The 56,707-nt window shown below is 62.6% G+C and carries 55 protein-coding genes and 2 pseudogenes (2 of these 57 running past the window's edge); 29 read left to right on the top strand and 28 right to left on the bottom strand.

Annotated features, from left to right (window positions below; translation table 11 throughout):
• The 8 genes from norR to IB249_RS24060 form a co-directional block, all read left to right on the top strand.
• Positions 1-20, top strand: the end of a protein-coding gene (gene norR, locus IB249_RS24095) for a nitric oxide reductase transcriptional regulator NorR (RefSeq protein ID WP_192308320.1). The gene continues 1,510 nt to the left of window position 1, outside the view; only the last 20 of its 1,530 coding nucleotides appear in the window; its start codon lies off the left edge, out of view; the stop codon is at positions 18-20.
• A gap of 81 nt (positions 21-101) precedes the next feature.
• Positions 102-749 carry a pyridoxamine 5'-phosphate oxidase gene (gene pdxH, locus IB249_RS24090; RefSeq protein ID WP_192308237.1) on the top strand — a complete coding sequence of 216 codons (648 nt, stop codon included), beginning with the start codon at positions 102-104 and terminating at the stop codon, positions 747-749.
• A 97-nt stretch (positions 750-846) separates the two neighbouring features.
• Positions 847-1,401 (top strand): molybdenum cofactor biosynthesis protein B, encoded by a 555-nt coding sequence (gene moaB / locus IB249_RS24085; protein WP_192308236.1) that lies wholly within the window; start codon positions 847-849, stop codon positions 1,399-1,401.
• On the top strand, positions 1,398-2,633 hold the full coding sequence (gene glp / locus IB249_RS24080; RefSeq protein WP_192308319.1) for a gephyrin-like molybdotransferase Glp: 1,236 nt from the start codon (positions 1,398-1,400) through the stop codon (positions 2,631-2,633). Before moaB ends, glp begins: the two co-directional genes overlap by 4 nt.
• Before the next feature lie 133 nt (positions 2,634-2,766).
• Positions 2,767-3,762 (top strand): ubiquinone anaerobic biosynthesis protein UbiU, encoded by a 996-nt coding sequence (ubiU, locus tag IB249_RS24075; RefSeq protein WP_192308235.1) that lies wholly within the window; start codon positions 2,767-2,769, stop codon positions 3,760-3,762.
• 10 nt (positions 3,763-3,772) lie between these two features.
• On the top strand, positions 3,773-4,663 hold the full coding sequence (locus tag IB249_RS24070; RefSeq protein ID WP_192308234.1) for a U32 family peptidase: 891 nt from the start codon (positions 3,773-3,775) through the stop codon (positions 4,661-4,663).
• On the top strand, positions 4,657-5,127 hold the full coding sequence (ubiT, locus tag IB249_RS24065; RefSeq protein WP_192308233.1) for a ubiquinone anaerobic biosynthesis accessory factor UbiT: 471 nt from the start codon (positions 4,657-4,659) through the stop codon (positions 5,125-5,127). The genes IB249_RS24070 and ubiT overlap by 7 nt, the downstream gene beginning before the upstream one ends.
• Positions 5,128-5,284: 157 nt before the next feature.
• The gene (locus IB249_RS24060) at positions 5,285-6,841 is read left to right on the top strand and encodes a methyl-accepting chemotaxis protein (RefSeq protein WP_192308232.1); all 1,557 of its coding nucleotides are present in this window, start codon (positions 5,285-5,287) and stop codon (positions 6,839-6,841) included.
• A gap of 360 nt (positions 6,842-7,201) precedes the next feature.
• Here the strand turns inward: IB249_RS24060 and IB249_RS24055 are convergent, their stop codons facing one another.
• The 4 genes from IB249_RS24055 to IB249_RS24040 all read right to left on the bottom strand — a co-directional run bounded on the left by IB249_RS24055 (position 7,202) and on the right by IB249_RS24040 (position 10,877).
• Complete coding sequence (locus tag IB249_RS24055; protein ID WP_192308231.1) at positions 7,202-7,597, bottom strand: putative zinc-binding protein; 396 nt, start codon at positions 7,595-7,597, stop codon at positions 7,202-7,204.
• A gap of 75 nt (positions 7,598-7,672) precedes the next feature.
• Positions 7,673-8,350, bottom strand: coding sequence for a Crp/Fnr family transcriptional regulator (locus IB249_RS24050; RefSeq protein WP_192308230.1), 678 nt, complete (start codon positions 8,348-8,350; stop codon positions 7,673-7,675).
• Positions 8,351-8,436: 86 nt separating this feature from the next.
• Positions 8,437-9,078: a two-component system response regulator NarL gene (gene narL, locus IB249_RS24045; RefSeq protein ID WP_192308229.1), complete on the bottom strand. Its 642-nt coding sequence runs from the start codon at positions 9,076-9,078 to the stop codon at positions 8,437-8,439.
• Positions 9,075-10,877, bottom strand: a complete 1,803-nt coding sequence (locus IB249_RS24040; protein ID WP_192308228.1) for a HAMP domain-containing protein — start codon at positions 10,875-10,877, stop codon at positions 9,075-9,077. The genes narL and IB249_RS24040 overlap by 4 nt, the downstream gene beginning before the upstream one ends.
• 304 nt (positions 10,878-11,181) lie before the next feature.
• Between IB249_RS24040 and IB249_RS24035 the strand changes: the two are divergent.
• From IB249_RS24035 to IB249_RS23980, 13 genes and pseudogenes are all read left to right on the top strand, one after another.
• Positions 11,182-12,484 (top strand): annotated as a pseudogene (locus IB249_RS24035) (MFS transporter).
• A complete protein-coding gene (locus tag IB249_RS24030; RefSeq protein ID WP_192308226.1) occupies positions 12,462-13,874 on the top strand; it encodes a NarK family nitrate/nitrite MFS transporter in 1,413 nt (470 codons plus the stop codon). The pseudogene IB249_RS24035 and the gene IB249_RS24030 overlap by 23 nt, the downstream one beginning before the upstream one ends.
• Positions 13,875-13,943: 69 nt before the next feature.
• A complete protein-coding gene (locus IB249_RS24025) occupies positions 13,944-17,717 on the top strand; it encodes a nitrate reductase subunit alpha (protein WP_192308225.1) in 3,774 nt (1,257 codons plus the stop codon).
• A gap of 1 nt (position 17,718) precedes the next feature.
• On the top strand, positions 17,719-19,257 hold the full coding sequence (gene narH / locus IB249_RS24020) for a nitrate reductase subunit beta (RefSeq protein WP_192308224.1): 1,539 nt from the start codon (positions 17,719-17,721) through the stop codon (positions 19,255-19,257).
• Between the two features lie 2 nt (positions 19,258-19,259).
• Complete coding sequence (gene narJ / locus IB249_RS24015; protein ID WP_192308223.1) at positions 19,260-20,015, top strand: nitrate reductase molybdenum cofactor assembly chaperone; 756 nt, start codon at positions 19,260-19,262, stop codon at positions 20,013-20,015.
• The gene (gene narI / locus IB249_RS24010) at positions 20,008-20,688 is read left to right on the top strand and encodes a respiratory nitrate reductase subunit gamma (protein WP_192308222.1); all 681 of its coding nucleotides are present in this window, start codon (positions 20,008-20,010) and stop codon (positions 20,686-20,688) included. The genes narJ and narI overlap by 8 nt, the downstream gene beginning before the upstream one ends.
• A 7-nt stretch (positions 20,689-20,695) precedes the next feature.
• Positions 20,696-21,655: a peptidylprolyl isomerase gene (locus IB249_RS24005; protein WP_192308318.1), complete on the top strand. Its 960-nt coding sequence runs from the start codon at positions 20,696-20,698 to the stop codon at positions 21,653-21,655.
• Positions 21,656-21,680: 25 nt separating this feature from the next.
• A complete protein-coding gene (gene moaA / locus IB249_RS24000; RefSeq protein WP_192308221.1) occupies positions 21,681-22,673 on the top strand; it encodes a GTP 3',8-cyclase MoaA in 993 nt (330 codons plus the stop codon).
• 278 nt (positions 22,674-22,951) lie between these two features.
• Entirely contained in the window at positions 22,952-24,967 is a 2,016-nt protein-coding gene (locus IB249_RS23995) for a ribonucleoside triphosphate reductase (protein ID WP_192308220.1), read from the top strand.
• Between the two features lie 32 nt (positions 24,968-24,999).
• A complete protein-coding gene (gene nrdD / locus IB249_RS29950) occupies positions 25,000-25,167 on the top strand; it encodes an anaerobic ribonucleoside-triphosphate reductase (RefSeq protein ID WP_192308219.1) in 168 nt (55 codons plus the stop codon).
• Complete coding sequence (locus IB249_RS23985; RefSeq protein WP_192308218.1) at positions 25,164-25,859, top strand: anaerobic ribonucleoside-triphosphate reductase activating protein; 696 nt, start codon at positions 25,164-25,166, stop codon at positions 25,857-25,859. The genes nrdD and IB249_RS23985 overlap by 4 nt, the downstream gene beginning before the upstream one ends.
• 33 nt (positions 25,860-25,892) lie before the next feature.
• Positions 25,893-26,438, top strand: a pseudogene (locus IB249_RS30275) (MCP four helix bundle domain-containing protein); the annotation flags it as partial.
• Entirely contained in the window at positions 26,430-27,566 is a 1,137-nt protein-coding gene (locus tag IB249_RS23980) for a methyl-accepting chemotaxis protein (RefSeq protein WP_412548024.1), read from the top strand. The pseudogene IB249_RS30275 and the gene IB249_RS23980, both read left to right, overlap by 9 nt.
• A gap of 182 nt (positions 27,567-27,748) precedes the next feature.
• On the opposite strand, the gene IB249_RS23975 is transcribed toward IB249_RS23980, so the two are convergent.
• From IB249_RS23975 to IB249_RS23955, 5 genes are all read right to left on the bottom strand, one after another.
• A complete protein-coding gene (locus IB249_RS23975) occupies positions 27,749-29,128 on the bottom strand; it encodes a 4Fe-4S binding protein (protein ID WP_192308216.1) in 1,380 nt (459 codons plus the stop codon).
• Positions 29,116-29,970 carry an FTR1 family iron permease gene (locus IB249_RS23970; protein ID WP_192308215.1) on the bottom strand — a complete coding sequence of 285 codons (855 nt, stop codon included), beginning with the start codon at positions 29,968-29,970 and terminating at the stop codon, positions 29,116-29,118. Before IB249_RS23970 ends, IB249_RS23975 begins: the two co-directional genes overlap by 13 nt.
• A 22-nt stretch (positions 29,971-29,992) precedes the next feature.
• Complete coding sequence (locus IB249_RS23965; RefSeq protein ID WP_192308214.1) at positions 29,993-30,322, bottom strand: cupredoxin domain-containing protein; 330 nt, start codon at positions 30,320-30,322, stop codon at positions 29,993-29,995.
• 1 nt (position 30,323) lies between these two features.
• A complete protein-coding gene (locus IB249_RS23960) occupies positions 30,324-30,854 on the bottom strand; it encodes an iron transporter (protein ID WP_192308213.1) in 531 nt (176 codons plus the stop codon).
• A gap of 87 nt (positions 30,855-30,941) precedes the next feature.
• The gene (locus IB249_RS23955) at positions 30,942-31,295 is read right to left on the bottom strand and encodes a hypothetical protein (RefSeq protein WP_192308212.1); all 354 of its coding nucleotides are present in this window, start codon (positions 31,293-31,295) and stop codon (positions 30,942-30,944) included.
• Positions 31,296-31,449: 154 nt separating this feature from the next.
• Here IB249_RS23955 and IB249_RS23950 point away from each other — a divergent pair, with 154 nt between their 5' ends.
• Positions 31,450-31,680, top strand: a complete 231-nt coding sequence (locus IB249_RS23950) for a DUF3079 domain-containing protein (RefSeq protein WP_192308211.1) — start codon at positions 31,450-31,452, stop codon at positions 31,678-31,680.
• Between the two features lie 337 nt (positions 31,681-32,017).
• On the top strand, positions 32,018-35,704 hold the full coding sequence (locus IB249_RS23945) for an autotransporter domain-containing protein (protein ID WP_192308210.1): 3,687 nt from the start codon (positions 32,018-32,020) through the stop codon (positions 35,702-35,704).
• Between the two features lie 40 nt (positions 35,705-35,744).
• Here the strand turns inward: IB249_RS23945 and IB249_RS23940 are convergent, their stop codons facing one another.
• From IB249_RS23940 to cynS, 4 genes are all read right to left on the bottom strand, one after another.
• On the bottom strand, positions 35,745-36,020 hold the full coding sequence (locus tag IB249_RS23940) for a type II toxin-antitoxin system RelE/ParE family toxin (RefSeq protein ID WP_192308209.1): 276 nt from the start codon (positions 36,018-36,020) through the stop codon (positions 35,745-35,747).
• Positions 36,020-36,292, bottom strand: a complete 273-nt coding sequence (locus IB249_RS23935; protein WP_192308208.1) for a CopG family ribbon-helix-helix protein — start codon at positions 36,290-36,292, stop codon at positions 36,020-36,022. Before IB249_RS23935 ends, IB249_RS23940 begins: the two co-directional genes overlap by 1 nt.
• Before the next feature lie 185 nt (positions 36,293-36,477).
• Positions 36,478-37,290: a formate/nitrite transporter family protein gene (locus IB249_RS23930; RefSeq protein ID WP_192308207.1), complete on the bottom strand. Its 813-nt coding sequence runs from the start codon at positions 37,288-37,290 to the stop codon at positions 36,478-36,480.
• A gap of 54 nt (positions 37,291-37,344) precedes the next feature.
• Positions 37,345-37,785, bottom strand: coding sequence for a cyanase (gene cynS / locus IB249_RS23925; protein WP_192308206.1), 441 nt, complete (start codon positions 37,783-37,785; stop codon positions 37,345-37,347).
• 240 nt (positions 37,786-38,025) lie between these two features.
• Between cynS and IB249_RS23920 the strand changes: the two genes are divergently transcribed.
• The gene (locus tag IB249_RS23920; protein ID WP_225607161.1) at positions 38,026-39,915 is read left to right on the top strand and encodes a sigma-54 interaction domain-containing protein; all 1,890 of its coding nucleotides are present in this window, start codon (positions 38,026-38,028) and stop codon (positions 39,913-39,915) included.
• A 52-nt stretch (positions 39,916-39,967) separates the two neighbouring features.
• On the opposite strand, the gene IB249_RS23915 is transcribed toward IB249_RS23920, so the two are convergent.
• From IB249_RS23915 to IB249_RS23905, 3 genes are all read right to left on the bottom strand, one after another.
• Positions 39,968-40,423, bottom strand: coding sequence for a hypothetical protein (locus IB249_RS23915; RefSeq protein WP_192308205.1), 456 nt, complete (start codon positions 40,421-40,423; stop codon positions 39,968-39,970).
• Between the two features lie 60 nt (positions 40,424-40,483).
• The gene (locus IB249_RS23910) at positions 40,484-41,389 is read right to left on the bottom strand and encodes a hypothetical protein (RefSeq protein ID WP_192308204.1); all 906 of its coding nucleotides are present in this window, start codon (positions 41,387-41,389) and stop codon (positions 40,484-40,486) included.
• A gap of 174 nt (positions 41,390-41,563) precedes the next feature.
• Complete coding sequence (locus IB249_RS23905) at positions 41,564-41,899, bottom strand: helix-turn-helix domain-containing protein (protein ID WP_192308203.1); 336 nt, start codon at positions 41,897-41,899, stop codon at positions 41,564-41,566.
• A 192-nt stretch (positions 41,900-42,091) separates the two neighbouring features.
• Here IB249_RS23905 and IB249_RS23900 point away from each other — a divergent pair, with 192 nt between their 5' ends.
• A complete protein-coding gene (locus tag IB249_RS23900) occupies positions 42,092-42,292 on the top strand; it encodes a hypothetical protein (RefSeq protein ID WP_192308202.1) in 201 nt (66 codons plus the stop codon).
• A gap of 57 nt (positions 42,293-42,349) precedes the next feature.
• On the opposite strand, the gene IB249_RS23895 is transcribed toward IB249_RS23900, so the two are convergent.
• The gene (locus tag IB249_RS23895) at positions 42,350-43,099 is read right to left on the bottom strand and encodes an SDR family oxidoreductase (protein ID WP_192308201.1); all 750 of its coding nucleotides are present in this window, start codon (positions 43,097-43,099) and stop codon (positions 42,350-42,352) included.
• 100 nt (positions 43,100-43,199) lie between these two features.
• Here IB249_RS23895 and IB249_RS23890 point away from each other — a divergent pair, with 100 nt between their 5' ends.
• Positions 43,200-44,093, top strand: a complete 894-nt coding sequence (locus tag IB249_RS23890) for a LysR family transcriptional regulator (RefSeq protein ID WP_192308200.1) — start codon at positions 43,200-43,202, stop codon at positions 44,091-44,093.
• A 125-nt stretch (positions 44,094-44,218) separates the two neighbouring features.
• A complete protein-coding gene (locus IB249_RS23885; protein WP_192308199.1) occupies positions 44,219-44,884 on the top strand; it encodes a M24 family metallopeptidase in 666 nt (221 codons plus the stop codon).
• 63 nt (positions 44,885-44,947) lie between these two features.
• Here the strand turns inward: IB249_RS23885 and IB249_RS29945 are convergent, their stop codons facing one another.
• From IB249_RS29945 to IB249_RS23870, 4 genes are all read right to left on the bottom strand, one after another.
• Positions 44,948-45,082: a hypothetical protein gene (locus tag IB249_RS29945; RefSeq protein WP_263864731.1), complete on the bottom strand. Its 135-nt coding sequence runs from the start codon at positions 45,080-45,082 to the stop codon at positions 44,948-44,950.
• A gap of 116 nt (positions 45,083-45,198) precedes the next feature.
• Positions 45,199-47,436, bottom strand: a complete 2,238-nt coding sequence (locus IB249_RS23880; protein ID WP_192308198.1) for a xanthine dehydrogenase family protein molybdopterin-binding subunit — start codon at positions 47,434-47,436, stop codon at positions 45,199-45,201.
• Complete coding sequence (locus IB249_RS23875) at positions 47,433-47,906, bottom strand: (2Fe-2S)-binding protein (RefSeq protein ID WP_192308197.1); 474 nt, start codon at positions 47,904-47,906, stop codon at positions 47,433-47,435. The genes IB249_RS23880 and IB249_RS23875 overlap by 4 nt, the downstream gene beginning before the upstream one ends.
• On the bottom strand, positions 47,903-49,168 hold the full coding sequence (locus tag IB249_RS23870; protein ID WP_192308196.1) for a cytochrome c: 1,266 nt from the start codon (positions 49,166-49,168) through the stop codon (positions 47,903-47,905). Before IB249_RS23870 ends, IB249_RS23875 begins: the two co-directional genes overlap by 4 nt.
• Before the next feature lie 295 nt (positions 49,169-49,463).
• Here IB249_RS23870 and IB249_RS23865 point away from each other — a divergent pair, with 295 nt between their 5' ends.
• A complete protein-coding gene (locus IB249_RS23865; protein ID WP_192308195.1) occupies positions 49,464-50,663 on the top strand; it encodes an MFS transporter in 1,200 nt (399 codons plus the stop codon).
• Between the two features lie 88 nt (positions 50,664-50,751).
• On the top strand, positions 50,752-51,678 hold the full coding sequence (locus IB249_RS23860; protein WP_192308316.1) for a LysR family transcriptional regulator: 927 nt from the start codon (positions 50,752-50,754) through the stop codon (positions 51,676-51,678).
• Positions 51,679-51,910: 232 nt separating this feature from the next.
• Here IB249_RS23860 and IB249_RS23855 read toward each other — a convergent pair whose 3' ends face one another.
• From IB249_RS23855 to IB249_RS30025, 7 genes are all read right to left on the bottom strand, one after another.
• Entirely contained in the window at positions 51,911-52,120 is a 210-nt protein-coding gene (locus tag IB249_RS23855; protein WP_192308194.1) for a hypothetical protein, read from the bottom strand.
• Positions 52,121-52,251: 131 nt separating this feature from the next.
• Positions 52,252-53,169, bottom strand: coding sequence for a biotin-dependent carboxyltransferase family protein (locus IB249_RS23850; protein ID WP_192308193.1), 918 nt, complete (start codon positions 53,167-53,169; stop codon positions 52,252-52,254).
• The gene (locus IB249_RS23845; protein WP_192308192.1) at positions 53,166-53,870 is read right to left on the bottom strand and encodes a 5-oxoprolinase subunit B family protein; all 705 of its coding nucleotides are present in this window, start codon (positions 53,868-53,870) and stop codon (positions 53,166-53,168) included. The genes IB249_RS23850 and IB249_RS23845 overlap by 4 nt, the downstream gene beginning before the upstream one ends.
• A complete protein-coding gene (locus tag IB249_RS23840; RefSeq protein WP_192308191.1) occupies positions 53,867-54,619 on the bottom strand; it encodes a 5-oxoprolinase subunit PxpA in 753 nt (250 codons plus the stop codon). Before IB249_RS23840 ends, IB249_RS23845 begins: the two co-directional genes overlap by 4 nt.
• Before the next feature lie 87 nt (positions 54,620-54,706).
• Positions 54,707-55,558: an urea carboxylase-associated family protein gene (locus IB249_RS23835; RefSeq protein WP_192308190.1), complete on the bottom strand. Its 852-nt coding sequence runs from the start codon at positions 55,556-55,558 to the stop codon at positions 54,707-54,709.
• 15 nt (positions 55,559-55,573) lie between these two features.
• Positions 55,574-56,239 carry a GntR family transcriptional regulator gene (locus IB249_RS23830; protein WP_192308189.1) on the bottom strand — a complete coding sequence of 222 codons (666 nt, stop codon included), beginning with the start codon at positions 56,237-56,239 and terminating at the stop codon, positions 55,574-55,576.
• Between the two features lie 17 nt (positions 56,240-56,256).
• Positions 56,257-56,707: the end of an amino acid ABC transporter permease/ATP-binding protein gene (locus IB249_RS30025; protein WP_192308188.1), read on the bottom strand. 1,058 nt of this gene lie beyond the right edge of the window; 451 of the gene's 1,509 nt are visible here — the last part of the coding sequence; its start codon lies beyond the right edge, outside the window; it ends in the stop codon at positions 56,257-56,259.

Genomic DNA, 56,707 nt, shown 5'->3' with positions numbered 1-56,707 from the left:
GGCGCCTGGGGCTCAAGTAAGCGAGGCGCGATTGATGGCGGTCAAGGTGGTTTCGCCCGGTGCCTCGCACACTGGGCAGAAAACCACCGGAGAACCCCGCCATGACGCTTTCCCTGGCGCAAATGCGCCGTAACTACACGCTGTTTGGATTGCAGGACGAACAGGCGCTGGACGACCCACTGGCAATGTTCCGCCAGTGGCTGCAACAGGCCCGCGAGACCGAGCAGGCGCCGGTCGAAGCCAACAGCATGATGCTGGCCACCGTCGACCATGAAGGCCGGCCGCATTGCCGGGTGCTGTTACTCAAAGGCCTGAGCGACGAAGGTTTTACTTTTTTCGGCAATTACCAGAGCGACAAGGGCCAGCAATTGGCCGCCAACCCGCAGGCCGCCATGACTTTTTTCTGGCCGGGGCTGGAGCGCCAGGTGCGCATTGAAGGGCAGGTATCGAAGCTCGACCCGGCGTTGTCGGACGCCTACTTCGACAGCCGCTCGGTGGCCAGTCGCCTCGGGGCCTGGGCGTCTCCGCAGAGTCGCCCGCTGGCCAGCCGTGCCGCGCTGGATCAACTGCTGGCGCAAACCACCAAGCGATTTGTCGACGAGCCCGTCGTACGTCCCGAACACTGGGGTGGTTATTGCCTGCACCCCGAGCGTCTGGAGTTCTGGCAGGGGCGCGCCGACCGCCTGCATGACCGCGTCGATTATCGCCTGCACGACGGCCACTGGCGTCGCAGCCGGCTGGCGCCATGAACCCGGTTTGCCTGTCGAGGTACCTCCTTGGAGGAATAGGCCAGGCTGCCAATCCGGTTCAGGCTTGTCCCAATCATTATTCATGGGAGGCTTGAACATGGCCCATCTGGCGCAACGCACCTTCGAACCGCTGAACATTGCGGTGTTGACCATCAGCGATACGCGGACCTTCGACACCGACACCTCGGGTCAGACCCTGGCCGACCTGCTGCAAACGGCCGGGCACCGGTTGATCGATCGCGACCTGGTCAAGGACGACATCTATCAGATCCGCGCCACCGTGTCCCGCTGGATCGCCGACCCCCAGGTGCAAGTCATCCTGATGACGGGCGGCACCGGCTTTACCGCTCGCGACAACACACCGCAAGCGGTCGTGCCGCTGTTGGACAAACACGTGGAAGGTTTTGGCGAACTGTTCCGCCAGGTGTCGCTGGAAGAGATCGGCATGTCCAGTCTGCAATCCCGGGCCCTGGCCGGCATGAGCAACGGCGTGCTGGTGTGTTGCGTGCCCGGTTCGCCGGGGGCCTGCCGCACCGCCTGGAACAAAATTCTCGTTGAGCAGCTGGACAGCCGCACCGGCCCGTGCAATTTCGCGCCGCATTTGAAAGCGCAGTCGCAGCGGGTGATCGACGCTTGCGAGACGCGCTCGTGAGCGGGCGGGTGTGTGACCTCGGGCACCTGATGCCGGTGGACGAGGCCATCGGCCGATTGCTGGAGCAGGTGCCGCCGCCCCCACTGGCGCAGATGATAGCGCTGGATCAAGCCATCGGCCGGGTGCTGGCGGCGGACATCCTGTCCCCGGTGCACCTGCCGGCCTGGGACAACAGCGCCATGGACGGTTATGCCCTCAGGGCTTCGGACCTGCCCCCGGAGGGCGGCTACCTGCTGATGGGCGGGCGCATTGCGGCGGGTGATCCGCCAGGCCCGGCCTTGCTCGCGCAGCACGCGGTGCAGATTTTTACCGGCGCGCCGCTGCCCGTGGGCGCCGAGACGGTGGTGCCACAGGAGCGTTGTCGGGTCGAGGGCGAGGGCGTGTGGTTCCCGCCGGTGAACCTGGGCGATCACGTGCGCAAGGAGGGCGAAGAGATCCGTCGCGGCGCCTTGCTGCTCGCGAAGGGCAAACGCCTGCGCGCTCAGGAACTGGGGCTGCTGGCCGGCGCCGGTGTGGCGCGGGTCGAGGTCTACCGGCCGTTGCAGGTCGGCCTGCTCAGCAGCGGTAACGAGCTGCGCGAGCCCGGCGAGTCGCTGGAACCGGGGCAGATCTACAACAGCAACCGCTACCTGCTCGCCGCGTTGTTGCGCGGCTGGGGCGTCGAGGTGCACGACTACGGGGTCATGGCCGATGACCTGGCGATCAGTCGCCAGACCCTGAGCCGGGCCGCTTCACGGTGCGATCTGCTGCTGAGTTCCGGCGGCGTGTCGGTCGGCGAGGAAGATCATCTCAAGCAGGCGATCAAGGCAACGGGCCGCGTGGATTTCTGGCGGTTGGCGATACAGCCCGGCAAGCCGCTGGCCTTTGGCGAAGTGCTCGGCAAACCCTGGATCGGCATGCCGGGCAATCCTTCGGCGGCGCTGATTACCGCTTTGGTGGTGGTGCGGCCGTTCCTGCTCCGGGCGCAAGGGGTGAGAGAGGTGTTGCCGGTGCCATTGGCCGTGACGGCCGGGTTCGACTGGGCGCAGCGCAACAAGCGTCGGCAATACCTGCGGGCACGCCTTGTACCCGATGCCGAAGGCCGGTTGAGCGTGGCGCTGCACCCTCAGCAAAGCTCGGCGATGTTGATGGCTGCCTGCTGGGCCGACGGCCTGGCGGTGATCGAGCGCGAGACCCAAGTGCTCAAGCACGACAACGTGATGTTCCTGCCTTTCGCCAGCCTGACGCAGTGAAGGCAATTGATTGCCGTCAAGGTCGTTCCTGCCGGTCTGGCTAGACTGGCAGCGCCTTTTCAGGTTGGTTGCGGACCCTCGCGCCACAGGCACCAGACGACGGTCCGCAGGCGTTTCTTCACGAGGATTACCCATGCAACTGGTCTGCCCGGCAGGGAACCTGCCTGCGCTGAAAGCGGCGGTGCGCCAAGGCGCCGATGCCGTGTATGTCGGCTTTCGCGATGATACCAATGCCCGGCATTTTGCGGGGCTGAACATGGACGACAAACAGTTCGACGCCGCCGTCGCCCATATCCATCAACACCAGCGAAAAATCTACGTCGCGGTGAACACCTACCCGCAGCCCAAAGGCTGGGAACGCTGGCAGCGGGCGGTGGACCGTGCCGCCGATTTCGGCGTGGATGCGTTGATTGCCGCCGACCCCGGAGTGCTCAACTACGCCAGCAAGCGTCATCCGCAACTGGCCTTGCACCTGTCGGTCCAGGGCTCGGCAACCAATGCCACGGCGTTGGCGTTCTATGCGCAGCGCTACGACATCCGTCGCGCGGTGTTGCCGCGAGTGTTGTCGCTGGCCCAGGTGCGCCAGGTCGCCGCGAACAGTACGGTGCCGATCGAGGTCTTCGGTTTCGGCAGCCTGTGCATCATGGCGGAAGGGCGTTGCCATCTGTCTTCCTACATCACCGGCGAGTCGCCGAACCTGTGCGGCGTCTGCTCGCCGGCCAAGGCCGTGCGCTGGAGCGAGGATGCCGATGGCTTGAGCGCGCGCCTCAGCGAAGTGCTGATCGACCGCTACACCCCTGACGAACCGGCCGGCTATCCGACCTTGTGCAAGGGTCGTTTCCTGGTCGAGGGCAAACGCTTCCATGCCCTGGAGGAACCCACCAGCCTCGACACCCTGGACCTGCTTCCCGAACTCACGGCCATCGGTGTCGAAGCAGTGAAAATCGAAGGTCGCCAACGCAGCCCGGCGTATGTCGAGCAGGTCACCCGGGTCTGGCGCGCCGCCCTGGATGCCCATCGCGGGGCACCGAGCAGTTTTCGGGTCAAGGAGGAATGGCGCAAGGTGCTGGCCGGTCTGTCCGAAGGCAGCCAGACCACCCTGGGTGCTTATCATCGATCATGGCAATGAGGGATAGAACATGAAACTCAGCCTTGGACCGGTTCTGTTTTATTGGGACAAAACACAACTCGGCAACTTCTACGCCGAGATGTCGAACCAGCCTCTGGATGTGATTTACCTGGGAGAGACCGTGTGCTCGAAACGCCGGGCGTTTTCCCTCGATCAGTGGCTGGGATTGGGCCGCGAGTTGCAGGAATGCAGTCAGGCGCAGTTGGTGATGTCCAGCCTGACGCTGATCGAAGCGGCGTCCGAACTGTCCAGTGTGCGGCGCCTGTGCGACAACGGCCAGTTGCTGGTAGAAGCCAACGACATGAGCGCGGTGCAGTTCCTCGCCGAGCGCAAGTTGCCGTTCGTGGGTGGGCCGGCGCTCAATCTGTACAACGGCCATTCGCTGGGGCAAATGCTCGACAGCGGCATGACGCGCTGGGTGCCGCCGGTGGAGTGCTCGGCGACGCTGATCCGCGATGTCATCGAGCAGGTGCGTGAACTGGGGCATGCGGTGCCTGAAGTGGAGATCTTCGCCTATGGGCATTTGCCGCTGGCTTATTCCGCGCGCTGCTTCACTGCACGGGCGGAAAACCGACCCAAGGACGACTGCCAGTTCTGCTGCCTCAACTACCCCGACGGCCTGGCGTTGACCAGTCAGGAAGGGCAGGCGCTGTTTACCCTCAACGGGATCCAGACCCTGTCGGCGGAGGTCACCAACCTGCTTGCCGATTACCCCGGCCTGGTGGCCTGTGGCGCCGACCTGCTGCGCCTGAGTCCGCGGGCCCAGGGCATGGCGGAGGTCATTGCGGCCTATCAGCGCGTGCGCTCGGGTGAAGCGCCGCCGCTGTTCGTCGACGGCTGTAACGGTTACTGGCATGGCCAGCCCGGCATGTTGCGCGTCGAGGAGGTGGGCCTGTGCTGAACCGGAAAAATTGGTTGTTGAAGGGCGCCGACCGGCTGTTGCCGCTGGTGCGCCGTGTGCCTTTTGTCGTGCAGCGCCTGGCGTTGCAACAGGCACTGAATCGCTGCCTCGCCGAGCCACTGCGCGACGGTGAGTTCGAAATGCTGCGCGGGCGCTGGTTATGCCTGCGCATTCCGGACCTGCGCCTGTCCTGGTTCATGACCCTCAACCGCGAAGGCCTGCGGATCGCCGAACAGGCCACCGCGCACGTGACCATCAGCGGCAACTGGCGAGAATTCCTGCTGCTGGCCAGCCGCCAGGAAGACCCGGACACCCTGTTTTTCCGCCGGCGTCTGGTGATCGAGGGCGACACCGAACTGGGGCTGGCCCTGAAAAACCTGATCGACAGCCTCGACCCGGACGTCCTGCCAGTGTGGCTGTGGCGAAATCTTGAGCGGGCAGGGAAGGGGTTGGCGGCGCAGTAGAACCTTTGTGGGAGCGAGCCTGCTCGCGCCCACGATGTGCAATGTCCGCAAGTGCTGTTTGTGAAATATATCCACACATATAGTTGACTAAAGTCTACTACAGAGAAAAACACCGGAACCGATACCGACTTCAACTAGTGACGCACTTGGAGTCTGTATGTTTGTCTGGATCAGGAATATCCGTGTAGGTGCCAAATTGGCACTGGGTTTTGGCCTTGTATTAGGCTTGGTCATCTTGTTGGTGATTGCCGGTTGGCATGCGTTGAACACGCTGACGGAGCGGGGCGCCAAGATCGAGGACATTGTAAAGGTCGGTGAATACACCAGAGAGTTGCGTATCGAGCGCTTGCGCGCGGGCAATAGCACCCAGGCTGAGGCCCTGCAGCCGGTGCGCAAGGTGCTCGAGCGGCTGACCATTCATTTGCAGGGTATTCAGGGACACTTCAGTACGCCGAGCGATCGGAAGTTGCTGGCGGAGCAGATTGACGTTGTCAACGAGTACACCCAGCACTTGTCGCAACTGGGCCAGTCCTCTATCGATACCAAGCCTTTGTATAGTCGAATGGCGCAATTAGGCGATCGTCTACTTATAACTTCCCAGGAACTGATCGATGCGCAGAATATCAAGCGTGATAACGATTCGACGTTTGCCAAGTCATTACTCATCGGGATTGGGATACTTGCGTTATTGATCGGTGTCTTGACCGCGTGGCTGATCACCCGACAAATCGTCAACCCTCTGCAACACACCCTTGAAGCGATGTCGCGTGTGGCGCTCGGTGACCTGAGCCACGATGTGAATATTGACCGGCGTGATGAACTGGGCCAACTGCAATCCAGCCTGCAGCAGATGACGCTGGCCTTGCGTGAGTTGATCGGCGGGATTCGCCACAGTGTCGTCCAGATGGCCAGCGCCGCCGAGCAGTTGTCTGCGGTGACCGAACAGACCAGTGCCGGGGTCAACAGCCAGAAGTTGGAAACCGATCACGTCGCCACCGCCATGAACGAGATGACCGCCACCGTGCAGGATGTGGCGCGCAACGCCGAAGAAGCCTACCGGGCCGCGACCGTTGCCGATCAGCTGGCCAGCCAGGGCGAACAAGTGGTGGGCGATGCCATCGAACGCATTGAGCGCCTGGCCGTGGAAGTCGGTAGCTCGGCGCAGGCGGTGCTCCATCTGAAGGGGCAGAGTGACAAGATTGGCGGTGTGCTGGATGTGATCAAGGCCGTGGCGCAGCAAACCAACTTGCTGGCACTGAACGCGGCCATTGAAGCCGCCCGCGCGGGCGAGGCCGGGCGTGGTTTTGCCGTGGTGGCCGACGAGGTGCGTAACCTGGCCCGGCGCACCCAACAGTCCACCGAGGAAATCGAAAGTTTGATCGTCGGCATACAGAGCAGCACCCAGGCCGTGTCCCTGAGCATGGACACCAGCCTGGACATGAGCAAAAGCAGCGTGGAGTTCACACGCCTGGCGGTCGATTCGCTCGAGAGCATCACGCGTACGGTTTCGACCATCCAGGCCATGAACCAGCAGATCGCCACCGCCGCGGAAGAACAGAGTGCGGTTGCCGAAGAAGTCAATCGCAGCGTGATCAACGTGCGTGACATTTCCGACCAGACCGCCAGCGCCAGTGAGGAAACGGCCTCATCCAGCATCGAGCTGGCGCGCCTTGGCCATGAGCTGGAAGGGCTCGTGGGCCGATTCACGGTGTGACCCGTGGAAAGGCGCTTGCTCGCGACAGCGGTTGACCCGTCGACACCACCGTTGAATGTGCCGAAGTCATCGCGAGCAGGCTCGCTCCCACGAGGTCCTGGGTTGTAGTGAAGACAGTGTAATTCCCGAAACTGTGGGAGCGAGCTTGCTCGCGAAAGCGGTAGACCCGTCGACACCACCGTTGAATGTGCCGAAGTCATCGCGAGCAGGCTCGCTCCCACGAGGTCCTGGGTTGTAGTGAAGACAGTGTAATTCCCGAAATTGTGGGAGCGAGCCTGCTCGCGACAGCGGTGGATCCGTCGACATCCCTGTTGAATGTGTCACCGCCTTCGCGAGCGAGACCGTTCCCACAAGGGAATTTCATTGGGCCTGGGCGCTGGGCTCGTGCTGGCGGGCGTCGCTGGCAATCAGTTGTTTGATGCCTTCGAACAACGAGTCACTCTGTTCCTGCGTGCAGTCCTCGCCATAGCGCTTGCGCAAGCCGTAATGGCTGAGAATCAGATGCACATCGGCGTGCAGCCCATGCTGTTTCAGGCAATTCTCCACGCATTGCAGCGGGCAACCATCCAGTGCGTAGATCCGGCGCCCCGAGCGCGCCTTGTTGACCAGCGAGCTCACGTGCCCGCCAAGGCCGGCGATGCAGGACATTTCCGCCACCCCGCTGCGGTCCAGGCGCACAGCCAGGGTGTTGGCCAGCTGGGCGACGTTGGAGCAGCCCGAGCAGGCGTAAACCAGAGGCAGGGTTGAGGCGGACATGGAAATTCTCCTGAGGTGGACCGCTCCAGTGTGCAAGGTGCGCAGCGTTACACAATTGATTGCAATCAATTACGCCTACTGGAACGCCGCCAACGCCTCTTCGTCCGCCAGGAGGCGGATGTTGCGCCGCTCCATCGCGATCAGCTCGCACTCGACCAGCCGATGCAGAATCCGCGAGAAGGTCTCCGGCTGGATACCCAGCTTCGACGCGACCAGGCGCTTGGACACTTGCAGGACGATCTGGCCGGTGACGGGGTGGCGTTCCTGGAGCAGGAAGTTGATCACCCGGCGGCTCGCGCTGGCCATGGTCAGGGTGTCGATGTCGCGCAGACGCAGGTGCAGGTGAATGCTCATGCTCGCCAGGATCGCCAGGCAGACTTTCGGCTGGTCTTCCAGGGCATTGCGATAGTGCTGGCCGTCGATGGTCACCAGTACGCTGTCCTTCAGCGCCGTGGCACTCACCGGGTAGAGGCGGGCCTGGCTGAACAGCAGGGCTTCGGCGAACGTCTGGCCCGGCTGGATGATTTCCACCAGGTTTTCCTGGCCTTCGCCGGTCAGCCGGTACAGCTTGATCTGTCCGCTGATCAGCAGGAAAAAACGCTTGGCCGGGTCGCCCTGGTGCATGAGCGTGCTGTGGCAACTCAGGCGCTTGAGCATCGCCAGGGAACAGACTTCCTCGAAGACTTTCTCCGGCAGTTGGCTGAACAGGTGATGACGGCGCAACGTTAGAACAATCGATGGGTGGGTCAGCATGGCGTACCTCCGCTGTCGCTCATAGTAAAGAGCGCAGGCCCGTTGACCTATGCCTCTGCCGGCCTACCTCCAAGGAGGCATGCCCTTCAACCCGCACTGCGCAGGTGCTCCATGGCCCAGACCGCTGCCTCCACGCGCGAACGCAAACCGAGTTTGTGCAGCAGGTTCTTCACGTGGACCTTGACCGTGCCTTCGGTGATGCCCAGCTTGTGCCCGATCACCTTGTTGCTCAGGCCGGCGGCGATGGTCTTGAGCACCTGGCGTTCGCGGTCGGTCAGTTCCACCACCGCCTGGCGCGGCGGCGAGCGCAACGCCTGGGCCATGACCCGGGTCAGGCCGGGGCTGACGACCAGCGTGCCGTCCAAGGCATCGCGGATGTACTGGATCAGCAGCTCGGGCTCCATGTCCTTGAGCAGATAGCCATCGGCATCCAGGCGCAGGGCATCGCGGATGTCGTCCTCGGCATCCGACACCGTGAACAGCAACACCTTGCCGGTAAAATTCATGGCCCGCAGTCGACGCAGGGTCTCGATGCCGTTCATCTGCGGCATGTTGTTGTCGAGCAGCACCAGGTCAGGTTGCAGGGGCTCGATCAGGGTCAGCGCCTCTTCGCCATGGTTGGCCTCGCCGACAATCATGAAATCATCTTCGAGCTCGAGCATCTGACGGATGCCGCGACGCATCATCGGATGGTCGTCCACCAGCAGGATTCGGTGTTGAGGGTTCATGCGACGCTACCTTCTGAGTGCTGTCCGAGGAATTCCGGGTGGAATTGCAGCTGGACGAGGGTGCCCTGGGGCTCCCTGGAAAAGATGTGCAATTGGCCGCGCAAGCTGCGCGCCCGTTCATCCATGATGTTCAGGCCGTGGTGTTCGCGCTGGTCGACGTCGCCGCTGAAGCCGCGTCCATCGTCTTCGACCAGCAGCCTCACGGTTTCACCGTCCTGGCGCAGTTCCAGCCAGGCATTCTGCGCATGGGCGTGGCGCAGGCAGTTGGAGAGCGCTTCACGGGTGATCTGCAGGAGGTGGATCTGTTCGCTGGCCGACAGCTCGAAGGCCAGCGTGTCGACGTGCAGGTGGACCTTGAACTCGCCGCGACGGGTGAATTCGGCGGCGGTGTCCTTGAGCTCCTGGATCAGCCCGGCATCGTTGATCTGCAGGCGAAAGGTGGTCAGCAGCTCGCGCAGCTGGCGATAGGCATTGTTCAGGCCGTCGCGCAATTCGCTGGTGACGTTTTCCAGGGTCTGCACCGGTTCCCCGCGGCGCATCAGGGTCTGCATGCGGCTGACCTGCAGCTTCATGTAGGACAGCGCCTGGGCCAGCGAATCGTGCAGCTCGCGGGCAATGATCGTGCGCTCTTCGAGCAACAGCAGGCGATGATCCTGTTCCCGTTGGCGCTTGAGCGACAGCGAGGTGCCGATCAGGTTGGCCAGGGCCTGGATCAATTGGGTTTCCCAGGCTTGCGTGGGGTGGCCGTCGATGAAGTGCGCCTTGAGTTCGCCCAGTTCGCTGCCCTGGTTGCTGATGCTGAAGGTCTGCTGGCTGGTGTTGTGGTGCCGGTCACAGGTCGCGCAATCGCTGCTGGCGCAGACCTCGCGGCTGTTGGCACCGTGCAGGGCGATCAACTGTTGCGCGGGAGCCTGCTGTTGGCCCTGCAGGCACAGGGACAGGCGCAGGCCGGGCAGGCGTTGCTGGAAGCGCCGGATCAAGTCGTCCAGGCCTTCGGCATTGGCCAGGCGCGTGGCCAGGTTGCGGCTGCTCTGGTACAGCAGTTCCAGGGCGGCGTTGGCTTGTTGCAGGTTCAGGGTTTTCTGCCGGACCTGGCTCTCGAGCGTGCGATGGGACTCTTCGATGGTCTCGGCCATGGCATTGAAACTGGTGGCCAACTGGCCCAGTTCGTCCTGGGACTGATGGTTGACCCGGACCTGGAAATCACCGCGACGAAAGCGCTGGGTGGCGTTCACCAGCTCTTTGAGCGGGGAGACCACGCCGTACTGCAATTCGTACAGGCCAATCAGCAGGATGATCATGGTGCTGAACAGGGCCATGCCCTGAATCACCTGTTGCCAGCCCTGCTTCTGTTCGCTCTGGCGTTGCAGCAGGCTGACGAACTGGTTCAGGCGTTCCACGAAGGGCTGCGCCTGGGCCTGGAAGGTCGCGGCGTCACCGCGTTCCAGCGCCGGGTGCAACACGTCCCGCCACTGTTGCTGGATCTGTCCATAGCTGATTTGCAGCGCAGTGGTCGGGCCATCTTCAAGCACGGCCTTGAGCGATTGACTGTTGAGCCGTCGTTGCAGGCTGGTGGAGATGTCAGCGATTTCTTCCGGCGAAGCACCGGCGCCGAGTTTCCAGCTCAGGTGGTAGGTCTCCATGCGCACCGAGCCTGCGGTGTTGATGGCGGCGGCATCGCCCTGGCTGAACCAGGCGATCAGCCCGGCGCTCAGGGAACTGGCGAGGGCGAGCACCGCAATCAGGATCACGGCCAGTCCGGCACGAGCGGGCAGGGAACTGCGCAACCAGCGAATCATGGGCGCAGGCCTTCGCAGAACAGGGGAAAACAAGGCATGAAACGTTCCCGGGTAGGTCGGCGCCTCGGTCCCGGGCGTGCTACCTCTAAAGAGTTGTCGACGGATCCTTGTCGACAGAACACTGGGTAGAAAAAGTCAAAACACTGATAAACAAGGGGTTTCGGGCTTTTCCTGAGCTACCTCCTTGGAGGTAGATGGCACCAGCATAGGCCTGGGGCCCTCGGGTCGACGTTGATGCAGATCAAGTTTTTGCGGGGTAGGGCTCTTTAGTCTGCGGCCATGGCTAACTGACTGGGAGAGCATTGTGACCCAACCCCGTGTACAACAAGGCTTGGTACTGGGTATGAGTACCCTGGCCTTCACTGTCTGTTTCATGGTCTGGATGATGTTTGCCGTGCTCGGGGTGCCGATCAAGGAACTGCTCCAGCTCAACGAAACCCAATTCGGCCTGCTGGCCGCCACACCGGTCCTGACCGGTTCCCTGGTCCGTCTGCCGCTGGGCCTGCTGACCGACCGCTTCGGCGGGCGCATCGTGTTCTTCCTGCTGATGCTGTCCTGCGTCGGCCCCCTCTACCTGATCAGCCACGCCACCGCCTACTGGCAGTTCCTGGTGTTGGGCCTGTTCGTCGGCCTGGCCGGCGGTTCGTTCTCGGTCGGCATTGCCTACGTTGCCAAGTGGTTCGACAAGGACAGCCAGGGCTTCGCCATGGGCGTGTTCGGTGCCGGTAACGCCGGCTCGGCGGTGACCAAGTTTCTCGCCCCGGCATTGATTGCCGCCGGCAGCTGGCAGTTGGTACCGAAAGTCTTCAGCGCAATCCTGTTCATCACCGCGCTGCTGTTCTGGTTTCTCAGCGCCGAAAACAAGACGCACCGCAGTGCTTCGGGCGCCACGTTGCGCGAGCAGCTGGCCTCGCTGAAAGACCCGGCGGTGTGGCGCTACTGCCAGTACTACTCGATCGTCTTCGGCGGCTACGTCGCCCTGGCGCTGTGGATGACCAAGTACTACGTGCAGGAATACGGTTTCAGCCTGCAAAGCGCGGCGTTGCTGGCCGCCTGTTTCTCCCTGCCCGGTGGCGTGCTGCGGGCCGTCGGCGGCTGGATGTCGGATCGCTGGGGTGCCCAGAGCGTGACCTGGTGGGTGCTGTGGGTCAGCTGGATCTGCCTGTTCCTGCTGTCGTACCCGCAGACCCAGTTGCAGGTGCAGACCCTCAAAGGCCCGGTGGATTTCCACATCGGCCTCAACCCGGCGCTGTTCACCGTGCTGCTGTTCGTCATGGGCATCGCCTTCGCGTTCGGCAAGGCCTCGGTCTTCAAATACATCGCCAACGACTATCCGAAAAACATGGGGGCGGTGTCCGGCATCGTCGGCTTGGCCGGCGGCCTGGGCGGCTTCGTCCTCCCGATCATGTTTGGCGCCCTGGTGGACCTCACCGGTGTGCGCTCCTCCTGCTTCATGTTGCTGTACGGCGTGGTCTGGGTCTCCCTCATCTGGATGTACCTCAGCGAAGTTCGCAAAAACCCGGTGCTCGGCAAAGAGCCGCCGCAGACCCGCCCCTGAATTCGAGCATTACCTAGGAGAAGAACATGTCCGTTCTGCAAAAGCCTGACAAAGGCCCGGTCATCCACGACTGGCGCCCGGAAGACCCGACGTTCTGGGGGCGCAGCGGCAAACAGACCGCCACGCGCAACCTGTGGATCTCCATTCCCGCACTGCTGCTGGCGTTTGCCGTGTGGATGGTGTGGAGCACGGTGATCGTGCGACTGAACGCCATCGGCTTCAACTTCAGCACCGACCAACTGTTCTGGTTGGCTGCGTTGCCAGGGCTGTCCGGCGCCACGTTGCGGGTCTTCTACTCGTTCATGGTGCCGATCTTCGGCGGCCGGCGCTGGACCGCCCTGAGCACCGCGTCGCTGCTGATCCCGTCGTTGTGGATGGGCTTCGCCGTGCAGGACCCGAGCACCCCTTACAGCGTGTTCGTGTGGATTGCCTTGCTCTGCGGTTTCGGCGGCGGCAACTTCGCCTCGAGCATGTCCAACATCAGCTTCTTCTATCCCAAGTCGCAACAGGGCACCGCACTGGGCCTGAATGCCGGCCTGGGTAACCTGGGCGTGTCGGTGATGCAGTTCTGTGTCCCGCTGGTGATCACCTTCGGCGTATTCGGCTTCCTCGGTGGCAAATCGCAGGTGCTGCCGGACGGTGGCGAGTTGTGGCTGCAGAACGCCGGTTTCATCTGGGTGCCGTTCATTGTGCTGGTGACCGTGCTGGCCTGGTTCGGAATGAACGACCTGTCCAGCGCCCGCGCTTCGTTCAAAGAACAGGCGGTCATCTTCAAGCGCAAGCACAACTGGCTGATGTGCTGGTTGTACCTGGCGACCTTCGGCTCGTTCATTGGCTTCTCCGCCGCGTTCCCGCTGCTGATCAAAACCTCGTTCCCGGATGTCATCGCACTGAAGTTCGCCTTCCTCGGCCCATTGGTGGGCGCCCTGGTCCGTCCCTTGGGCGGCTGGCTGGCGGACAAGCTGGGCGGTGCGAAGGTGACCCTGTGGAACTTCGTGCTGATGATCGTGATGGTCTTCGGCGTGTTGCACTTCCTGCCCGTCAGCCACAACGGCGAAGTGGCGCAGGGCGGCAGTTTCTACGGCTTCCTCGGCATGTTCATGCTGCTGTTCATCACCACCGGCGTTGGCAACGGCTCCACCTTCCGCATGATCCCGGTGATCTTTCGCACCCAGCACGAGAAAGCCTCGGCCGGCAAACCGCCCGCCGTGCGTGAACAGGCGCTCAAGGATGCGGGCAAGGAATCGGCGGCCGTGCTCGGCTTCAGTTCGGCCATGGGCGCCTTCGGTGCGTTCTTCATTCCCAAATCCTTTGGCACGTCGATGGCCCAGACCGGTGGCCCGGAGATGGCGTTCTACATGTTTGTCGGCTTTTACCTGAGTTGCATTGTCGTGACCTGGTGGTGCTACGCGCGCAAAGGCGCCGCGAACCCCTGCTGAAACGACCCGTATCCAACCATTGCGTGGGCGGGGCGCAGAACCCCGCAGCAAGCCTGAGAGGACTAAACCTTGAGTCATTTACTGGATCAAATGCGGTTTTTCAATCGCAAGCAAAACGAGTTTTCCGACGGTCATGGCGAGACGCGTAAAGAGTCCCGCGACTGGGAGAACGTCTACCGTTCCCGCTGGCAGTACGACAAGATCGTGCGTTCCACCCACGGGGTGAACTGCACCGGCTCGTGCTCGTGGAAAATCTACGTCAAGAATGGCCTGATCACCTGGGAAACCCAGCAGACCGACTATCCGCGCACCCGTAACGACCTGCCGAACCATGAACCCCGGGGCTGCCCGCGCGGCGCCAGCTACAGTTGGTACATCTACAGCGCCAACCGGCTCAAGTACCCGAAAATCCGCAAACCGCTGCTCAAGCTCTGGCGCGAGGCGCGCCTGACCCTGGCGCCGGTGGAAGCCTGGGCCAGCATCGTCGAGAACAAGGCCAAGGCCGACTCGTATAAAAGCAAGCGTGGCATGGGTGGCTTCATCCGCTCGAGCTGGGATGAAGTCAACGAGATCATCGCCGCGTCCAACGTCTACACCATCAAGACCTACGGCCCCGACCGCGTCGTCGGCTTCTCGCCGATCCCTGCCATGTCGATGGTCAGCTACGCCGCCGGCGCGCGCTACCTGTCGCTGATCGGTGGCGCCTGCCTGAGCTTCTACGACTGGTACTGCGACTTGCCGCCGGCTTCGCCGATGGTCTGGGGCGAGCAGACCGACGTGCCGGAATCGGCCGACTGGTACAACTCCAACTACATCATTGCCTGGGGTTCCAACGTTCCGCAGACCCGTACCCCGGACGCGCACTTCTTCACCGAGGTGCGCTACAAGGGCACCAAGACCGTGGCGATCACCCCCGACTACTCGGAAGTCGCCAAGCTCACCGACCTGTGGCTCAACCCCAAGCAGGGCACCGACGCGGCATTGGCCCAGGCGTTCAACCACGTCATCTTCAAAGAATTCCACCTGGACAAGCCGAGCGCCTATTTCACCGAATACGCCAAGCGCTTCACCGACTTGCCGGTGCTGGTGCTGCTCAAACCGATGGCGGATGCGGCCGAGGGCGCCGGTTACCAGCCGGATCGCTTCCTGCGTGCCAGCGACCTGACCGACAACCTCGGCCAGGACAACAACCCGGAATGGAAAACCATCGCCCTGGATGCCAGCGGCGAGCTGGTGTCGCCACAGGGCTCCATCGGTTATCGCTGGGGCGAGAAGGGCAAGTGGAACATCCTGCCTCGCGAGGGTGGCGAAGGTCGCGAGATCGACCTCAAGCTCAGCCTGATCGGTGAAGACGTCGCCGAAGTCGCCTTCCCGTATTTTGCCGGCGAAGTGCAGGAGCACTTCCAGCACGTGGCCGGCGATGCGGTGCAGTACCGCCGTGTGCCGGTGCACAGCGTGGTGCTGGCCGACGGCAGCGTGGCCAAGGTGGCCACCGTGTTCGACCTCTCGGCCGCCAACCTGGCGATCGACCGTGGCCTGGGTGGCGCCAACGTCGCCCGCGACTACAACGACGCCTCGGTGCCCGGCACCCCGGCCTGGCAGGAGCAGATCACGGGCGTGAGCCGTGAGAAAGCCATCCAGATCGCCCGTGAGTTCGCCGACAACGCCGACAAGACCCGTGGTCGCTCGATGATCATCGTCGGCGCGGCGATGAACCACTGGTACCACATGGACATGAACTACCGCGGGCTGATCAACATGCTCATGCTCTGCGGCTGTGTCGGCCAGACCGGTGGCGGTTGGGCGCACTACGTCGGCCAGGAAAAACTGCGTCCGCAATGCGGCTGGCTGCCGCTGGCCTTCGGCCTGGACTGGAGCCGTCCGCCACGCCAGATGAACGGCACCAGTTTCTTCTACGCGCACAGCTCGCAATGGCGCCACGAGAAGATGAGCATGCACGATGTGCTCTCGCCCCTGGCCGACAAGTCGCAGTTCCCCGAGCACGCGCTGGACTACAACATCCGCGCCGAACGCGCGGGCTGGTTGCCGAGCGCGCCGCAACTGAACACCAACCCGCTGCACATCTGCCGTGATGCCGCCGCTGCCGGCATGGACCCCAAGGACTACGTGGTCAAGTCGTGGCAGGACGGTTCGCTGCGTTTTGCCTGCGAACAGCCGGACAGCCCGGTCAACTTCCCGCGCAACATGTTCATCTGGCGTTCCAACCTGCTGGGCTCCTCGGGCAAGGGCCACGAGTACATGCTCAAGTACCTGCTGGGCACCAAGAACGGCGTGATGAACGAAGACATCGGCCAGGTCGGTGACTGCAAGCCTGAAGAAGCCGAATGGGTCGACGAGGGGGCCATCGGCAAGCTCGATCTGGTGACCACCCTGGACTTCCGCATGTCCTCGACCTGCGTCTATTCCGACATCGTGTTGCCGACTGCGACCTGGTACGAAAAGGACGACATGAACACTTCGGACATGCACCCGTTCATTCACCCGTTGTCGGCGGCGATCGACCCGGCGTGGGAATCGCGGTCCGACTGGGAAATCTACAAAGGCATCGCCAAGGCGTTTTCCGCCATGTCCGAAGGGCACCTGGGCGTCGAGCAGGACCTGGTGACCGTGCCGTTGCTGCACGACAGCGTGGGCGAACTGGCCCAACCGTTTGGCGGCACCGACTGGAAAACCGCCGGCGTGGCCCCACAGCCGGGCAAGAACGCGCCGAACCTGCAAGTGGTGGAGCGTGACTACACCAACATCTACAAGCAGTTCACCTCGCTGGGCCCCTTGCTGGAGAAACACGGCAACGGCGGCAAGGGCATCAACTGGAACACCGAGGAGGAAGTGGAATTCCTCGGCGAACTCAATCATCACGAAACCGCAGCGGGCATCAGCCAGGGTCGGCCAAAAATCGACACCGCCATCGATGCCGCCGAAGTGATCCTGTCCCTGGCCCCGGAAACCAACGGCCATGTGGCCGTCAAGGCCTGGGCGGCGCTGTCGGAATTCACCGGCATCGACCACAGCCACCTGGCGCTGTCCAAAGCCCACGAGGCGATTCGTTTCCGCGACATCCAGGCGCAGCCGCGCAAGATCATCTCCAGCCCGACCTGGTCGGGGCTCGAGGACGAACACGTGAGCTACAACGCCGGCTACACCAACGTCCATGAAGACATCCCGTGGCGCACCATCACCGGTCGCCAGCAGTTCTACCAGGATCACCCGTGGATGCAGGCGTTCGGCGAGCAGTTCATGAACTACCGGCCGCCGGTCAACACCCGGACCATCGCCGGGGTGAAAGGCAAGCGCGGCAATGGCGAGACCGAGATCGTCCTGAACTGGATCACCCCGCACCAGAAATGGGGCATCCACAGTACCTACACCGACAACCTGCTGATGCTCACCCTGAGCCGTGGCGGCCCGATTATCTGGCTCTCGGAGAACGACGCCAAGCGCGCGAACATCGAGGACAACGACTGGGTCGAGTGTTTCAACGCCAACGGTGCTTTGACCGCCCGTGCGGTGGTCAGCCAGCGGGTCAAGGACGGCATGGTGATGATGTACCACGCCCAGGAACGGATCGTGAACGTGCCCGGTGCGCAGACCACCAAGACCCGTGGCGGCCACCACAACTCGGTCACCCGCGTGGTGCTCAAGCCGACCCACATGATCGGCGGCTATGCCCAGCAGGCCTACGGGTTCAACTACTACGGCACCGTCGGGTGCAACCGCGACGAGTTCGTCGTGGTCCGCAAAATGTCCAAAATTGACTGGCTCGATGGCACCGACGGCGATGCCTTGCCGCGTCCACTGCCGACCGACATCGAGGAGAACTGAGATGAAGATTCGCTCACAAATCGGCATGGTCCTGAACCTGGACAAATGCATCGGCTGCCATACCTGCTCGATCACCTGCAAAAACGTCTGGACCAGCCGCGAAGGCATGGAATACGCCTGGTTCAACAACGTCGAGACCAAGCCCGGCATCGGCTACCCGAAAGAATGGGAAAACCAGGACAAGTGGAAGGGCGGCTGGGTCCGTAACGCCAACGGGTCGATCAACCCGCGCATCGGGGGAAAATTCCGCGTGCTGGCGAACATTTTCGCCAACCCGGACCTGCCCAGCCTGGACGACTACTACGAGCCGTTCGACTTCGATTACCAGCACCTGCACACTGCGCCGCTGGGCGAGCACCAGCCGGTGGCGCGTCCACGCTCGCTGGTCACCGGCAAGCGCATGGAGAAAATCGAGTGGGGCCCGAACTGGGAAGAGATCCTCGGCACCGAATTCGCCAAGCGCCGCAAGGACAAGAACTTCGACAAGATCCAGGCGGACATCTACGGCGAGTACGAAAACACCTTCATGATGTACCTGCCGCGCCTGTGCGAGCACTGCCTCAACCCGGCGTGTGCGGCCTCGTGCCCGAGCGGCGCGATCTACAAGCGTGAAGAAGACGGCATCGTCCTGATCGATCAGGAAAAGTGCCGTGGCTGGCGGATGTGCATCAGCGGTTGCCCGTACAAGAAGATCTACTTCAACTGGAAAAGCGGCAAATCCGAGAAGTGCATTTTCTGCTACCCGCGGATCGAAGCCGGCATGCCGACCGTCTGCGCCGAAACCTGTGTGGGGCGTATCCGCTACCTCGGCGTATTGCTGTATGACGCCGACCGCATCAGCGAAGTGGCGAGCACCGCCAACGAGCAGGACCTGTACGAGAAACAACTGGAGATCTTCCTCGATCCAAACGACCCGGCGGTGATTCGCCAGGCCCTGGCCGATGGCGTTCCGCAGTCGGTGATCGACTCCGCCCAGCGTTCGCCGGTCTACAAAATGGCCGTGGACTGGAAACTCGCACTGCCACTGCACCCCGAATACCGCACCTTGCCGATGGTCTGGTACGTACCGCCGCTGTCGCCGATCCAGAACGCGGCCGAGGCCGGCACCGTCGGCATGAACGGCGTGATCCCGGACGTCGACAGCCTGCGTATCCCGCTGCGCTACCTGGCCAACCTGCTGACCGCCGGCGACGAAAAACCGGTCAAGCGCGCACTCAAGCGCCTGCTGGCGATGCGTGCCTACAAACGCTCCGAGCAAGTCGACGGGGTCACGGACCTTCAAGTGCTGGCGGATGTCGGCCTGAACGTGGGCCAGGTCGAGGAGATGTATCGCTACCTGGCCATCGCCAATTACGAGGATCGCTTCGTGGTCCCGAGCGCCCACCGTGAAGACGCCATGAGCGACGCGTTCGCCGAGCGCTCCGGTTGCGGCTTCAGTTTCGGCAGCGGTTGCAGTGGCAGCTCCGACACCAACCTGTTCGGGGCGAAGAAAGCCAACCGTCGCGACGTCCTGAAAACCGTACAGTTGTGGGAGGACTGAGCATGCAAATCCTCAAAGTGATTTCGTTGTTGCTCGACTATCCGACCGAGACCCTGGTCAACGGCCGCGACGAGCTGGAACAGGCGATCCACCAGTCCCGGGAAATCAGCCCGAAACAACGTGGCGCGCTGTTCGAGTTGCTGGAGTTGATCTGCGCCAACGACCTGATGGATGGCCAGGAGCACTACGGTGCGCTGTTCGGCCGGGGCCGCTCGCTGTCGCTGCTGTTGTTCGAGCATGTGCACGGCGAGTCCCGAGACCGGGGCCAGGCCATGGTCGACATGATGGCGCAGTACGAAGACGCCGGGTTTGCCATCGGCGTCAAAGAGCTGCCGGACTACATCCCGCTGTACCTGGAGTTTCTCTCGACTCGCGAAGACGGCGAGGCCCGCGAGGGCCTGGCCGATGTCGCGCACTTGCTGGCCCTGCTCGCGGCGCGTCTGGAGGAGCGTGAAAGTGCCTACGCCAGTTGCTTCCGGGCACTGCTGCAGATTGCCGGGGCGGAGCCGCACCAGGCCGTGGCCGATCTGCGTGAGCAGGTCGCCGCCGAGGTGCGCGACGACTCCCTCGAAGCCCTCGACAAGATCTGGGAAGAGGAGGCCGTGGACTTCCTCAAGGCCGAGCAGCAGGAGCGCTGCGGCGCACTGCCAAGCGCACCGGGCAAGGCCCGGGAAGAAAGCGCAGTGCCGTTGCACTGGGTGGATTTTCAGCATGAAGGGCTGGCCGCCGAGCCAGTCAAGGAGGCACGCAATGTCTAAATGGAATCTGTTGGTGTTCGGGGTCTACCCCTATGTGGCGTTGGCGATTTGCCTGATCGGCAGTTGGGCGCGCTTCGACCTGTCGCAGTACACCTGGAAGGCGGGCTCCAGCCAGATGCTCAACCAGCGCGGCATGCGCGTGGCGAGCAACTTCTTTCACATCGGCGTGCTGTTCGTCCTGGCCGGGCACTTTGTCGGCCTGCTGACCCCGGCGTCGATCTATCACCACGTGATCAGCACCGAGCACAAGCAATTGCTGGCCATGGTGTCCGGCGGCTTCTTCGGCCTGCTGTGCCTGATCGGCCTGCTGATGCTGATCAAGCGTCGCCTGACCGACCCGCGGGTACGCGCCACGTCCAGCACGTCGGACATCCTGATCCTGTTCGTGCTGCTGGCGCAATTGCTGCTCGGGCTGCTGACCATCGTCGCGTCGACCGCACACATGGATGGCTCGGTGATGGTGATGCTCGCCGACTGGGCGCAGAACACCGTGATGCTGCGGCCAATGGAAGCGGCGGCGTCCATCGCCCCGGTGGGCTTGACCTACAAGCTCCATGTATTCCTGGGTCTGACCCTGTTCGTGTTGTTCCCGTTCACCCGTCTGGTGCACATCGTCAGCGCGCCGGTCTGGTACCTGGGGCGTCGTTATCAAATCGTTCGGCAGAAATTCTGAGGAGGTCATCATGTCAGGTTGTGGATGTGGCGGCGGTGGTGGGGGCGGCGGTGGCTGCGGTTCTTCAAGGGTGACCGAGGAAGTGCTCGAGGTCGCACCGGTGGCAGCGGCGCAGTTCGAAGCGCTCGCGGCAGAACCGGCGGCGGTCGAAGAGGCTCCGGCGCAGTTGATTGCCAGCAGTGAGCAGGAATGGCCGATCATCAGCGTCAACGAGGTGCTGATCACCCCGCAAGCGATGGCCCAGGAGCTGCAATATCACCCGGCGCAGAGTCGCGAAGAGGCGGTGTACCTGGCCGCCAGGGCGTTGGTCATCCGCGAATTGTTGCAGCAGCGCATTGCCGAGCTCGGGCTGTCGCTCGAGATCGGTGCCGGCGAGAACGAAGAGGAGGCGGCCACGCGTCTGTTGCTCGAACGCGAGGTACAGGTGCCAGAGCTGGATGAGGTGACCAGTCGGCGCTACTACGAAAGCAATCGGGCGCGTTTTCACAGCGCGCCGTTGCTGGCGGTGCGGCACATCCTGCTCGAATGCGCGCCGGATGATGCCGAGGCCCGGGGCATTGCCCATGATCAGGCCGACGTGCTGTTGCAGCGGCTGAAGGATTTCCCCGGCAGCTTCGCCGAGCTGGCCTTGAAGTATTCGGCCTGTCCGTCGAAGGAGCAGGGCGGTTCGCTGGGCCAGATCAGCAAGGGCCAGACCGTGCCCGAGCTGGAGCGTCAGTTGTTCACCCTGGCGCCGGGGCTGGCGGGCAAACCGCTGGAAAGCCGTTATGGCTGGCACGTGATCAGCGTCGATCAGCGCATCGAAGGCCAGCCATTGCCTTATGAGGCGGTGGCGACGGCGATTCGCACGCAGTTGCAACAGGGGGTCTGGCAAAAAGCCCTGGTGCAGTACCTGCAAACCCTGATCGGCGCGGCCGATGTACGCGGTATTCACTTGCAGGGTGCCGACTCACCACTGGTGCAGTAAGCATCGAGGCAAACCGGGAGACGTGATGAACGCTGTGATGCAGGATGGTTTTGGGCGGCAGATCGATTATCTGCGGATGTCGGTGACGGACCGGTGTGATTTTCGCTGTGTGTATTGCATGGCGAAAACCATGACCTTCCTGCCGCGCCAGCAGGTGCTCACGCTGGAGGAGTTGCAGCGCCTGGCCACGTTGTTCGTGGGCATGGGCGTGCGCAAGATCCGCCTCACCGGCGGCGAGCCGCTGATCCGTCCGGGCATCGTCGACCTGTGCCGCAACATCGCCGCGTTGCCCGGTTTGCGCGAACTGGTGATGACCAGCAACGGTTCGCAACTGGGTCGGCTGGCGCGGCCCTTGGTGGAGGCGGGGGTGAAGCGCATGAACATCAGCCTCGACAGCCTGGACCCGCAGAAATTTCGCGCGATCACCCGGATCGGCGACCTCGACCAGGTGCTCCATGGCATCGAAGCGGCGCGTGATGCCGGGTTCGAACGGATCAAGCTCAATTGCGTGGTGATGAAGGGGCGCAACTTCGACGAAGTGCCGGCGCTGGTGCAGTACGCCATCGACCAGCGCATCGACATCAGTTTCATCGAGGAGATGCCCCTGGGCGATGTCGGCCGCTCGCGCGGTGAATCGTTCTGTTCCAGCGAAAAGGTGAGGGCAGAGATTGCCCGCCACCATCGACTGCTCGACAGCACGGAAAACAGCGGTGGGCCGGCGCGCTATGTTCGCCTGGAGCGTCATCCCGAGACACGCATCGGTTTCATCTCGCCCAACAGCCACAACTTCTGCGGCACCTGCAATCGGGTGCGCATGACCGTGGAAGGCAAGCTGTTGCTCTGCCTCGGTCAGGACGATGCTCTGGACCTGCGCGGGCTGCTGCGCCGCTATCCACTGGAGGACCAGCCGGTGATCAACGCCGTACAAAAAGCCCTGCGCGGCAAACCCCTGCGCCATGACTTCACCCCGCAAGGCGAGGTGCAGGTCGTGCGGTTCATGAACATGAGTGGAGGGTGAAGCGACTGGCGGATATTGAGTCAGACGCCGGCGCTTGAAACGAACACGAAACCCTGTGGGAGCGAGCCTGCTCGCGAACAGGCCATCAGCCCCTCACCGATGTCGCCTGGAGGCGACCTCGCAGCCTTTCCCTCCCTTCCTCGCCGCTTTCGAGCGGCTTTTTTTTCACCGGCGAATCTTGATGTCGATCAATTGCACATCAGCGTTTTGTCCGTACCCTTCACTGCATCTTGTGTTTTTGAATGACTAAAAATCAATATGTAGTGTTTGGAGGCCGAATGCAGAGCACGCTGATCTCAGTGGGATGTAACCGCTTGCACAAGCGCAATGGCGACCTGGTCGCCTTCGATGCCAACAAGATCCGTCAGGCATTGATCGCCGCGGGCAAGGCGACCGGGGAATACACCGACGTCGAAGTCGAAGGCTTGCTCGAGGCGGTTCTCGCCCGCCTGGAGGGCATGTCGAGGCTGCACGTCGAGCAGGTTCAGGACCGGGTCGAGCGGGTCCTGATGGACGCCGGTTACTTCTTCGCGATGCGCGCCTATATCGTCTACCGCGAACAGCACGGGCGTCTGCGCCGTGACCGTCGAACCATGGTCGAGGTCGCGACCTCGATGAACGAGTACCTGGACCGTGAAGACTGGCGGGTGCAGGCCAACGCCAACCAGGGCTATTCCCTGGGCGGGCTGGTGTTGAACGTGTCGGGCAAGGTCACCGCCAACTACTGGCTGGACGAGGTCTACAGCGAGGCCATCGGCCAGGCTCATCGCGAGGCGGACCTGCACGTGCACGACCTCGACATGCTCGCCGGCTACTGCGCCGGCTGGTCGTTGCGCACCCTGTTGCACGAAGGCCTCAACGGCGTGCCGGGACGGGTTGAAGCCGGTCCGCCGCGGCATTTGAGCAGCGCCCTGGGGCAAATGGTCAACTTCCTCGGCACCCTGCAGAACGAATGGGCCGGCGCCCAGGCGTTCAGCTCGTTCGACACCTACCTGGCGCCCTACGTGCGCAAGGACCAACTGAGCTTCGAGGAGGTGCGCCAGGCGATCCAGGAGTTCATCTACAACCTCAACGTGCCGTCGCGCTGGGGCACCCAGACACCGTTCACCAACCTGACGTTCGACTGGGTCTGCCCGCAGGACCTCAAGGAACAGATACCGGTCATCGGTGGCGAGGAAATGCCGTTTGCCTACGGCGACCTGCAAGTCGAAATGGACCTGCTCAACCGGGCCTACATCGAGGTGATGCAGGCCGGGGATGCCAAGGGACGGGTGTTCACCTTCCCGATTCCGACCTACAACATCACCCATGACTTCCCCTGGGACAGCGAAAACGCCGACCGCCTGTTCGAGATGACTGCGCGTTACGGCCTGCCGTACTTCCAGAACTTCCTCAACTCGGACATGCAGCCCAACCAGGTGCGCTCGATGTGCTGCCGCCTGCAGCTGGATGTGCGCGAGTTGCTCAAGCGCGGTGGCGGCTTGTTCGGCTCAGCGGAACAGACCGGTTCGCTGGGGGTGGTGACGCTCAACTGTGCGCGCCTGGGGTATGTGTTCAAGGGCAACACCAGCGGCCTGTTGCAGCGTCTGGACACGCTGATGGAGCTGGCGATGGAAAGTCTGGAGGTCAAGCGCAAGGTGATCCAGCGGCACATGGACGCCGGTTTGTACCCGTACACCAAGCGTTACCTGGGCACCTTGCGCAATCACTTCTCGACCATCGGCGTGAACGGCCTGCACGAAATGCTGCGCAATTTCACCGACGACCAGGAAGGCATGCACACCGAGAAGGGCCGGCAGTTCGCGCTGAACGTGCTCGACCATGTCCGCGCCACCTTGCTGCGCTACCAGGAGGAAACCGGTCACCTCTACAACCTGGAAGCGACGCCAGCGGAGGGCACCACCTACCGCTTCGCCAAGGAAGACCTCAAGCGCTATCCGGACATTCTCCAGGCCGGCAGCCGTCAGGCGCCGTATTACACCAACTCCTCGCAACTGCCGGTGGGCTACACCGAAGACCCGTTCGAGGCCCTGGAGCTGCAAGACGAACTGCAATGCAAATACACCGGCGGCACGGTCCTGCACCTGTACATGGCCGAGCGGATTTCCTCCACCCAGGCCTGCAAGCAACTGGTGCGCAAGGCCCTCGGCCGCTTCCGCCTGCCGTACCTGACTGTGACGCCGACGTTCTCGATCTGCCCGATTCACGGCTACCTCGATGGCGAGCACGAGTTCTGCCCGAAATGCGACGAAGCCTTGCTGCTCAAGGAGCAGAAGGCCGCCAATCTTCATTGATTCCGATCCACTCAACCGCAAGGAGCTTCACCATGACTGCATCGCAAACCCTGCCACAGGCTCAACGTCAACGTTGCGAAGTCTGGACCCGCGTGATGGGCTACCACCGTCCGGTGTCGGCGTTCAATCCCGGCAAACAGTCCGAGCACCGCGAGCGGGTGCATTTCACTGAAGGCGCGTCGTTGGCCGGGCGTCAATGAGTCGAGTGATCCGGGTCGGGGGCATGGTGCCCCTGACCACCATCGACTATCCGGGGCAGCTCGCCTGCGTGCTGTTCTGTCAGGGCTGCGCCTGGCGTTGTCGTTACTGCCATAACCCGCAACTGATCCCGCCCCGGGGCACCGAGGAAGTGGATTGGCGGCGGGTGATCGCGTTTCTGCAGCGTCGCCAGGACCTGCTCGATGCGGTGGTGTTCAGCGGTGGCGAACCGACCTTGCAGGACAGCTTGCGCGGCGCCATGGATGAAGTGCGGGAGATGGGTTTTCGCATCGGCCTGCACAGCGCCGGGATCAAGCCGACAGCGTTTGCCAGGGCGCTGGACGGCGCGGATTGGGTGGGTTTCGACGTCAAGGCATTACCCGAGGATTGCCAGGCCATCACCGGGGTCGAGGGCAGCGGAACCGCCAACTGGCGCAGCCTCGAGCACTTGCTGGCCAGCGGTGTCGACTACGAATGCCGCACCACCGTGCACTGGCATCTTTTCGAGCCGCAACGCCTGTTGCTCCTGGCGCAGCGCTTGAGCGCACTGGGCGTGAAACGATTCGTCGTGCAACTGGTGCGCACCGAACGGATGTTCGATCCGCTGTTGTCGAGCGTCTCGGCACAAGCTTTGCTACCCGATCTCTGGGACGCAATGCGCGAGCTGTTTCCAGTCTTCGTATTGCGGGGGTGATCAGGGACAGCGCAGAACAATGCAGCACCCACCATGAAGTTCAAATGCGCTGCCCATCGGGCAGGTATCAAACGGGGAGCATTTGATATGGCTAAATTAACGACCGCACAACGTATCGTCATCGGCTTCGCTATTGCGCCGCTGGCACTGATCGGCATGGCCTTCGAGGGCTTGCGCGACATGGCAATCCTCAAGGACCAGGCGGCCATCATCGTCGAGCAGGACTGGCCGAAGATCGAGCCGCTGATGGTCATTGCCACTGGCGTGCGCGACAACGCCAAACATACCCGCGACCTGTTGATCAACGAAGACCACCAGCCCTCGTTCCAGGCAATCGACGCCACCAAGCAACGCATCACCCAGGCCTTCGAAACCCTGGCGCCGTTGTTCGACTTGCCCGAAGGCAAGGCCGCGTACCTGACCCTGAAAAAACACCGTGAGGCCTACGTTGCGGCGTTCACCCAAGTGCAGGTCTTGATCCGCCAGGGGGCGCTCGATGAAGCCAGGGCGCAGTTGAAGGACAAGGTCGTACCGGCCGAAGCCGAGGTGTATCGCAGCCTGGACGCCGTGATGGCGCTGCAAGGAAAAATCTTCGCCGACCGTGAGCGGGCGGCGCAGCAACTGTACAGCGACGCCCAGCGCACCATGCTCGGCTTGTTTGTGCTGTGCATGGGGCTGGTCATCACGGCGGCGGTCGTTGTCACCCGCAGTGTCACCCGACCCTTGGGAGGCGAACCGGATGCTGCGGCGCGGGTCTTGAGCCAGATAGCCGAGGGCGACCTGACGATCGACGTGCCCAGGACATCGAGTGCCGACGGCAGCGTGATGATGAACATGCGCCAGATGCAGCAAAGCCTCAACGCCATGGTCCGGCACATCGCCGGCTCGGTGGACCGAGTCGCCAGTTCGTCCGAAGAGCTGAGTGCGGTCAGCAGCCAGACGTCCAGCAACCTGCAATTGCAGGGGCAGGAGATCGAGCAGGCCGCTGCCGCCGTCAACCAGATGACCGCCGCAGTGGATGAAGTGGCGCGCAATGCGGTGAGCACCTCCGAAGCCTCCCGGCAGTCTGAAATCACCGCGCACCGAGGACGTGAACAGGTGCAGGAAACGGTGGCCTCGATTGGCGAGCTGGCCCATGGCGTCTCCGACACTTCGCAGCGTATCGAACAACTGGCCGGCCGGGTCCAGGGCATCAGCAAGGTGCTCGATGTGATCCGCAGCATCGCCGAGCAGACCAACCTGTTGGCCCTCAATGCCGCCATCGAAGCCGCGCGCGCCGGGGATGCCGGGCGCGGTTTTGCGGTGGTGGCCGATGAAGTGCGGGCGCTGGCGCATCGCACTCAGGAGTCGACGCGGGAAATCGAGCAGATGATCGACAACGTGCGCGAGGATACCGGGCAGGCAGTGACGGCGATGCAGGGCAGCAGCGAGCGTGTTCGGGTCGCCCTGGAAGTGGCGCAACGCTCGGGCGAGGCGCTGGATGAAATCACCCGGTCCATCTCGCAGATCAATGAGCGCAACCTGATGATCGCGAGTGCCACCGAGCAACAGGCGCTGGTGGCCCGTGAGGTGGACCGCAACCTGGTGAGCATCCGCAGCTTCTCCGAACAGGTCCTGCTCGGCGCCCGCCACACCGACAGCGCCGGCCAGGAACTGGCACAGATGGCCGGCGACCTGCACCAGACCGTGGCGCGGTTCAAAGTCTGAACAAGGTGGGGGCGGGTATATCCAGCATCGGGGCGAGCGGGCTACCGGTATCGCGAGCAGGCTCGCTCCCACAGTTTTTCGGGTGTCCGCAGGTTCGTAAACGACGCCAATAGGGTGGGAGCGAGCCTGCTCGCGATGGCATTGACACGTCCAACCTGGATACAGCCTGCTCTGGCACAGGGTCAGGCCCAGCCCCAGAACTGCAACCACCAGCCGCAACCGATCAAGCCACTGGCCAGCGACAGGCAGGCGCCCGCTGCAATCCGCCTGGGCAGAGCAAGGCGTTCGCGGTTCAGGCGTTTCCATCCCAACAGCAGGCTCCAGCCCAGTGCCGCCAGCAGTAACCACGCCCTGGCCGGTTGCACCCACTCCAGCAACAACCCTTCATAGCGCAGCAGTTTCACGGTGGTCGCCGACAGCCCAAGAAACAGTCCGGCACCACCCAGGGGCGTCAAGGTCAGCGCCATGGGCCAAAACAGTGCGCGATCACCCGCCAAACGTGCTGCCAGGCGCATGAAGATCATCAGCGCAGTGCCGAGAACCAGCGAACTCAAACCCAGGTAAGCGATGATGCTGAAACCATCAAGCCAGCTGAAGCTGTCGTTGAGCTGCGGGTAATGGGTGAGCAGCCACCAGGGCGCATTGTCCTCCAGGGCCCACAGGTGATCGTGTTCCACCAGCCATTGCGCGAGGGTTTGCTTGAAGGCGATGAACCAAGGACTGACCGTCCACTGAAACGCCCCCATCGCCAGGCCGATCACGCCAAACAGCAGCAGGCGCACATCCCAGGCCGAAACGCTTTGCGCCGTCGACTGCAGAATTTCCTGATTGCTTGAGCGGGCGATCAACTGCACCGCGCCACGTTGTCCGCTGCAGCGCCCGCAGGCATGACAGTCACTGGCGCCGCGCAGGCGGCGGATATCCAGCAGCGGTGCGCAGTTGGGCGGAGGCAGACGCGGCGCGGCGTTTTTCACCCAGCGTTGTTCATCGACATGAAAATGCACCGGCGCCAGGCGGGCGAGCAGGGCGAAGACGCCGCTGACCGGGCACAGGTAGCGGCACCAGATGCGTTTGCCCCGCGCAAACAGCAAACCGACGGCGACGGCTGCCACGGTGGATCCGCCCAGAATCAACAGCGCCGCTTGCGGGTAGTCGTAGACGCTGATCAGCTGGCCATAAAGGGTGGTCAGGCAGAATGCCAGGGTGGGCCAGCCACCCCAGCGCACCCAGCGCGGCACCCCCATGCCTTTGCCGTACTGACTGGCCCATTCGCTGAGCGAACCTTCCGGGCACAGCACGCCGCACCAGAGTCGGCCGAACAGCACGATGGACAGCAGCACGAACGGCCACCAGAGGCCCCAAAACAGAAACTGCGCGAACAGGGTCAGGTTATCGAGCATTCGCGCCTGACTGTCCGGCAGCGGCAGCAGCACCGGGATCACCAGCAATGATGCGTAGAACAGCACGACACACCACTGCACCACGCGGATGACCCGCGCGTGGCGACGCATCCCGTCCCCCGCGCGCTGCAGCCATCGATTGCGCCAGGTCAGTTCAGGCATGGGACTTTTTCCGTGCTGCGGTAGCGCAGCCAGCCACCGACGATCAGCCAGTAACCGACCCACGCCAGCACGGTCAGGGTACTGGGTGTTGCCCGGTAACCGGCAAAACTGGCGAGGAAACCGCCGAGACCGTGGCTGTCACCGAGCAAGGCATTGCTGTCCCACAGTGCGTCGCCGGCGAGGCTGTAAACCACTTCGGGCATGTCCATGCCGAGCAGTTGGCCACCGATGCGCTCGACGGCACTGACCAGCAACGCTGCGCCAAGCATCAGCAAAATGGTCTCGCTGATGGCGAAGAAGCGTTGCCAGGAAATGAACCGGCGACTGCCGTGCAGCAGAGTGATGGTCAGCGCCGATAGCACCAGCCCGAACGCACCGCCGATGGCGAACAGGCCGAGCTGGGGACCGCGCAGTTGCGCACCGGCGCCATACAGGAAGACCACGGTTTCACTGCCTTCTCGGCTGACCGCCAGCAGCGCCAACAACAACAGGCCCCAGCCACCTTGCCGGGAAATTTTGTTGTTGGCATTGAGCAGCAAATCCTGTTTGAGCGTGCGCCCGTGTCGGCGCATCCAGTGGACCATCTGCACGATCAGCAGGCTGGCGATCAGCGCAAGGGCGGCCTGGAACCACTCGCTGCCGGCCCCGCTCATGGCGTTGCCCGCCCACAGGATCGCCCCGGCCAGCAGCCCCGAGAACATCAGTCCAAGCACCACGCCGGCCCAGAGAAACCGGGTCAGCCGCTGGTCCTGTTGCTGCTGGCTGATCCAGGCCTGGAGGATACCGATCACCAGCAGTGCCTCGACGCTTTCCCGCCAGACGATGAACATTGATTGATTCATGAACACTCCGTACATGTCCGGGTTATTTCGCGAGGAGGCTGCCTTCGGGCAATTGCAGGTTGAACTCGTCGAAGAACGGGTATTGACCCGGCCGTAGCGGGTGGATGACCACGAAGGTGGTCACGCCGGGCGACAGCACCTTTTCCACCCGCAACGGCGTGCTTTCGAACTCGGCGGGGCCCTGGCCGATGTTCTTCAGGATGATCTTGAAGCGTTGTCCCGCCGGCACCTCCAGCACGGCGGGGGTGAAGTGCCCATCATTGAGGCTCAGTTCATAGGTCGGCAGTTCGGCATGGGCGGCCAACGGCGCAAAGGCTGCGGCCAGCAGCCAGGCGAGCGGCAGACGCTTCATTTCAGTAGCCGCCCTTTTTACCGATGCCGGCGTAGACGAACTCGTAGTTCAGCTCGCAACGTTCGAACCACGGAGCGACGCCGGTTTCCTTGTCGGTGTGACGACCCAGGGAGGCATGACCGCCGGGCGGCAGGAGGGTGAAGGTCAGCTGGTATTTGCCCGGGCCGAGCAGCTTGACGTTATCGCCATAGTGCGGACCGTCGTTGGCCACCATGGCGTGGAAGTCGCCCTTGATTTCCGGATCGCTGCCAACCTTTTTCAGTTTGAAGGACACGTTGAGGTACGGCACGAAGCTGCCTTCCTGAAAGCCGTTGCGATTGTCCGCAGTGGCACGGATGTCGGCTTCCAGGTGCACGTCGGAATCGGCAGTGGCGCGCATCATGCCGGCGGGTTCCATTTCGATCGGCTGTAAATACACCGCCCCGACTTCCAGCCCTGCACACGTCTGTGGCGAGCCGATCGGGTATTCCTTCGCATGGGCCAATGGTGCGAGCAGGAGCAGGGCGAGTGACAGCGAAAACGGAGTACGCATGATGACTTCCTGAGGACTGACGAGTAGGAACCCGAGTCTAGGAAGCTTTGCTGCGAACAATAATGATTGTTATCAAGTTTTGAGTGTTTAAGTCGCCGACTCATCGCGGCGGCGGAAACGTTCGGCGCGCTCCACGCTGTGGGTCATATGGTCTGCGGCGTGAATGGTCAAGGGATGCTGGGTGAAACCGGGTCTTGGGGAAATGAAATCGGCCATTTCCCGAGCCACTTCACGCTGGCGTTCCGAGCCTTCGGCCAACAGGGCAATGACCAGGTTTTCCAGGGCAATCACCCGCACGCGCAGGTGCACCAGTTCGGCGTTGGTCAACGCCGGCGGCGCCGTAAACGCTTCGCTGGCGAGGGAGGCAGTGGCGTCCTTGTCGTCCCAGGTCGACGGCGTCGGGGGAGTGGACGCGTTCGGGGCAGGATTCTTGTTAAGCATAACGACTCTCCGGTCTCTATCAGGCGAGACAAGCTTAGCCCGTGGCGGGGAAGCGTGTCAGGGGCATCGGGTGCTCTTTCTTGACAGGCATCAAGGCCGACGCAAATCCGGCGTTGTAAGGTGGGATACGCCCCTTTGTGATCTGGAGACCGGCATGGCCAAGCACTTCCCCGTCAATCCCAGCCACCCCGAGCGCATTTGCTGGGGCTGTGATCGGTATTGCCCGGCGAAATCCCTGGCTTGCGGCAACGGCGCCGACCGAACGATGCATCCGGTGGAAATGTTCGGCGAAGACTGGGCCGAACCCAACGATTGGGGGATCGACGCAGTGATTGCGACGGATCAGGCTGCCGGGGAGCGGGTGGAGGATGATTCGGCGGTGTAGAAGCGGATCCGCTCGTTCGCAGGGTCATTACCCTCTTTAAATGCCGCTCATCGAGCGGCATTTTTGCATCCATCGATATCAACTCAATTCCGAGGGGGCACTGCGGATTGAGATTTTGGATGGCTAATGACATATTGCCATCATTCGATTCAAGGCCACCGGGTGCCAGGCTTTGCCGTGATATCGAACGCTCTTCGTGAAAGTGTTTAAAGGTTGGAATCGCCAGGCCGATAGGCATTTGCCCCGACAGTGAAATGCAGTCAGCGCCCACCCGGCAGGGCTGGCAGTTGCGCTCGAAACAGGTTTTTGAATGAATCCGACACGGAAGTTGACCTTCTTGGCCGTTGCCAGAGCCGTTGCGGCTGCCCTGGCCGTGATGGCTTGCCTGCTGGGTTTTGCGCCTGCGGCCCATGCCTTGTCTGCCGGTTGTACAACCCTCAGTGCCTACAATGGCACCGGCCCATTTACCCGGAGTATCTCGGCGGGGTCGTTCGACCCGAGTGATACCGTCACCGTGTCGTTTTACGACAATGGCAACAACGCTGGCGGATCCGATCCGATGGCGGCGGACAATATTATCCTGCGTAACAATGGCGCCGTGTCTTACTACACCTACCGAAGCAATGAGGGCAGCATCGGCAATCACACCGGTGGCGCGACGTCAGCGCAACTGGCCGGCGGTTTGCTCATCACTATCAAGACCACCAGTTACATCAGCCAGGTATCGATCACCTGCGGGCCGTCGGTGTCGAACGATGCAACGCTGTCCAATCTGCAGGTGTCAGCCGGCACCCTCGCGCCGTCGTTTTCCTCGGTCACCGGCAACTACAACCTGGCGGTCGCCAATGGGGTGACCGCACTGACGCTGACCCCGACCAGTACCAGTAACAAGGCGACGATCAGGGTCAATGGCAGCCCCGTGACGTCCGGCGTCGGGTCACCGGCGATCAGCCTGAACGAGGGTGACAACCCGATCAGCCTCATGGTCACTGCCGAAGACGGCCTCACGACTCGTCTCTATTCGATCACCGCGACACGGGCCGCTGCGCCGCCAGTGGCCAACGGCATTTCGGCCACGGTGGCGGCGAACAGCTCGAACAACCCGATGACGTTGTCCACCTCGGGTGGTACGCCGACTGCGGCGGGTGTGTCCACACAGGCATTGCATGGCGTCGCCGTCGCCAGTGGAACCTCGATCAGCTACACGCCATCGGCCGGTTATTCGGGGCCGGACAGTTTTGCCTATACCGTCAGCAACGGTTCGGGCACCTCCGCACCCGCGACGGTCAGCATCGTCGTGTCGGCGCCGCAATTGACGTTGGCGCCGGCGGCCGGCGCACTGCCTTCGGCTCAAGTGGGCAGTGCCTATGTGCAGTCGTTCAGCGCTGCGTCCGGGGCAACGCCCTACCACTATGTCGCTGTGAATGTTCCTCCGGGTCTGAGCCTCGACGCCAATAATGGACAACTCACCGGCATTCCGACCACCAGCGGCACTTACAACCTGTCCGTCACCGCCACAGACCTCTATGGCGCAACCGGCACTGCCAGTTACTCGCTCACGGTGGCGGTGGCGCCATTACCCGTTGCCAACCCGGTGTCTGCATCCGTCGCCGCCAACAGCAGCAGTGCCGTGGCACTGTCGATATCCGGTGGTGCCGCGACCTCGGTCGCGATCGATACCGCGCCGCTGCATGGCACTGCAACGGCGAGCGGCACCTCGATCGTCTACGCGCCCAATAACGGTTATTCCGGGACGGACAGCTTTACCTACATCGCCCGCAATGCCTCGGGCAGCTCGTCACCGGCCACGGTTTCCCTGACGATCAGCGCACCGACACTGGTCCTGACGCCTGCCGCTGGCGGGCTGCCTTCGGGTCAGGTGGGCAGCGCCTACAGCCAGTCGTTCGGCGCTTCTGGCGGGGCCGGCCCCTACGTGTACGCTGGCACTGGCGTGCCGCCAGGGCTGAATCTGGACGCCAACAGCGGCCAGCTCACGGGTACTGCGACTGCCAGCGGCAGCTATAACCTGTCGATCACTGCCACCGATGTGCATGGCGCGGTCGGCAATGCCGGTTACACGCTGACGATCGGGGCCTTGCCAGTGCCGGTGGCCAATCCCGTGTCGACGGTTGTCTCCGCCAGCGGCAGCGGGGCAGTCACGCTGTCGCTCAGTGGCGGGGCGGCGACATCGGTCGATGTGGTGACACCGCCTCTGCATGGCACGACAGCCGTCAGCGGCACCTCGATTCTGTACACCCCCACGGCGGGGTTTGCCGGTGCGGACAGCTTTCGCTACACCGCCAGCAACGCCTCCGGTACGTCGGCGCCGGCCACAGTCAGCATCACCGTTTCGCCACCGACGCTGGCGATCCTGCCGGCCGCTGGCGCGCTGCCTGACGCAACGATCGGCGCCGGCTATACGCAAGCCCTGAACGTATCAGGCGGCACCGCGCCCTATCAGTTCAGTGCCACGGGACTGCCGCCCGGGCTCACCATCAACGCCACCTCCGGAACGATTTCCGGAGTACCAGGCACCGCCGGTTCGGCCAGCGTCTCGGTGATCGTCACCGATGCGTTCAACACTTCGGCAAGTTTCAGCTACAGCCTGAATGTCGGTGCCAGCTTGCCTGGCGGTGCTGCCCGCAGTGCGTCTCTGTACGCCGGGCAATCGATTACGCTCAATCTGGCCGAGGGCATGAGCAATGGACCGTTCACCGGCGCCGCCTTGCTCGATGCGCCCCCCAAAAACCTGGGGCAGGCCAGCCTGAGCGGTTTGAACCTGACCTTCGTCGCCGCTGCGCAGGCCTCCGGCGTCGCGGTAATCCGCTATACCTTGAGCAACCGCTCGGGCACGTCGCAGCCGATCACCCTGACAGTGCAGGTGGCCGGGCGGACCGACCCCAGCAAGGACCAGGAAGTGGTCGGCATGCTGGGTGCCCAGACGCAAAGCGCCACGCGTTTTGCCCGTGCGCAGATCGACAATTTCAATGACCGTCTCGAACAATTGCACGACGACGAGAGCCGCCGTCGCGCCGGTTTCAACCTGCAACTGGGGTTGCCGCAATCGCGACCGTCGCGGACCGGCAACACCAGCGCGGCCGAGATGTATCAGGCGCTGTCCTCTCTGCGGGGAACCCAGGCGCCCGCCGTCACACCGCAAGCCGCTGCGGGCGCGAACGATGGCAACTGGCTGGGGGACGATAACCTTTCGGTGTGGAGTGGAGGTTACGTCAACGTCAGTGACAGCCGTCGTGATGACGTCAAGCTCGACAGCACCACCGTTGGTGTCAGCGCCGGTGCTGACTACCGGTTCTTCAATTCCTTCACGGCCGGCATCGGTTTCGGTTACGGTCGCGACTCCAGCGACATCGGCTCCCAGGACTCCCGCAGCAAGGGCGAGTCGTTCAGCGCGGCGTTGTATGGCAGCTACCACCCCGGGCCAGTGTTCGTCGATGGGCTGATCGGTTACAGCAACCTGTCGTTCGACAGCCGGCGCTACGTGACGGACAACGGCGGGCACGCCAAGGGTTCCAGGGACGGTGACCAGCTCTTCGGTTCTTTGAGTTCGGGGTACGAGTTTCGGGAGGAGGCCTGGCGAATGGCACCCTATGGCCGTGTCGACGTTTCATCGACGAAACTGGACGGCTTCCGCGAAAGCGGCAGCGGCGTCTTCGATCTGGCTTACGCTCCGCAACGCATGACAGTCTTTTCCGGCGTGGGCGGGGTGCGCGGACAGTATGGCCTGTCAGTGGCTCAGGCGGCGCTGACGTTGCGCGGCCGTGTCGAATACAGCCACACCTTCAGCGGCGACAGCACCGCCCGGGTAGGTTATGCCGATGTCAGTGATTCGACCTATGCCATTTCAACCACTGGCCAGAGCGAGAACACCATGACGGTTGCGCTGGGCGTTGACTTCCTGCTGCCCTCGGGACTGAGCACCGGCCTGACGTATCAAGGTTCCTACGGCATCGGTGATGATTCACGCTCGAATGCGCTGATGTTCCGGGTGGGGAGTCGTTTTTGAGGTAAGGCTTGCAGGGAATCTACGTTCCGTCGTCTCATCGCTAGCGATCTTCGCGGGTATGCCAAAGGCGTAACAGGAAAATGGTCGAGTCCGCAATTTCATAGCGCATCTCGTAATGTCCGACCAGAATTCTGCGAACATCGCGCGGATCGAATTCCTCCAGACGTTCACCTATGCGCGGATTGGTCATCAGAATGGTCGGTGCAGCAGACAACTGCTGTATTGTGCGGGCCGCTGCAGGCTGGCTCACGGCCGTCAGAAACTCATAAAGACGAGCAAGATCGGACAGTGCTTTGCTCGTCCACTTCAGCTCCATTAATGGGGCACCGGTAGCGGGGTGTCGGTACTGAGACTATCGGCCCAAGCCTGGACGGCCTGGTGGTCGATCACGCGGCCGGCATCCACATCGGCCAGCGCCTCTCGGGTCAGTCGGCTACGCTCCTCTTCTTGATCCAGCCATGCTGACAGGGCCTGCTTGACGATCCAGTTCTTGGAACGCTCCAGACGTTCGGCAACCTGATCAACACGTTCGGCCAGCTCTACAGGGACGTGAGCGGTAACGGATCTGGTTTTAGCGATAGTGGACATGTCGGGATCTCCGTCGATGTGGATTCGGGGGCTGTCGATCCAATCCAAGACTCAATCTTTCCCGATTAATTATTCATTTTCAATCATGATGAATAACATTGCATCATTCAGCGATGGATGGCATCACGCGTTTAATGGACGTCAACAACTGGAGCCCTGAACAGGGCCCCAATATGATTGGTATTTCAGCAAATCACCCGCTTCGCCGCCGTCCTGATATGCGTGCTGTACAGCGTCAGGCCGGTAAAGGCCAGGCCGCCGACCAGGTTGCCCAGTACGGTCGGGATCTCGTTCCAGATCATGTAGTCCATGATCGAAAAGTTGCCGCCCATGATCATGGCGGAGGGGAACAGGAACATGTTCACCACCGAATGCTCGAAGCCCATGAAGAAGAACAGCATGATCGGCATCCACATGGCGATCACCTTGCCGCTGACCGAGGTGGAAATCATCGCGCCCACCACGCCCATCGACACCATCCAGTTGCACAGCATGCCGCGCAGGAAAATCGAGATCCAGCCGGCGACGCCGTAATGCGCATAGCCCAGGGTGCGCGCCTCGCCGATGCTGGCGATCTTTTCGCCGACGGCGCCCGGGGCGGTATTGAAGCCGTAGGTGAAGATGAACGCCATCATGAAGGCGACGGTCAGCGCGCCGGCGAAGTTGCCGAGAAAGACCAGTCCCCAGTTTTGCAGGACCCGGTTGACCGTGACGCCGGGGCGCTTGTCCAGCAGCGCCAGCGGCGTCAGCACGAACACGCCGGTGAGCAGGTCGAAGCCCATCAGGTAGAGCATGGAAAAGCCCACCGGAAACAGCACGGCGCCGAGCAGCGCCGAGCCGGTCTGGACCGCGATAGTGACGGCGAACACGGCCGCCAGCGCGAGGATCGCGCCGGCCATGTAGGCGCGGATCAGCGTGTCCCGGGTGGACATGTGAATCTTCGATTCGCCGGCATCGAGCATCTTGGTGACGAATTCAAACGGAAGCAGATAGGACATTTGGGTGACCCCTTGGCATGCGTGGGTGGCGGCGAGTGCGATGAGATGAAGCCGTTACCAGGATCGGTAAGGCAGGAACTTGCCGTTCAGGGTGACCAGCACGCGGTCGCCCTTGGGGTCTTCGATCTTGTCGACATGCATGGAGAAGTCGATCGCGCTCATGATGCCGTCGCCGAACTTTTCCTGAATCACGTCCTTGAGTGTCGGGCCGTACACGCCCACCAGCTCGTACAGGCGGTAGATCAGCGGGTCCTGAGGAATGGCCTGGTCCCAGCCCTTGGTGGGGAATACCGTCATTGCCGCCGCCACCTCGTCACCCAGCTCCAGCGCCTGGCAAATGCGTGCGGCGACGTCGGCTGGCGCGCTGTTCATCCCGTAGCAGACCGAGGCGACCCAGACCGGTGCTTTTTGTGCGGCATCGGCGAGGCTGTCCCAGCTCAGATTCAGGCGGGCCTTGGCAGCCATGATGGTGTGGTGCATTTCTACTTTGTTCATTGCTCAGCTCACTCTCTAGGGTCGATGAAAAATGACGGTGATCGCCGTTTCTGAATCTACCCATAGCGAGAGTTGTGCCAATTTTGAAATGAATTTTAAGTTATTGATATTTAAGTGATTTAACTTAATCCGCAAAGGTAAATACAGTAACGATATTTCGTAAATAACGAAATGTGGTGAAATAAATAACGAAAACTCGTATTTTCCATCGGTTTCCGATGACCTTGATGAGTGATCGTAATGAGCCGCGCCGGTTTTGAAGATGAAGCAATCGAATGCGCGTCACAGGCGATGCTGGTGGTCGATCCGCAGAGCGATGCGCTGCTGCAAGCGAACCTCGCGGCATTGGCGCTGCTGGGGTCTACCCGCGACGATGAAATCCCTTTGCGGTTCAGTCATTTTCTCGGCGAAGGCCTGTCCCTGTGGGTCAGCTTCAGCGATGAGACGCTGACCCAGGGGCAGGCCTGGTCGGATGATTTGGTGCTGGTTGACATGAGCCGCCGTCAGCACGCGGTGGAGGTGAGCGCCAATGCGTTGGCCGATGGTCGGCGCATCCTGTTCACGATCCAGCGACGGGACGTGCTGGAAACGCGGCGCAACCGTTCGGAAGCGCGCCGACAGCACCGGCTCGGGCATGTGGGGTGGGAGCGGATTTCCCAGGTCTTCGAGCGGATCGAACAACAGAACCGGCTGATTCTCGGCGCGGTCGGCGAGGGCATCTACGGGCTCGATGCCAAGGGTCAGACCACCTTCATCAACCCTGCCGCAGAGCGCATCCTCGGTTGGAGCGCCGCCGACATGGTGGGCCACGACGCGCACCAACTGTTCCATCACAGCCACCGCGACGGTTCCTGCTTTGCGGTCCAGGAGTGCCCCATCCATGCGTCCTTCAGCGACGGCCAGGTGCACCGGGTCGACAATGAAGTGTTCTGGCACAAGAACGGTGAAGCCATCGCCGTCGAATACACCAGCACGCCGATCTTCGAGATGGGCCGTCTGGTGGGCGCGGTGGTGCTGTTTCGCGATATTCGCGAGCGGCAGCGGGCCGAGCAGCGCCTGCGTGAGGCACTGAATGAAGTCGAACAGCTCAAGCAGCGCCTCGAGGTGGAAAACCAGTACCTGCAGGAAGAGATCAAGGCCGAGCGCAATCACCATGAAATCGTCGGCGAAAGCCCGGCGGTGTTGCACCTGATCCGCCAGATCGAACTGGTCGCGCCCACTGATGCCAACGTCCTGATCAATGGTGAGTCCGGCACCGGCAAGGAGCTGATCGCGCGGGCCATCCACGCCAGCAGCCGGCGCAGTGACCGGCCGCTGATTCGGGTCAATTGCGCGGCCATTCCGCGGGATCTGTTCGAGAGCGAGTTTTTCGGCCACGTCAAAGGGGCCTTTACCGGTGCCGTGAACGCACGCATGGGCCGCTTTGAACTGGCCGACGGCGGTACGCTGTTCCTCGACGAGGTGGGCGAAATTCCCCTCGAGTTGCAGAGCAAGTTGCTGCGCGTGCTCCAGGATCAGCAGTTCGAGCGGGTGGGCGACAACGTCACGCGTGTGGTGGATGTGCGGGTCATCGCTGCGACGAACCGTGACTTGCGGGCGATGATCGCCGAAGGACGGTTTCGCGAGGACCTGTATTTCCGTCTGAATGTCTTTCCCGTTCGCTCGGTGCCGCTTCGCGAGCGAATCGATGACATTCCTCTGTTGGCCGGTCATTTCCTGCGGCGGGCGTCCCTGGCCTTCAACAAGACCGGTGTGCGCCTGCCATTGGCGCAGGTGGAATTGCTCAAGCGCTATGCATGGCCGGGCAATATCCGCGAGTTGGAAAACGTGATCGAACGGCAGATGATCGTTTCCCAGGACGGCCGCCTGCGGTTCGACGATCTGCTGGTAGCCGGGGCGCGGGTGCAGGATTCGCCACCCGTGGAACAGACGGAGGCGGGCGAGCCTGTTGCCGACGAGTTGCTGCAACTCAAGCTGCGGTCAAATGCGCTGGCGATGCTCAAACTTACGGCGGGCAAGGTTTCCGGGGAGGGCGGGGCTGCGCAGTTGCTCGGGCTCAAGCCCACTACGCTGGCTTCGCGGCTGCGCAAGTGGGGGATCGACCCTCGGGACTACAAGCGCAAGCGATGAACAGCAATCCAGTTGCGTGACAGCAGGGCTGCACGCAACTGGAAGGTCTGGCTTAGCCTCTTGTGCGATTCTGGTAGATGGGTTCCCACACCACGCTACCGCTCGTGGGTGGCGGGACCGATCCTGCGACTGCATCATGGTGACCGAAGATCGTCGTGTTCGCCCAAATTTGGCGTTCTTGCGCAACCAGGCAGACCCTGGCGGCGTACTCCGCGATGTCATCGCTGCAGCTTGAAATGTAAATGGCGCTCGGTGCCTGCCCGCCTTGCATATTGGCATGCACCAGGTTCACGAACTCACCTGCACTGATGCCTGCTCTGCCGGGATCCCCAAGTTCTTTATTGTTGCCGTGCGCCACCACCACAATCACGGCACCCGCCGGGACGTTCAGGCTTGGTGGGTTTTTGATCTGATTCAAGCCAAAGCGATGGGTTTCGCCTGGCCAGCCAGGATCGAGGGGTGTGGAGGCGATGTCTTGTTCGTATGTCATTGCGAAAACGATGGTCATGATGGCTTCCTTATCTGACGAAGTTTCGATGGGGTGAAACGGTCACTGCCCTGTGATTGATCAGCGTCTGGCTGCGAGTGCCTTGTCGAACTTCGCCTTGATCCCCGCCACGATTGCACCGCCGTCGAACGTATCCTGCAACCCGGCATTGAGCGGCTGGACCACGTTCGTCGCTGAGCTGCTGGCAATCTCCTGGAGTTTGTCGTCGATGGCCTTCAGGCGGGTGTTCAGGATATCGCTGGTGGCCGTGTACTTGGCCAGCGAAGTCAGAAAATCATCTTTGGTGGGGTCCAGGTCACCCACCGCGGCGTCGATTTTCGTCAGTTGGTTGCGCATGGATTGCTTCTGGTTTTCATAGGCCTGCAGGTCGCTCAGCTTGCTCATGGCCTTGCCTTCCTTGATGGAAAAACGGACCTCGAACAGAAACAGGTTCTGGATGATGGTTTCATTGCTGAAAAAGCTTTTGCTGCTGTAGGCGTTCTCCACCACGGTGATGAACAGGGTCATCCCCGGCGCCAGCATCTTTTCATCACTCTTCACGGAAATGCTGGTACTGGTGGTCGAGCCGACACTGGTCAGGAGCGCCTGGACCGCGTCGAAGGCGGCGTTGGCGATCAGCAGGTCCAGGTTCGTCATGGCCTGAATGGCCGCGCCGACCTCGGCGGTCGGCGTATCCTTTTTCGCGCCATCGGGCAACTTGCCCCCGAAAATCGCCTTGCGGCATGAGTCGATCATGACGTTGATCGATTTCAGCGACCATTCGCTCGCCGTGGTCAAGTGCCGGTAACTGCTGGCAATCATCAAGGCGTCGTCGCCGTACTTGCTGTAATGCTCCTTGACTCTGGCGTTCAGGGCACTCGTTTCGGTGGCCAGGCTTTTGTCGAGGTCTTTACGCATCTGGTCGACGTAGGCCTGGAACTCCTTGTTCTTTTCCTGTTGCTGTTCGATCGTGTTTGACTGTCCCATGTCTGGCTCCAAGTGTGAGGTGGTATCGACCTTTCTTGTGCGCTACTGCCACTTCCGTTTTCCTTGAACACATCGAAAAAAGGCGACAGCCAGAACATGATCCCGAGTGAAGTCTGACTCAACACATTCAGATGGAGCGCCGTGCAAGATTTCGTCGATTCGCTTGCGCAGCGCTCAAGCCCGATGCGATTCGATGGCCGCCAGGAAGTGCTCCAGATGCACGACCGCCGCCTCCGGGAGGCTGGCGAGGGATATTCGAACCTGCTGCGCCCGCATGGGTTGGGTGCCGCGATGCATGTCCATCGTGCCCCGGCCCAGCAGCAGCCAGTCGCTGGACACATCCAGCAACTCGCACAACGCGATGGTGTTCTCAACCGTCAGGCGACCGCTCTTTCTCCAGCGGCTCACCGCGCTTTCCGTCACGTTGAGCGCGACGGCGACGGCGTACAGTTTCGACAGGTTGCGTTGCTCCATCGCTTCACAGATTCTGACTCCGAGTGTCGATTGCATAGGTCCATCCATTGAACGGGAAAATGGAAAATTGACTGTATGCAATGCAGCGCCTGGCGCTGTGAACGCCGGTAAATTGTTGTATCCGCCGGTTGGCACCCAACCGTTCGTCCATGGCCGGGCACTTGCGAGGCGCCACCGTCTCTCAGGTTTTAAGGGCGGATATCCCGCGCTTCAGAACGGAGAGCCAGCATGGACATCGATGAAGATGCACCCGGCAACAGGTCGCAGCAGGAGGTGACGCGCACGACGGACAATGAAGCCGGGCATGATCCCAAACGCAAGGAGCCGGAGGTTCCGCTGCCCGCCGATGACGAAGCTCCGGTGGATGAGGACATGTCGGACGTAGAGGCCAACAACTCAGTCTCCAGCGAGCATCCTGAACCGCGATAAACCTCGGGGTGAGCTGGCGAAACGTCGAGTTTCGCCAGCTCCATCCCTGGCGGAATTTCAGGTCAGGGACATCCCGCCATCCACCAACAGCTCGATGCCATTGACGAATGCGCTGTCAGCCGAGGCCAGGTACAGCGCGGCACGCGCCAGTTCGTCCGCTTCGCCCAGGCGCCCGGCGGGGATCATGTCCCCCAGCATTTTCAGGAAGTCCGGGCGCTGTTCATCCGAGATACCCAGTTTACCGATGATCGCGGTGTCGACCGGGCCCGGGCTCAGCACGTTGACCCGGATGCGGCGTGCGCGCAGCTCCAGTGCCCAGCTGCGAGCGAACGCCGCGATGGCCGCCTTGCTGCCGGCGTAGACCGCGTGATTCTGCAGGACCTTGGTGGCGGCCAGGGAACTGGTCAGTATCACACTGGCACCGTCACGCAGCAGCGGGGTGATCGACTGCACGCCAAAGAACACGCCGCGTGTGTTGATGTTGAACTGCGCGTCATAATCGTCCGGCGACACCTGCGCCGAGGGCTGCAGGGTGATGACCCCGGCGTTGGCCATGTACACGTCGAGTCCGCCGAAGCGCGCTTTCACCTGTGCGGCGACATTGTCGTGATGTTCCAGACAGGCCACGTCGCCTTCGATGGCAATGGCGCCGTGGCCGATGGTCTCGATGGCATGGTCCAGGATTGCTTTACGCCGGCCCGTGATGATCACCTGGGCGCCTTCCCGGGCGAACAGGCAGGCGCAGGCCAGGCCGATCCCACTGTTGCCACCGGTGATGACGGCTGTTTTACCTTCGAGACGCTTCATTCGCTGACTCCGATCATTGATGATTCGACGTATTATCCGGCGCGTCCTTTCGCTAACCAGTCCTGAACAAGGCACATCAGTTGTGCTTCGGAGTCACAAGATGTCCAGCCTGTTGAGTCAGTCGAGCAGCCTTATTGCCTTTGTCCGGGTGGTGGAGGCCGGCTCCTTCAGTGGCGCGGCGCGCCACCTCGGCACGACGCCTTCGGCGATTTCCAAGGGCATTGCACGCCTGGAAAAACAGCTCAATGTCACGCTGTTTCGGCGCTCGACCCGGACCCTCAGCCTGACGCCCGATGGGCACCTGTTTTTTGAGCGCGTGGCGCCGCTGTTGCGAGCACTCGAAGACTCCGGAGATGCGATCAGGCCCACCGGAAGCGTGCGCGGGCATCTGCGGGCGAGCATGCCCAGCGAGCTGGGACGCTTGTTGTTGCCGGGGATTGGCTCGTCGTTTCTGCTGGAGCATCCGGACCTGGAGGTCGATCTCAACCTGCAGGACCATCACGTTGACTTGATCACTGAAGGCTATGACGTGATTTTCCGGGTGGGATCGCTGGGCGACAGCAACCTGCGGGCACGTACGCTGGCCCGGATGGCCATGGTGCTGGTAGCGTCTCCCGAGTTTCTTCAGGCGCAAGGACGCCCTGAGACCATCAGTGAACTGCGCAACCTGCCATTCGCACGTTACCAGTTGGGCGGAAGAACCCTGCCGATCGTTTTCGCCAGCGGTGAAACGTTGCTGCCGAAGGGGCGGATCGGCCTGGATTCGGGCTTCGGCCTGCGCACGGCGGCCCTCGACGGCATGGGCGTTGCTTACCTGATGCACTGCATCGTCCAGCAGGACCTGGAGGAAGGCCGCCTGATCCGACTCCTGCCGGAACAGGCGTTGCCTTCGCTGGAACTGCATGCGATACACGGTTTTGGAGTGAACACACCGATCAGGGTAAAACTGTTCACGGATTTCGTGCAGAAGGAGATCCAGCGCCTTCTGGGGTGAGTGCGCACGATGACCTTGGCGGGGCCGGAACGGTTTGAGCCTGCTTGTACCTTCGACACTGGTTATCGCAATATACAAAACCATATAGCGCTTTCCCTGCGCTGACCTGCGAAAGGAATCACCCCATGACAACGGCGTTAAACCCCAAGGAAGCGGTTGGAGAGCGGTACTCGCTGGAATCGATGCGCCACGCGCAACAGATGACCTGGAAAGCCATCGATGAAATTGCCCGGGTCATTGCGCCGGGCATGCGCGAGTCCGAGGCGCAATTGCGCGGCAAACAGATCTTGTCCGAGCTGGACATGGATCGAATCTGGCATCCGCTGTTGATCCGCTTCGGCGCCAATACGCTCAAGACCTTCAAGCAACGCTCCGACGGCGATCCTGTCCTGGGTGAGAACGACATTTTCTTCATCGACATGGGCGTGGTCTGGCAAGGGCATGAAGGTGATGCCGGGACGACCTTCACCACCGGCTCCGACCCGCAAATGAACGACTGCGCCTCGGCTGCCAGGATCCTGTTCGACCAGGTCGAGCGTTTCTGGCGCAGCGAGCGGGTTTGTGGCGTTGCGCTGTACGATTTTGCCGCCGCTCAGGCGCAGAGCATGGGGTGGAAGCTCAACCTCGACATCAAGGGGCATCGGGTCAGCGATTTCCCCCACGCGATTTATCGGGGCGGCGACCTGGGGGATTTAGCCGAGTACCCGAATACCGGCCTGTGGATTCTGGAAATCCAGATCGCCCATCCTGATCGTCCGTTCGGGGCGTTTCATGAAGACTTGCTGATCTGACAGGTGTGCGTGCCCGAGCCTGGGGTGCGCCATGGCCGGCATGCTGGCGCGCTACGGGCATGATTACGCCACGGTGCAGAACCAGCGATGATCATGCCGGTACGGCGCGCGGATGAAGGCGACATCCGCTACCAGCAGCATGCCGCGCTGTTGCAGCGCTTCGGTCAGTTGTACCAGTGTGTCTGCTTCGAACGTCATGGCGGTTGCCTCGTCGGATTGCCTGCGCCGATGATTGTTGATCGGGCGGGGCGGTCGCCAATTCAATTTCACTAAGGGTGCGATTGAAACGTGACATGCCCCCCGGTCGCGCCGGGTCAGGCCGGCTGCTCCGAACGGGTCAGCGGCAGGTTCAACCAGCGCCGCCCGGTGGCGTTCGCCACGGCATTGCCGATGGCGGCGGCCATCGGTCCCTGGACGATTTCGGCGGCACCGAGAAACGGCTGCCCGGGTTGGTCGAGCAGGTGAATGTCGACCTTCTTCGGCAGTTGCGTAAAACGCAGGATCGGGTAGCCGCTCCAGTCGTAGCTGCGGATGCCGGCGGCGTCATAGGCGACTTTTTCGTAGAGCGTCCAACTGGTGGACTGCACGATCCCGCCTTCCACCTGGTTGCGCAGGCCGTCGGGGTTGACGATCTGTCCGACGTCGACTGCCGTGACGACCTGATCGATTTGCACCTCGCCGGTCTGCGGATGGACGCGCAGGCGTACTGCAATCGCGCAATAGCCCATGATGTTCTTGTAGCGGGCGAACGCCAGGCCGATCCCCGCGCCAGGCTCGGCACTCTTTTGCGGCCATCCGATGGCGTCGCGTACACGCTCGATCACCGCCCGAGCCCGTGGGTCCGTCAGGTGAGCCAGACGCAAGGCGAGGGGATCGATCCCGGCTTTGGCGGCCAATTCATCCAGGCAGGACTCGATGGCAAAAATGTTGATGTGCGCGCCCAGCGAACGCATGGCCGAGGTACGAAACGGCATCTGGGTCACGAAGTTCATGTCGATGCGCGTGGAGGCCAGCGTGTACAACGGCACGGCATTGCGATCGCCGTCGCCTTCAGGCTGGGCGATGGGCACCGAGGGCGCGGAGGCAAAGGGCCGCGCCAGCAGTCGCGCCGGCAGCAGCCGGCCGGCATTGACGATGCGCTCGTTGTGCGGCGTCGTCCACAGCTCGTAGTTCCAGTCCTGCAATCGACCCTGCGCATCCAGATTGGCCTGCACTTCGCTGACCATCGCCGAGCTGTAGGGCTCCCAGAGATTTTCCTGTTCGCGCATCCACTGCACCCGCACCGGCGTGCCTGGCATGCGCATGGCAATCAGCGCTGCGTCCGCCGCTGCATCGTCGGCGCCGTTGTGGCCGTAGCAGCCGGAACCTTCGGCGTGGATACAGCGAACGCGCTCGGGCGGCAGCCGGACCATTTCGGCGATGCCGGCGCGCAGCGGGTAGACGCCCTGGCTGTGGGTCCAGACCGTCAAGCTGCCGTCCTTGAACCAGGCCACCGCGCAGGACGGGCCGATGGAACCGTGCATCAGGTATTGCTTGGTCACCCGGGCCCGATAGCCCAGCTCGGTTGCCGCCTGAGGTGTGCCTTCATGGCTGATCGGGTAGCGGCGTGAAGGCAGGCGTTCGAGCAAGGCATGGATGTCCCGGGACTCGGGGATTGCCTGGCCACCGCTCCATTGCGCCGACGCGTATCCCTCGCGCATGGCCTTGATGGCTTGCCACTCGTCACGGGCGACGACGGCCAGATAATTGCCGTCACGCATGACGTGCACCACGCCGGACAACGCCTCGATCGCTTGCGTGTCGAATGCCAGCAGTGTGCAGCCGGGACGAGGCGGGCGGATGACCCGGGCATGCAGCATGCCCGGCAGGCGAATGTCCTGAACGAAGGCGGGACCGCCGCTGACCTTGGCCGGGATATCCAGCCGTTGCAGCGAGTGGCCGATGAGCTTGAACGCGGTCGGCGGCATACTCGGCGACTCGGCCTTGGCGTAAAGGTGCAGGTCGACGTTTTTGACCGCGTCGGCGTAGGCCATCCGTTGCCCGCCGGGGCCGTGTATGACGCCTTCGGCAGTGCTCAACAATACCGGTGCGACGCCCCAGGTGCGTCCGGCGGAGTCCAACAGCAACTCACGCACCTGGGCCGCCGCGTTGAACAACGCCGTTCCGCTGTCGAAGATGCTGTGGCTGCCGGCGGTGTAGCCTTCGTTGGGCGTCAGGGCGGTGTCGGCCGTCATCAGGGTGATGGCTGTCGGGGACACTTCCAGGCGTTCGGCGGCGATTTGCAGCAATGCGGTTTTGACGCCGGTACCCAATTCGACCTTGCCGGTATAGACGGTGATGCCGTCAGGATCCACGCGAATCCAGGCATCGAGGTAGGGATTGGTGCGCAGGCTGCCGGGCAGGTCCGGCGCCAGCACGACGGTGCCGAGGGTATCGACTTCGCTGTCGGCCCATGCCCGACGCGCAGCCGGTACCAGGGTAAACGCCATCAGCAGGGCGCTGCCGCGCAGGAAAGCCCGGCGACTGGGGTTGAGTGCTGGCGCCTGGGTCATGCTGCACTCCCGGTGTGGCCGGCCACGAGGCTGATCGCCTCGATGATCCGCAGGTGGGTGCCGCAACGGCACAGGTTGACGGCCATGTGTTGGCGAATGGTCTGTTCGTCCGGGTGCGGGTTCTGTTCCAGCAATGCCTGGGCCCGCATCAGCATGCCGGCGATGCAGTAGCCGCACTGGGCGGCCTGCTTGTCGATAAAGGCTTGCTGCAACGGGCCGGGCCGCTCGGCGGAACCGAGGCTTTCAACGGTTCGAACCTGCTTGCCTTCCAGGCCCGCGCAGGGTGTCACGCAGGAAAAAACCGGTTGGCCATCGACCATGACGGTGCAGGCGCCGCACTGGCCCAGGCCGCAACCGTACTTGGCACCGTTGAGGCCCAGGTGATTGCGCAGGGCATAGAGCAGCGGCATGTCCGGTTCCAGCTCCAGGGCCTTGGCCGAGCCGTTGACGTTGAGCGTGAGTTGAGTCATTTCGCCTCCTGACGCAGTGCTTCAATCGTGGAAGAAAGATCGGTCCATGGCTGGCCGGGTGTGGCTTGCTGGCGCAGGTACGACGCCAGGGCCGTGAGCTGTTGGTTGTCCAGGCTGGCTGCAAATGGCGGCATGACCGGGCCGGGCTCGCCCGGGATGGCGGGTATGCCTTCGAGCACGGTTTTCAGGAAGTTGCGCGCGCTCGGGCTTTGCAATGCCGACGTGTGAGCCAGCGCGGGGCGGCCGTCGATCACGCGCATGGGCGCTGCCGAGACATGGCAGCCGGCGCATGAACTGCTGAACAGCAGGGCGCCAGGGCTCTGGTCGGTGGCGGCAACGTTCGTGGCATCGGCGTGGATTTCCTTCACCGTCGCCACGGATTGCAGGCTCAGCAGGTACTCGGCAATGGCCTGTGCATCACTGATCGGCAGGCGCGCCAGGCCGAGGCTGACGGGACGCATCGGCCCCGCCGCGGTGCCGTGCCCCTCGACCACCTCCGCCCGCAGATAGCGGACCAGCTGATCCTGGCGCCATGGGTTTGCCCGACGGGCCATGCCCAGCAACGAAGGCGCATCCCAGCCATCGACGCTGCCGCCTGCGAGGTATTCGCCGGATTGTTCGGCACCGATCAGGTTCAGCGGCGAATGGCAGCCGCCGCAGTGTCCGGGGCCGTCGACCAGGTAACGGCCGCGATTCCAGGCCGAGGGCTGTTGCGCCGCCGGCGTCAGAACGTCGCCATGGAGGAACAGCAGGTTCCAGAACGACACCAGCGGGCGAATGTTCATCGGGAAGTTCATGTGGTTCTGTTGCGCGGGTGAGTCCACGGCCGGGCCGCTCATCAAGTACGCGTAGGCATCGGCGATGTCGGCGTCGGTCATGCGCCGGTAGTGCACGTAGGGAAAGGCCGGGTAGAGGAAATGGCCATCGCGGGAGATCCCTTCACGCATCGCGCGTTCAAACGCCGGCAGCGACCATGAACCGATGCCGGTCTGCGGGTCTGGGGTGATGTTGGTGCTGTAGAGCGTGCCGAACGGCGTCACCAGCGGCAGCCCTCCCGCCAGGTATTGGCCACCGGGTCGCGTATGGCACACCGCGCAATCGCCGGCCTCGACCACACGCGCACCGCGTTGCACTTGCGCGGCGTCGAACCGCTGCGGGCGCTCGATGGGCGCGATTGCCGGGCGCCACATCAGCATCGCCGCGCCGGTTGCACCCATGAGCGCGAGGGCGGCGACGCCAGTCCACAGCCGCCTGGACTTCATCAGGTGGCCCTTCATGTGAGTTTGAAGCGCGGGAGTGAAGCGGCAGGCAACGTCATGATCGGCTCCTCGAGCGGTCGGGTCAGGGCGCCGGTGGAAAGCCCTGCGCCAGTTGCCCAAAGGTAGAGGAGGCGGCAGCGCCGGAGTATTGCCAGGTCGCGCAACAGCGCTTTGCGCCAACAGCAACGCCTGCACCGTTGCGGATGGCGCATCACTGCCTTGCTCCAGGCACCCATTCTCGGTGTCGAGCGGGGCCCGTAGCCTTGCCTTCACTTTCCCCACTCAATGAGGTGTCATCATGCATACGGGCAACCCTGCAGCAGCGGTCAAGGCCGAACAGCCTGCTTCGCTCTCCGGTCTGATGGTCGCGTTCCTGGCGTTTTGCTGTGGCGCGGTCGTGGCCAACCTGTATTACGCACAACCGATCGTCGAACTGATCGCGCCACAGATCGGCCTGTCCAGTGCCAACGCCAGCCTGATCGTGTCACTGACCCAGTTTGGCTACGCGCTGGGCCTGTTGCTGCTGGTGCCGCTGGCCGACCTGATGGAGAACCGCCGTCTGGTGGTGGGCTTCACCCTCGCCGCGAGCGTGACGCTGCTGTGCGCCGGGCTGACCCATTCTCCGTCGATGTTCCTGGTGTTCTCCCTGTTGATCGGCCTCACCTCGGTGGCGGTGCAGATCCTGGTGCCGTTGGCGGCGCACCTGGCACCAGAAGCTACCCGTGGTCGTGTGGTCGGCAACATCATGAGCGGCCTGTTGCTGGGCATTCTGTTGTCGCGGCCGCTGTCCAGCCTGCTGGTGGAAGCGTTTGGCTGGCGCGGGGTGTTTTTCAGCGCGGCGGCGTTGATGACACTCATTGCCCTGATCACTGCCGTTGCATTGCCACGCCGTGTGCCGACGCACCAGGCGACCTACGCGGCGCTGATCGGCTCGGTATTTGCGCTGGTGCGTCGTCATTCGCTGCTGCGTCAACGCTCGTTGTACCAGGGACTGTTGTTCGCAAGCTTCAGCCTGTTCTGGACCCTTGCGCCTATCGAGTTGATGCGTCACCACGGTTTCAGCCAGTCGCAGGTGGCGCTGTTCGCCCTGGTGGGGGCGGTGGGGGCTGTCGCTGCGCCGATTGCCGGTCGCCTGGCGGATGCCGGTCACAGCCGTCGCGGGACGCTGGTCGCCCTGTTGCTGGCACCGGCCTCGTTGTTGATCGGAGCCTTGCCGGGCAGCAGCTACCTCTGGCTGGTGGTGTGTGCGGTGCTGCTGGATTTCGCCGTGCAACTGAACATGGTACTGGGCCAGCGCGAGGTGTACGCCATCGACCCGCACAGCCGCGCTCGACTCAACGCCGTGTACATGACCAGCATCTTCGTCGGCGGCGCACTGGGGTCGCTGGTGGCCAGTCCGCTGTACGAACACGTCGGCTGGCAGCTGTCGGCCATGGCCGTGGCATTGCTTCCAGCGCTGGCGCTGGTGATGTTCCTGGGGCGCAAGGCCGATGCCTGATTGTCTGGCGGTCAAGCACGGTCGTACAAGACGTCCGGCGAACGGTGATGCACAATCAGCACCGTTCCCTATCGACCGGACCCCGCTGATGGACAAGTTGCTGGCACTGAAGATGTTTGTTGAAACCGTACGTTGCGGCGGTTATTCCTCGGCGGCGCGCAAGCTCGGTATCTCGACCTCTTCGGTCACGCGCCAGGTGGCGGGGCTGGAACACGAACTGGGTGCCAGCCTGCTCAACCGCACGACCCGCAACACCAGCGTAACCGTTGCCGGGCAAGCCTATTTCGAGAAGGCCGTGGCCATTCTCGAAGCCATCGACGAAGCCGATGCCGTGGTCGCCGACCGCGGCAGCGATGCGCAGGGACGCCTGCGCATCAGCGTCCCCGTCGAGTTCGGTCGTCGCATCATCGCTCCACACCTGGACCGATTGCTCGACCGTCACCCCGGGCTGGAGATCAGCGTATCGTTGAGCGATCAGGTCGGCGACCTGCTGAGTGAGCAGATTGACGTGTCGGTGCGTCTCGGTTCCTCGGTAGTCAGCGAGGACATCGTCAGCAAGCGGGTCGGGGCCTTCCAGCGCTGGGTGGTGGCCAGCCCGGATTACCTGAGCCGCCATACGACCCCCTGTCATCCGCGCGATTTGCTCGAGCATCAATGCCTGCGTTTCGACTACGGCGGTTCACATCAGCACTGGACGTTCCAGGGGGGCGAGGACAGCATCCAGCTCAATGTCCAGGGCCGTCTGCAAAGCAACAATGCCGACATCCTGCGCGAGGCGGCCATCAAAGGGAGCGGGGTGACCCTGCTCGCCGACTGGCTGGTGCGCGACGACGTTGCCGCAGGGCGCTTGACGCGGTTGCTGGAGCACTACGAAGTCAACCCCGGCAGTGCGAGCAGTTGCATCAACGCGCTGTATTTGCCCAATCACCGGGGTTCCAGTCGGATCAATGTGTTCATCGACTTCCTCGAGGAAATTCTTGCGCCTGATGCGGCGTTTGAAAAAGAGGCACCGTAGGTTGTCGCCACCGGTTCGTTGGCTGCCGGTGATAAGGTTTTGCGGTGCACCCGGGAAGAATGGCTGGCGGGCATCAGGGAATGGCTGATATACGAGGAGGCCGGACAGGCATAAGGTTCAATCGTTCGCCCTGCCAGCTGTTTCAGAGAAATGCTGAGTGGCCGCAACTGGTCAGGGTGGGCTTGTTTCTTTGGTCGCAGAGGTTTCGGCCTTTGCCGTCTCGCGCCGTTATTCATTCCGGCGCCATCACCACCGCAAGCGCCAGCTTGATGAACTCTTCATTCCTGTCGATGACGTCCAGGGCGACATGCACGTTCTCGGCAATGTCCTTGGCACCGTGTTGCTCAGCCCAGTTCGCCAGCTCCATGACGGCCGCTTCCAGGGCGAGCTGGTTCTCGTTGATCTTGAACAGCAGGGTCGGCAGCAGGTCGGAATTTGGCATTGAAAATCCTCGGTAATCAGGACAGCCTAGCACCGTGTTTGCTGAATGGCTGGCAGATGCAAAAGGAGCGCGCAGGGAACTGGGGTTGCACCGCCACGCCCTGAAACCGGGCGTGGAGGGATAGGTTTGCGTTACTGCCACTGGGCCAGCAAGCGTCGATGTTGCTCTTGCGCAACGTCTTGGACCACAGGTGATAACCGCAGTTCGGTGCCTGGCAGGCACTGCGCCAGGCGAGCCAGTGAGCCTGGGGTGAGGGCGCCCAGGCGCGGATAGCCGCCGATGGTCTGGCGATCGTTGAGCAGGATGATCGGCTGGCCGTCCGGCGGAACCTGGATAGCCCCCAGGGGGATGCCTTCGGAGATCAGCGGCTTGCCCTGATAATGCAAGGGCGTGCCGAGCAGGCGCACGCCCATGCGATCGGCCCTCGAGTCGACTTGCCAGGGACTGTTGAACGCATCGAACAGGCTTTGTCCGGCGAAATCGGCGATTTGCGCACCCAGTACGGTCTCCAGGGGCCTGGTCGCGCTCAGGTCGGGTATCCGGTCGGCGTCCAGTTTGCGCGGTGCCGGCGAGGTCCCGGACCAGGTGAGGCGTTGGCCCGCCGCCAGCGCAAGCCCCGAGCCGTCGAGACCGCCCAGGCCCTCCCGGCAGACGGTGGACTTGCTGCCCATGACCGGCGTCGCATCGAAACCACCGGGGGCCGCCAGGTAGGCGCGCGCGCCCTGGACCGGCTGGTTGAACACCAGGTGTTGGCCACGGCGCACGAGGAAACTGCTCCAGGGTTGCAGTGGCTGGTCGTCGAGCCTGGCGCCAAGGTCGGCCCCGGCCAGGGCCAGGCAGGCATCCTGCTCGGCAATCAGGCTGAGGCCGCCGAGGGTGATTTCGATCACGGCGGCGTCCAGTGCATTGCCGAGCAGCCAATTGGCCCAGGACATGGAGATCCAGTCGGTGGCGCCGCCCTGGGTGACGCCCAGATGGCGAATCCCGAAGCGGCCGCCGTCCTGCAACAGGACCAAAGGGGTGCTGCGCTCTACCAGCAGGCCACTCATGGCTGTGCCTCCAAAGGTGTGTCGTCGCCGCCCAGGCGGATGAATTCGACATGGCTGACCGCTTCGAAACGTACCCGATCACCCGGATGCAGCAGGCTGTAACCTTCCAGGGCGTGATCGAACAGCCGAACCGGCGTGCGCCCGATCAGGTTCCAGCCGCCGGGCGAAACCTGTGGGTAGGCAGCGGTCTGGCGTTCGGCAATGCCGACGCTGCCGGCGGCCACTCGTTTGCGCGGGGTGTTCAGGCGCGGGCTGGCGAGGATTTCATCGACCAGGCCCATGAAGGCAAAACCGGGGACGAAGCCCAGGGCAAACACCTGGTATTCGTGGCCGCTGTGGCGTTCGATGACCTGATTGATCGACAGCCCGCTGCGGTCTGCCAGCAATTTCAGCTCGGGACCCACCCGAGGGTCGTACCAAGTGGGCAGGCTGTGGGTGCGGCCACTGCCACGCGTATCCGGTTGCAGGTCGTCGAGGGCCTGGGCGATCAGTTGCCGGGCCTCGCTCGCCTGAAGTTGCTGCAGATCGTAATGCACCATCAAGGTGGTGTAGGAGGGGACCAGGTCGATCAGCCGCTGGCCAAAACATTCGTGCAGACGCCGGGAAGCGGCCAGCAACCAGGGCATGTGGGCTTCGTCGATGCTGTCGAACAAGCGCACCATCAGGCAGTCGACCGCGACGATTTCGATGCGGATCTTCATGCGTCTTGCAGCTCCTGGAGGGCCAGGCGAATGCGCTGAACGGCGGCAATCGAGCTGTCGTTGTCACCGTGCACGCAAATGGTATCGGCTTGCAGATGCAGGGCGCTGCCATCGGTGGCAATCAACGCTTCGCCACGTGCCAGGGTCAGCGCCTGGTCGATCACGGTATTCGCGTCGTGGTGGACGGCGCCGGGCAGGCTGCGCGACACCAGATGCCCGGCCGGGTCGTAGGCGCGATCGGCAAAGGCTTCGAACCACAGCGGTACGCCGAACTCGGCGCTCAGGGTCAGGGCCGTGGTGTTGTCGCGCTGGGCCATCAGCATCAGCCGCAAATCGCCGCCGTAGGCGGCCACGGCCTTGAACACCGCACGCAGTTGCGCGGCGTCGCGCATCATGTCGTTGTACAACGCGCCGTGTGGCTTGACGTATTGCACGCGCCCGCCCTGTGCGCGGCAAATGCCCTCCAGCGCACCGATCTGGTAAAGGATCAGGTCTTCAACTTCCTGTGGCGTGCAGCTCATGGAGCGGCGACCGAAGCCGACCAGGTCCGGGTAGGCTGGATGGGCGCCAATGCAGACATCGTGGGCCAGGGCCAGGGCAACCGTCTTGCGCATGGTGCCGGGGTCCGAGGCGTGGAAGCCGCAGGCAATGTTGGCGCAATCGATAAAGGGCATGATGTCGGCGTCGCGGCCGGTGGTCCAGGCGCCGAAGCTTTCGCCGATATCGCAGTTCAGTAAAGGTGTGTTCATGGTGTTTGACTCCTGCCTGGGTTGTGCAGCCAGGCTGCGAGATACCCGGGGGCCGGTGGGCGCCCCGAGTGTCAATTTAACCTGTCGTTACTTTTCCCACTCGGCTTTTGGAATCAGCAGGCCGTGGTTGCCGTTGTAGGCGGCGCGCTCGGGTTGTTTCCAGCCTTCGAGCAGTGACGCGTCGAGGCGGTAGATTTCCACGCCCAGTGGGCGGCAGACCTTCAGCGGATCCTCGGCATCCGGGCCCCACATCGGCAGTGACAGGTCGCCACCCGGGCAGGTCGAGAGCGCGCACAGCAGATCGATTTCGGCGAAGAACTCCAGGTAGTCGCCCTGTTTCGCCGGGCACGCCTTCATGAAGTACATGTCGTCGTGATTGAGGCCGGTGCACTGGAAGATGTTCAGCACGTCATGCACGTCGAACTCGGTCAGGCCGTGGGGCAACACGGCGCGGGTCAGGTTCGAATGGCAGTGGTGGTGAAAGTCTTCGCCGGTGAGCATCTTGTTCACATAAGGGTCGCAGCGGGTGCCGAGCAAGTCATGCAGGCGACCGCCGTGTTCGTCGATGCCATAGTGGGCCAGGCTGTCATCGGTGATGGTGACCATCGGCCGCAGGAAGGGCAGGTTGGACCACAGGCGATCGTAGGTGCTGACGTGGGCGCCTTGCAGCTGGCGGGTTCGGGCCGCCCACATGCGTTCGCGAGGGTCGTTGGCGCTCCACACGTTGAAGTCGCCAACCTGCGGACCGACCGGGGTGGTGACGCGAAAGACATGGCCGGCCGGCACCTTCCAGGCGCGACCGGTACGGATCGGCACTTCGAACTGCTCGACCAGGGTGCGGTTGTCCCTGGACTCGCGCACGCGATCATAGAAGGCCTTGTCGACTTGCAGTGCCGCGCCCTTGCTGACCTGGTAGGCCGCTGGATAATCCTTGTACATGGGGTGTCCTCTCTTTCAGTGTTTTGGGATGCTGCTCAGAATGTCCAGCAGCACGAGTTCGGAGTCGTTGAGGTAGCTGCTCATGGCTTCCTCGGCTTCTTTCTTGCGGCCTTCGCCCAGCAGGTCGTGAATATGCCGGTCACGTTCGAGCCAGGGTTTCTGGAAGGCTTCCTCGCTGGGCGCACTGGAAAACACCAGGCGCATCTGGGCCGCGACATGGGTGAAGAATTCATCGAAGAGCGGGCTGCGCATCAGGCCCACGATATGTTGGTGAAAGCGCAGGCTGTGGGTGCCGAAGGCTTGCCAATTCTCGCGGTCCTGGGCCAGTTGCGCCGCCTCGATGGCCTCCAGCATCAGGTCGGACTGGTATTCGCGCAGCGGCTTGCTCGCGACGATGGCCTGCAATTCGAGGGTGCGACGGACCTTGAAGATGTCGCGCACGTCGTCGATGCCCATGCGGCGCACCATCACGCCCTTGTTGCGCACGTAGCTGGTCAGGCCTTCCCGACCCAGTTGGTGCAACGCTTCGCGCACGGTATTGCGCGAGGCGTTGTAGGCATTGACCAGATCGCTTTCCACCAGCGGCGTGCCTGGCAAGAGGCGGCCGTTGATGATGTCTTCACGCAGCTCGATGGCGACCTGATCCGACAGCGACAGGCTTTTTTCCTTGGGTTGAATCACCGTTTTGTCCCCTCGGCTCACGCCAGTTGTACGTCTTTGAGGAACTTGGTCATGCGCTCGCTGCGCTGCTCCAGCATTTCACGCGGCGCGGCGTTCTGGATAATCTCGCCGCCTTCCATGAACACCACCCGATCGGAGAGCTTGAAGGCGAAGTTCATTTCGTGGGTGACGATCACCATGGTCATGCCTTCGCGGGCCAGCTCCTCGATCACCGCCAGTACGTCGCCGACCAGTTCCGGGTCCAGAGCCGAGGTCGGCTCGTCGAACAGCATCACCGAAGGGCGCATTGCCAGCGCCCGGGCAATCGCCACGCGCTGCTGTTGACCGCCGGAAAGCTGGTGCGGGTATTTGCCGGCATGTTCAAGCATGCCGACCTTGCGCAGCAGGGCCAGGCTCAACAGGCGCAGCTCTTCGCCATCGCCATGGGCGTGATAGACCGGGGCGAGCATGACGTTTTCCAGGGCGGTC

It is taken from the genome of Pseudomonas sp. PDM04, assembly GCF_014851765.1.
GTDB lineage: Bacteria > Pseudomonadota > Gammaproteobacteria > Pseudomonadales > Pseudomonadaceae > Aquipseudomonas.
Note: the sequence above shows the minus strand (reverse complement) of the source record. Positions and strands in the feature narration are given on the sequence as shown.

Bases quoted from the DNA above. Each gene is read 5' to 3' on its own strand.
- IB249_RS23950 (WP_192308211.1), top strand. From the start codon at position 31,450: ATGGCCAAGCACTTCCCCGTCAATCCCAGCCACCCCGAGCGCATTTGC.
- IB249_RS23870 (WP_192308196.1), bottom strand. From the start codon at position 49,168: ATGAAGTCCAGGCGGCTGTGGACTGGCGTCGCCGCCCTCGCGCTCATG.
- moaB (WP_192308236.1), top strand. From the start codon at position 847: ATGGCCCATCTGGCGCAACGCACCTTCGAACCGCTGAACATTGCGGTG.
- IB249_RS23900 (WP_192308202.1), top strand. From the start codon at position 42,092: ATGGACATCGATGAAGATGCACCCGGCAACAGGTCGCAGCAGGAGGTG.
- narI (WP_192308222.1), top strand. From the start codon at position 20,008: ATGTCTAAATGGAATCTGTTGGTGTTCGGGGTCTACCCCTATGTGGCG.
- IB249_RS23955 (WP_192308212.1), bottom strand. From the start codon at position 31,295: ATGCTTAACAAGAATCCTGCCCCGAACGCGTCCACTCCCCCGACGCCG.
- IB249_RS23980 (WP_412548024.1), top strand. From the start codon at position 26,430: ATGGCGCTGCAAGGAAAAATCTTCGCCGACCGTGAGCGGGCGGCGCAG.
- ubiU (WP_192308235.1), top strand. From the start codon at position 2,767: ATGCAACTGGTCTGCCCGGCAGGGAACCTGCCTGCGCTGAAAGCGGCG.
- IB249_RS23895 (WP_192308201.1), bottom strand. From the start codon at position 43,099: ATGAAGCGTCTCGAAGGTAAAACAGCCGTCATCACCGGTGGCAACAGT.
- IB249_RS23890 (WP_192308200.1), top strand. From the start codon at position 43,200: ATGTCCAGCCTGTTGAGTCAGTCGAGCAGCCTTATTGCCTTTGTCCGG.
- IB249_RS24055 (WP_192308231.1), bottom strand. From the start codon at position 7,597: ATGTCCGCCTCAACCCTGCCTCTGGTTTACGCCTGCTCGGGCTGCTCC.
- IB249_RS23880 (WP_192308198.1), bottom strand. From the start codon at position 47,436: ATGACCCAGGCGCCAGCACTCAACCCCAGTCGCCGGGCTTTCCTGCGC.
- IB249_RS24040 (WP_192308228.1), bottom strand. From the start codon at position 10,877: ATGATTCGCTGGTTGCGCAGTTCCCTGCCCGCTCGTGCCGGACTGGCC.
- nrdD (WP_192308219.1), top strand. From the start codon at position 25,000: ATGACTGCATCGCAAACCCTGCCACAGGCTCAACGTCAACGTTGCGAA.
- IB249_RS23935 (WP_192308208.1), bottom strand. From the start codon at position 36,292: ATGTCCACTATCGCTAAAACCAGATCCGTTACCGCTCACGTCCCTGTA.
- IB249_RS29945 (WP_263864731.1), bottom strand. From the start codon at position 45,082: ATGACGTTCGAAGCAGACACACTGGTACAACTGACCGAAGCGCTGCAA.
- IB249_RS23885 (WP_192308199.1), top strand. From the start codon at position 44,219: ATGACAACGGCGTTAAACCCCAAGGAAGCGGTTGGAGAGCGGTACTCG.
- IB249_RS23910 (WP_192308204.1), bottom strand. From the start codon at position 41,389: ATGGGACAGTCAAACACGATCGAACAGCAACAGGAAAAGAACAAGGAG.
- IB249_RS23920 (WP_225607161.1), top strand. From the start codon at position 38,026: ATGAGCCGCGCCGGTTTTGAAGATGAAGCAATCGAATGCGCGTCACAG.
- IB249_RS23840 (WP_192308191.1), bottom strand. From the start codon at position 54,619: ATGAACACACCTTTACTGAACTGCGATATCGGCGAAAGCTTCGGCGCC.
- IB249_RS23930 (WP_192308207.1), bottom strand. From the start codon at position 37,290: ATGTCCTATCTGCTTCCGTTTGAATTCGTCACCAAGATGCTCGATGCC.
- narL (WP_192308229.1), bottom strand. From the start codon at position 9,078: ATGAACCCTCAACACCGAATCCTGCTGGTGGACGACCATCCGATGATG.
- pdxH (WP_192308237.1), top strand. From the start codon at position 102: ATGACGCTTTCCCTGGCGCAAATGCGCCGTAACTACACGCTGTTTGGA.
- IB249_RS23860 (WP_192308316.1), top strand. From the start codon at position 50,752: ATGGACAAGTTGCTGGCACTGAAGATGTTTGTTGAAACCGTACGTTGC.
- IB249_RS23965 (WP_192308214.1), bottom strand. From the start codon at position 30,322: ATGAAGCGTCTGCCGCTCGCCTGGCTGCTGGCCGCAGCCTTTGCGCCG.
- moaA (WP_192308221.1), top strand. From the start codon at position 21,681: ATGAACGCTGTGATGCAGGATGGTTTTGGGCGGCAGATCGATTATCTG.
- cynS (WP_192308206.1), bottom strand. From the start codon at position 37,785: ATGAACAAAGTAGAAATGCACCACACCATCATGGCTGCCAAGGCCCGC.
- IB249_RS23855 (WP_192308194.1), bottom strand. From the start codon at position 52,120: ATGCCAAATTCCGACCTGCTGCCGACCCTGCTGTTCAAGATCAACGAG.
- IB249_RS23960 (WP_192308213.1), bottom strand. From the start codon at position 30,854: ATGCGTACTCCGTTTTCGCTGTCACTCGCCCTGCTCCTGCTCGCACCA.
- IB249_RS23875 (WP_192308197.1), bottom strand. From the start codon at position 47,906: ATGACTCAACTCACGCTCAACGTCAACGGCTCGGCCAAGGCCCTGGAG.
- IB249_RS23985 (WP_192308218.1), top strand. From the start codon at position 25,164: ATGAGTCGAGTGATCCGGGTCGGGGGCATGGTGCCCCTGACCACCATC.
- IB249_RS23845 (WP_192308192.1), bottom strand. From the start codon at position 53,870: ATGAAGATCCGCATCGAAATCGTCGCGGTCGACTGCCTGATGGTGCGC.
- IB249_RS23940 (WP_192308209.1), bottom strand. From the start codon at position 36,020: ATGGAGCTGAAGTGGACGAGCAAAGCACTGTCCGATCTTGCTCGTCTT.
- IB249_RS23865 (WP_192308195.1), top strand. From the start codon at position 49,464: ATGCATACGGGCAACCCTGCAGCAGCGGTCAAGGCCGAACAGCCTGCT.
- IB249_RS23850 (WP_192308193.1), bottom strand. From the start codon at position 53,169: ATGAGTGGCCTGCTGGTAGAGCGCAGCACCCCTTTGGTCCTGTTGCAG.
- IB249_RS23995 (WP_192308220.1), top strand. From the start codon at position 22,952: ATGCAGAGCACGCTGATCTCAGTGGGATGTAACCGCTTGCACAAGCGC.
- narH (WP_192308224.1), top strand. From the start codon at position 17,719: ATGAAGATTCGCTCACAAATCGGCATGGTCCTGAACCTGGACAAATGC.
- IB249_RS23975 (WP_192308216.1), bottom strand. From the start codon at position 29,128: ATGCCTGAACTGACCTGGCGCAATCGATGGCTGCAGCGCGCGGGGGAC.
- IB249_RS24030 (WP_192308226.1), top strand. From the start codon at position 12,462: ATGTCCGTTCTGCAAAAGCCTGACAAAGGCCCGGTCATCCACGACTGG.
- IB249_RS23970 (WP_192308215.1), bottom strand. From the start codon at position 29,970: ATGAATCAATCAATGTTCATCGTCTGGCGGGAAAGCGTCGAGGCACTG.
- IB249_RS24050 (WP_192308230.1), bottom strand. From the start codon at position 8,350: ATGCTGACCCACCCATCGATTGTTCTAACGTTGCGCCGTCATCACCTG.
- IB249_RS24060 (WP_192308232.1), top strand. From the start codon at position 5,285: ATGTTTGTCTGGATCAGGAATATCCGTGTAGGTGCCAAATTGGCACTG.
- IB249_RS23835 (WP_192308190.1), bottom strand. From the start codon at position 55,558: ATGTACAAGGATTATCCAGCGGCCTACCAGGTCAGCAAGGGCGCGGCA.
- IB249_RS23915 (WP_192308205.1), bottom strand. From the start codon at position 40,423: ATGACCATCGTTTTCGCAATGACATACGAACAAGACATCGCCTCCACA.
- IB249_RS24070 (WP_192308234.1), top strand. From the start codon at position 3,773: ATGAAACTCAGCCTTGGACCGGTTCTGTTTTATTGGGACAAAACACAA.
- narJ (WP_192308223.1), top strand. From the start codon at position 19,260: ATGCAAATCCTCAAAGTGATTTCGTTGTTGCTCGACTATCCGACCGAG.
- IB249_RS23905 (WP_192308203.1), bottom strand. From the start codon at position 41,899: ATGCAATCGACACTCGGAGTCAGAATCTGTGAAGCGATGGAGCAACGC.